The sequence below is a fragment of the Bailinhaonella thermotolerans genome (assembly GCF_003594875.1).
Taxonomy (GTDB): Bacteria; Actinomycetota; Actinomycetes; order Streptosporangiales; family Streptosporangiaceae; genus Bailinhaonella; species Bailinhaonella thermotolerans.
Genome location: NZ_QZEY01000003.1, coordinates 112,113 through 169,518, shown reverse-complemented (window position 1 = coordinate 169,518; position 57,406 = coordinate 112,113). Strand labels below are relative to the sequence as shown.

Genomic DNA, 57,406 nt, shown 5'->3' with positions numbered 1-57,406 from the left:
AGCTGTGGCAGGTGGACGTCACGCTCGCGGACCTCGACCGGCGCCGCGACGCCCTCCAGGCCCGCCGCGCCCGGCTCCTCGCCGAGCTGGAGGCGAGCCGGGTCCCCTCGGCCGCCGGCGTCCCCTCCGGCGTCGCGGCCGGTCCCGCTGCCCCGGCCGATCCCGGTGTCCCGGCCGGGGTCCCCGCCGGTCCCGATATGGCGGGGCGGCAGGACGGATGGATGGGGTACGGCATGGCGCACGCGGGCGCGAGCCGTACGCGCGACGTGTCGCCCCGGGGGGCTCAGAACCTGCTGCTGATCCTGGGCGGGCTGCTGCTGGTGATCGCGGCCATCGTGTTCACCATCGTGAGCTGGGGCCGGATCGGGATCGCCGGGCGGGCCGCGATCCTGCTCGCGGTGACGGGCGTGGCGATGGCGGCCCCGGCGTGGTTCCTCCGGCGGCGGCTGAACGCGACCGCCGAGACGGTCGCGCTGATCGGGCTGGCGCTGGTGCTGCTGGACGGGTACGCCGCCCACCGGGTCGGGCTGTTCGGCCTCGGCCGCCTGCCGGGCCTGCCGTACGCCGGGCTGGTCGCGGGGGTCGCCGCGGCGGTCTGGGCCGCGTACGCCCGGGTGCTGCCGCTGCGGTCGAGCTGGCCCGCGGCGTTCGTGGTCGCGCAGTTCGCGCTCCCGCTCTGGGCGCTGGACTGGGCCTCGGACTTCGGCACCAGGATCTCGCTGGCGCTCCTCGCGACCGCCGCGTTCGACCTGGTCCTGCTGTGGCGCAGGGACCTGCGCGTGCCCGGCCTGGTCGTCGCCGGGTACGTCACCACCTGGTTCCTGGGCGCGCTGGCGGCGGTGTTCACGGCCACGGGCGGCCCGGGCTTCTCCGGCCGCGTCCTCCGCGACTCCCTGGTCCTGCTGGTCGCGACCGCGCTGGGCGTGCTCCTCCACCGTCGTCGTCCCGGGCCGGGGGCGTTCGCCGTGGCGGGTTCCGCGATCACCCTCACGGTCGCCCTCGCCGCCCCGGTCGCCCGCCTCGTCAACGCCGAGTGGGAGCCCCTCGCCTACGCCGCCGCCGCGCTGGCGGTGGCCGCCCTGGCCGGCGCGTTCCGCGTCCGCCCGGCCGCGTTCACCGGCCTGGCGATCGCCCTCCTGGCGGGCGCCGAGGCGGTCCTGGAGTCGCTCGACGCCCTCGTCACGACGTACACCTGGACGGGAATGGTCTGGCGCGGCCCCCTCTCCGCCGGCGCCCACGTCTCCCCGGCGACGCCCGTGACCCTCACCCTCCTCACCGCCGCCGCCCTGGCCCTCACCTGGCGGCCCACCCTCCTGGCCCGCCCCCCGGCGGACGGCGGCGAGGCGCGGCCACCCGCCCCGAGCGGACCGCGCGTCGCGCCCGATCCGTCCGCCGTCGAGTCGCACGCCCAGGGGTACGGCGGCGCGCCGGAGCCCGCGCCCGGCCAGGCGGGGACGCCGACCGCCGGGCCCGGCCGGAGCACCCCGGCCACCGGAGAGGCCACGTCGCCCGCCCAGGCCCAGGGCCCGGCTCCCGATGACGCACACGCGCCCGGCGCGAACGAACCGCGAGCGGCGGCCCCCGCTCCGGCTGCCGCCGAGGCCGGCGGACCGGAGCGCGAAAGCGCGACGGAGTCCGTGGCCGGGAGGGCGGGCGCTCCGCATCGCGGGCCGGAGGGCGCGGCGGCGCGCGGGGTGTTCGCGGTGGCGGCGATCGTGCTGGGGACGCTCACGGTGGCCGGCGTGCCCGCCGCCGCCGGCGTGCCGTATCGGGGCGGCGTCGGGATCTACCTCGCGCTCGCCGTCGCGCTGCTGGCCGTCGCGGCCTGGGTGCGGATGCCCGTCACCCCGTTCGGGACGCCGGACCCCAAGGAGAAGGACACTCCCGGTGCTCCCGGCACTCCCGGTGCTCCCGGTGCTCCCGGCACTCCGGTCGGGGAGGGTGCCGCCGCTTCCGCGAGCGACGGTTCCCTCGTTCCCGGGAGCGGCGGGCCTCACCTTCCAGCGAGCGGGGGCTCCCACACCTCCGCGAGCGCCGGTTTCGGCGTTCCCGCGCACGGCGGACCCCACGTCGCCGGGAGCGGCGGGTCCCACGTTCCGGGGATGCGGCCGGGCGGGGCGGGGCCGTACGCCGGCCGGGCGGCGTCAGCGATCCACACCCCCGGGGAGCGGGTGCGGCTGGCGGCCGGGTGGACGGCGTTCGGCGCCTCGCTGGTGGTGGCGTCGGCGGCGGTGGCCTGGGGGCTGGCCGAGCGGTCCATGACGTACGGATCGCTCGTGGCCGTGCTGGTGGCGTACGCGGCGGCGGCGCTGGTGGCGCGGGCGCGGGAGGTGCGGGCCGTGTCGGCGGCCGTCGCCGTGCTGGCCGCCGGAGGCGTGGCCTGGGCGGTCGCGGCGGGGGCCGGACTGCCCCGGCAGGACGTGGCGTTCGCGGTGCTGGGCGTCGCGGTGCTCACCGTCCCGCTCGCCGCCTTCGTGCGCGGGAGCCGGGGCACGGCGGCCGAGTCCGCCGGGTACTGCGCAGGCGCGGCCGCCCTGATCCTCGCGGCCGCCGACCCGTGGTCGCTGAGCATCGCGCTCGGCGTCGCCGGCCTGGCGCTCTCGGGGGCGGCGCTGCGCGCGGACCGGCGCGGCGCGGGATACGCGGCGGCGGCCCTGCTGCTGATGTCGGGGTGGCTGCGGATGTGGCTCGCCGACGTGGCCGAGATCGAGGCCTACACCGCCCCGTTCTCGGCGATCGCGCTGGCCCTCGGCTGGTGGCACCGCAGGCGCAGGCCGGAGATGTCCTCCTGGGCGGCGTACGGCGGGGGCCTGGCCGCGACGATGGTCCCCAGCCTGTGGGTCGCGCTGACGGAGCCGGGCGGGATCCGGCCGCTGCTGCTCGGGGCCGGGTCGCTCGCGGTGACGCTGCTGGGCGCGCGGGCGCGGCTCCAGGCTCCGCTGCTGCTCGGGGCCGCGGTGCTCGGCGTGCTGGGGATCCACGAGCTGGCTCCGTACGTCGCGGAGTTCGTGGGGATGTTCCCGCGCTGGGTGCCGCTGGCGGCGGGCGGGCTGCTGCTGCTGGTGGTCGGCGCGACGTACGAGGCGCGGCTGCGGGACGTGCGGCGGCTGCGGGACGTCATCGCGCGGATGGGGTAGTGGGCGGCTGAACTGTTGTTCGATATACTGTCTGGTGTGAGCGCGTACGTGCCGGTGGGCTGGCCGGCTCGGGTGCGCCCGCCCGGCAGCCCTGACTGGGAGGACTCCGCGGTGGGATGGCTGCTGGACGCCGTCCCGCCCGAATACCGGATGTACGGCGTGCTGCGGCGGTATCCCCTCGCCCTGGCGCGCATGGCCCGGCTGCACGTCCACGCGGAGATCGAGGCCGCGCGGCAGGGATACCGCACGGCCAACGTGGACCTCAAGGACCGGCTCCCCCCGCACGCCGTGGAGGCCGTCCTCGACGCCTACCGCCGCGAGGGCCCGCGCCTGGTCCAGTTGGAGAAGTCCATCACCCTGGTCGAACAGGCCCTCCTCGGCGAGTCCTTCACCCCCCGCCTCTGACCGCCCGCCTCTGACCACCCGCCTCTGACCGCCCGCCTCTGACCACCCCGCCTCCTGGCACCGCCCGGCGCGGCGGCCGTACGGCGCACGCGCGGCGGACGGCCACGCGCCCGGAGGCGGGGCGGCGGATCAGGAGGCGGCGTCTCAGGAGGCGAGGCCGGGGGCGTGGCGGGGCGGGAGGTGACCGGCGGCGACCAGCCAGCGGACGGCGTCGGCGAGGGATTCCCCGGCCGGGCGGAGGGTGACGCCGAGGGCGTCGAGGGTCGGGCGGTCGTCCGTGGGGACCATGGAGATCATCATGTCGGCGGCGTCGCGGGTGAGCGGGTAGGAGAACGGGCGGATCCGCTTGAGGGCGTCGAGGGCGGAGCCGCCGGCCTGGAGGAGGCGGGCGGGCACCGGGAAGCGGCGGCATCGCGCGCCGGAGATGCGGTCGCACAGGTCTGCGAGTTCGGCCCAGCGGAGGAAGTGGCCGCCGAGGAGCAGCCTGCGGGGGCCCTCGCCGGAGGTCAGGCAGCGCGCCAGGACCTGGGCCAGGTCGCGCACGTCCACCACGCCGACGCCGCCCCGCGTGATCGGCCAGCCCTGGGTGAGGCCGGCGCGCAGCCCCTCCATGAGCGCGTCGAGGGTGGGCTGCGCGGGGCCGACCACACCGCCCGGGTAGACGATCGTGACGGGCGCGCCCTCGTCCTGGAGCCGGCGGGCGTACCGCTCCGCGGCGAGCTTGGACCGGCCGTACTCGTTCCGGGGCGAGGCCGGAGGGCTGTCCACGGTGATCGTGTCGCCCGCCGGCGGGACGAACACGGCGACCGTGGACACGTGGATCACCGGGTCGAGGCCGAGCCCGGCGGCCTGCCCGAGCACGTTCTCGGTGCCCGCGACGTTCGAGCCCGCCAGATCGGCGGCCCGTCCCGTCACGCCCATGTCCGCGGCGGCGTGCAGCACCGCGTCGCACCCCTCCAGCGCCGCCTTCACCCCCGCCGCGTCCCGCACGTCGCCGGGCACCAGGTCCGGCGTCCCGGACACCCCGAGCCCGGCGAGCACCCGCTCCGCCTTGGCCTTGTCCCGCACGAGCAGCCGCGGCTCGTGACCGGCCCCGAGCATCGCCGCGACGGCATGAGACCCCACGAACCCGGACCCGCCGGTCACCAGTACTCGCACAGCCAGCAAGCTAGTGATTGGTGTGACCCCCAGTACAGCCCGCCCGTCGCTGACAGGGCGTGTGGAGACTCGTGATCGGCGGGATGGGGGGATTCGGGCTCCGCGTGCCGGAGAATTCATGACATGACGCCACCAGTCGCGCCAGGCTCATCCCGCCTCTCGATCCCGGGGCGGCCACCACGGGCTTCCGTGGCTCCGCGGCCCCCTCGCCCCCAGGCTCCGCGGTCCCCTCGCCCCCCGGCGTACGCCGCGGAACGCCGCCCGGCCCGGGCGGGGAGGGGCTGATGGGGCGGGTCGGGGTCGTGGGGGGCGGGATCGTCGGGCTGGCGGTGGCCCGGGAGCTCGTCCGGCGCGGGGACGAGGTGACCGTGCTGGAGAAGGAGCCCCGGGTCGCGGCGCATCAGACCGGGCACAACAGCGGGGTCGTGCACGCCGGGATCTACTACGCGCCGGGGTCGCTGAAGGCGCGGCTGTGCCGGGACGGGGCCGGGCGGCTGCGGGACTACTGCCGCGAGCACGGGATCGCGTACGACGAGGTGGGCAAGCTGGTCGTCGCGTCCACGGCCGAGGAGCTGCCGAGGCTGCGGGCGATCGCGGAGCGGGCGCGGGCGAACGGGGTGCCCGGGATCGCCGAGCTCGACGCGCGCGGCCTGCGCGAGATCGAGCCGCACGCGGCCGGCGTCGCCGCCGTGCACTCCCCGCACACCGCCATCGCGGACTTCCCGGCGGTGGCGCGGCGCCTGGCGGACGAGGTGACCGCGGCGGGCGGCGGGGTACGGCTGTCGCATCCGGTGCGGGCTCTGCGCGAACGCCTCGGCCGAGTCGAGGTGATCGCCGGGCGGGAGCGGTTCGCCTTCGACCGGCTCGTGGTGTGCGCCGGGCTCGGGACCGACGTGGTGGCGCGGCTGGCCGGCCGTCCGGGAGACGTCCGGATCGTCCCCTTCCGCGGGGAGTACTACCGGCTCACCCCCAAGACCCGGGACCTCGTGCGCGGCCTGATCTACCCGGTGCCCGATCCCCGGTACCCCTTCCTCGGCGTGCACCTCACCCGCCGCGTGGACGGCGAGGTGCTCGTCGGCCCCAACGCCGTGCTCGGGCTCGCCCGCGAGGCGTACGGCCGGCGCGACGTGAACCCGCGCGAGGCGGCGGAGATCCTCGCCTGGCCGGGGACGCTCCGGCTCGCGGCCCGCCACTGGCGCACGGGCGTGCGGGAGGTGTACGGCTCGCTGTCGCGGCGCGCGTTCGCGGCGCTGGCCCGCAGGTACGTCCCGGAGCTGCGGCCGGGCGACCTGGTGCGGACCCGGGGCGGCGTGCGCGCCCAGGCGGTGGACCGGAGGGGCGGGCTGCTGGACGACTTCGCGATCGACGCGGAGGGGCCGATCGTGCTGGTCAGGAACGCGCCCTCACCGGCCGCGACGTCCAGCCTGGCGATCGCCGACCACATCGTCTCGCGGCACCTCCGGTGAGGCGTTCCCCCTGGTCACCCGGGCACTCCGGGCGGACCGTTAGCGTGAAGGCTCCGCGACTCTGCGTGGGCAGGGCGAGAAAGGTCAGGAAAGTGTGGCTGGTGAGGAATAACAGGGCCGGGCATATAGTTAGCAAGGGTAATGACTCATGCTAACGAACCCGCCAACCCCGACCCGCGACGCGACCATCCGAAGCGACACCGGGCTGGCAGCCGCGCTGCGCATCTCGCTCACCCGGCTCAACCGCAGGCTGCGAAAGCAGACAGCGGGCCACTCCTTGTCGTCCACCCAACTCGCCACCCTCGCCACAATCGACCGGAACGACGGGATGAGTCCCCGAGAGCTGGCCGAGCACGAGAAGGTGCAACCGCCCTCGATGACACGCGTGATCACCGCTCTGGAGGAACGGGGCCTGATCCTGCGCACTCCACACGGCTCCGACCGCAGGCAGGTGCTGTTGTCGGCGACGCCGGAGGGCAAGGCGCTGCTGAAGGAGGAACGCCGCCGCAAGGAGGCGTGGCTGACGCAGCGGTTGAAGGAGCTGACGCCGGAGGAGCGGGCGACCCTTCGCCAGGCCGCGCCGATCTTGGAGAAGCTCAGCAAGGCGTAAGCCGTACCGAGACTGAGACCGAGACGGCGGCCCCGGCGCGGACGTCCGCCGCCAAGCAGAAGAACGGGATGTTCCGGTCGCTGCGCAACCGGAACTACCGGCTGTTCGCGTCCGGCCAGGTCGTGTCCAACGCCGGCACCTGGATGCAGCGTGTCGCGCAGGACTGGCTCGTGCTGCACCTCAGCCACGACAACGGCGCCGCGCTCGGGCTGACCACGGCCCTGCAGTTCCTGCCCACGATGGTGCTGGGCCTGTGGGGCGGTGTGATCGCCGATCGCTACCCCAAGCGCCGCCTGCTGATGATCACGCAGTCGGCGATGGGCGTGCTCGCGCTCGTCCTCGGCCTGCTCGCGATCTCCGGGACCGCGCAGGTGTGGATGGTGTACCTGATGGCGTTCGCGCTCGGCACGGTCTCCGTCGTGGACACCCCGGTCCGGCACGCGTTCGTGGCCGAGATGGTGGGCCCGCGCGACCTGTCCAACGCGATCGCGCTGAACAGCGCCATCTTCAACCTGGCCCGCGTGGTCGGCCCGGCGGTCGCCGGACTGCTGATCGCCCGGCTCGGCGGCACCGGCCCGGCCTTCCTGGTCAACGCCGCGTCGTTCGTGGCGGTGATCGCGGGGCTGGCGCTGATGCGCACGTCCGAGCTGCGCCCGTCCGAGCCCGCGCCGCGCGCCAAGGGCCAGCTCCGGGAGGGCCTGCGTTACGCCTCGCGGCGGCCGGACCTGCTGCTGCCGATAATGATGGCGGCGTTCGTGGCGACCTTCGGCATGAACTTCTCCATCACGACCGCGCTGATGGCCAAGGAGGTGTTCCATGCGGGAGCGGACACCTTCGGCGTGGCCTCCAGCGTGTTCGCCGTGGGCGCGCTTGCGGGGGCGCTTCTCGCGGCCAAGCGGATACGGCCCAATCGCCGCCTGCTGATCGGGTCCGCGATCGCGTTCGGCGTGCTGGAGATCGCCAGCGGGCTCGCGCCGGGCTACTGGTCGTTCCTGGTGCTGCTGGTGCCCACGGGGATGGCGCTGCTGACGCTGAACACGGCCGCCAACGCGACGGTGCAGCTCGGCTCCGACCCGGAGATGCGGGGGCGCGTCACCGGGCTCTACCTGCTGGTCTTCACCGGAGGCACCCCGATCGGGGCGCCGATAGTGGGCTGGATCTCCGAGGAGATGGGGGCTCGCGCGGGCGTCGTGCTCGGGGGCGCGCTCTCCCTGGTCGGCGTCGGGCTCGCCGTGGCCCTGGTCAGGATGGTCGAGAACCGCCTCAGCTACCGGCGGCAGGCGCTCGCGGCCTGACGGCGGCGGACGCGGTTCCCGGGCACGCGGGTCCCGGGGCGCGCGTTCACGGCGGGGATGGACGTCGGTGGCGTGCCGGTTACGGCATCCCGCGTTACCGTGACAGCGGCATCGGCGGGTGTCACGCTTTGAGGAAAACACGTGGCCGCGCGTCCCCGCCCGCCGGGGAGCGCTGAAAGGTACGGCGCCCTCGATGCGGTTGTTCGTCGCCCTGCTGCCGCCCGCCGACGCGCTCAAGGAGGTCGAGGAGGCCGTCGCCCCCCTCCGGGAACCGTGGTCCAGCCTGCGCTGGGTCGCCCCGGAGCTCTGGCACGTGACCCTCGCCTTCCTCGGCGAGGTCTCCGAGGACCTCCTGCCCGACCTCACCACCCGCCTGGAACGCGCCGCCGCCCGGCACGCCCGGCTCACCCTGTCCTTCGCCGCCGCCGGCGCGTTCCCCGGCAACGGGGCCCACGCCCGCGTCGTCTGGGCCGGGGTGTACGGCGAGCGCCGCGCCTTCGCCCGCCTCGCCGCCGCGATCGCCGCCGGCGCCCGGGGGGCCGGGGTCCCGGCCGACCACCGGCCCCAGCACCCCCATCTGACCCTGGCCCGCTGCCGCCGCCGGCCCGCCGACGTGCGCCCCCTCATAGACGGCCTGTCCGCCTTCGCCGGCCGCCCCTGGACCGCCGACGCCGTACATCTCATGCGCAGCCATCAGGAGCCCGCCATCAGGTACGAACCGGTAGCCTCCTGGCCGCTCCGCGCATAGCACCCCTCGCACATCGGCTAACCTGCAACGGTGGACCGACCCCGACGCTGGCTGCTACCCACGGTGCTCGCCCTCCTCGTGCTCATCGTGATCATCGGGGCGCTCCTGACCTGAGTTCCGGTCCACCCCTGCCGACCCGGCCGGCCCCGGTGCCGCCGCGCGCCTCGCGCGCTCCGGGGGAGCAGCCCGCGTCCACGCCGTACGCCGGGGGAGCCGCGCGCCCGCGCCGTACGCCGGGGGCGTGACCGGCGCGGGTTCCGGGCCGGGGCCGCGGGGGCCACTACCAGGCGTAGGCCTCGGGGGCGGGGCCGCCGGGCCCGGGGAAGAGGGCGTCCAGGCGGGCGAGGGTCTTCTCGTCCAGGTGGATCTCCAGGGCGCGCAGAGCGCCGTCGAGCTGGGCCAGGGTGCGCGGGCCGATGATGGGGGCGGTCACCGCGGGCTGGTGGAGGAGCCAGGCCAGGCCCACGTTCGCGGGGTCCTCGCCCAGGTCGTCGCACAGGGCCTCATATGCCTCGATCTTGTCGCGGTGCTTCTCCAGCGCGGCCGCGGCGCCCTCGGACGCGGAGCGGCCCTTCTCGATCTTGCGCAGGATGCCGCCGAGGAGGCCGCCGCCGAGCGGGCTCCACGGGAGGAGGCCGAGGCCGTAGTCCTCGCAGGCGGGGATCACTTCGAGCTCGACGGTGCGCTCCAGCAGGGAGTACAGCGACTGCTCGGAGACCAGGCCGAAGAAGCCGCGGCGGCGGGCGGTCTCCTGCGCCTTGGCGATGTGCCACCCGGCGAAGTTGGACGACCCCGCGTAGATGATCTTCCCCTGCTGCCGCAGGACCTCGACGGCCTCCCAGATCTCGTCGAACGGCGTCTTCCGGTCGATGTGGTGGAACTGGTACAGGTCGATGTAGTCGGTCTGGAGCCGCTTCAGCGAGGCGTCGCACGCGCGCCGGATGTTCAGCGCCGACAGGAACGTGTCGTTCGGCCAGTCGCTCATCGAGCCGTAGAGCTTGGTGGCGATCACGGTCTTCTCGCGCCGCCCGCCGCCCTTCGCGAACCAGCGCCCGATGATCTGCTCGGTGACGCCCTCGCCCTTGCGCCAGCCGTACACGTTGGCCGTGTCGAAGAACTGAATTCCATGCTCGTGGGCGCGATCCATGATCGCGTGGGAGTCGGCCTCGGTCGTCTCCGGGCCGAAGTTCATGGTGCCGAGGCAGAGACGGCTGACGGACAGGCCGCTCCGTCCGAGGTGCGCGTAGTCCATGAGCGCCACCTTATTCGCGCCGATCATCCCCGGCGGGAGGGGTCAGCCCCAGCGAAACGATCAGATCGGTGATCTCGTCGCGGTAGACGGCCCCGGGGTCGCGCACGAGCGCGCGCAGATGGCCGTAGATCTCCAGCGCGACCAGCCCGTGCATGCGCCCCCAGACCCTGAGCGTCAGCGCGACCGCGGCCGGCGGCAGCCCGGGGAACGCCTCCCGCGCGGCCTCGGCCAGCACCTCGCCGAAGTCGGACCAGCCGTAGTCGCGGGAGCCCGCCGCCCGCTCCGCGCCCGGCCACGCGGCCGCCACCAGCCCGGTGAGCCCGGTGCACGCCCGGTGCTCGGCCTCCCGCGCGGGCCCGTCCTCCGGCGGCTGGTAACCGGGCACCGCGTCGCCGTAGATCAGCCGGAACCCCTCGGGGTTGGCCAGCGCCCACCCGCGCACCGCCTCGGCCCACGCGAGGATCCGCCCGCCGGGGTCGTCCGCCGGCACGGCGTCGCGCGCGGCCTCGGCGGTGTCCACGAGCTCGGTGTAGAGATCCCCGATCAGCCTCGTGACCAGGTCGTCCCGCGTGGGGTAGTAGCTGTAGATCGCGCCCGCGGTCATGCCCATCTCGCGGGCGATGGCGCGCAGCGATATCGCGCCGGGCCCGCCGGCGGCCATGAGCCGGAGCGCGATCACCTTGATCTCCGCCGTCGTCTCCGCCCGGATGCGGTCGCGTCTGCTCATCGTCTGCTCGCTCACGCTTGACAGTCTACAGCGTTGCCCTACTATGCGCCGTATGAACTTTGAACGGTGTGCAGAAATCATCTGCCGTGCAGGAGAGGCCGCGTGAACGCCGCCCCGCCGCACCGGCCCCGGCTCGGCCCCAGGCTGGCGCTGCTGGCGTTCACGCAGCTCATCGTGGCTCTCGACTACAACATCGTGTACGTCGCGCTGCCCGACATCGGGGCGTCGCTCGGCTTCGGCGCCCAGTCCGTCCAGTGGGTGGTCAGCGCGTACGGCATCGGCCTGGGCGGGCTGCTGCTGCTCGGCGGGCGCGCCGTGGACCGGCTCGGCCCCCGGCGGATGTTCATGCTCGGCCTCACGCTGTACGGCGTCAGCTCGCTCGCGGGCGGCTTCGCCACGGACGCGGGGCCGCTGATCGCCGCCCGGGCGGTCCAGGGCGTCGGCGGCGCGCTCCTCACCCCCGCGACGCTCGCCCTGATCTACGGCGGGTTCCCCGAGGGGCCCGCGCGCAACCGGGCACTGGGCGTGTGGGGCATGGCCGGGAGCGCGGGCCTGGCCGCGGGATCGCTGCTGGGCGGCGTTCTCACGAGCTACCTGGGCTGGGAGTGGGTGTTCTTCGTGAACGTCCCGCTGGCCGCGCTGGCCGCCCTCGCCGCGCCCCGGCTGCTGCCCGCGGACCCCGAGCGCGCGGCCGGAGCGCGCCGCTTCGACGTGCCCGGCGCGCTGCTGGCCACGGCCGGTTCGACCGCGCTGGTGTTCGGCCTGGCCAGCGGCCCGGAGGCGGGCTGGATGTCGCCGCGGGGCGCGGGTTCGCTGGCGCTCGGCGTCGTCCTGCTGGCCCTGCTGCTCGCCGTCGAGTCGCGCAGCCGCGACCCTCTGATCCCGCCGCGGCTCCTGCGCGACCGGGGCCTGCTGACCACGATGGCCGTGATCGCGGTGTTCCTCGGCACGATGGGCGCCGGGTACTACGTCCTGACCTCGTACCTCCAGCCGGTCCTGGGATACGGCGCGCTCGGGGCGGGCCTGACGTTCCTGCCGCTGACGTTGTTCTCCATGGCCGCCGCCGTGAAGCTCGCCCCGCCGCTGCTCGGCCGCTGGGGCGTTCGGCTCACGCTCGCCGCCGGGATGCTCGGGACCGGCGCGGGCCTGGCCGTCCTGACGTACGGCATGCGCGCGGACGGGGGCTTCTGGACGCTGATGCCCGGCAGCCTCCTGTGGGGCGTGTGCGGCGGCGTCGCCTTCGTCGCCGTCTTCGCCGCGGTGGGCGACGGGCTCGCGCCGGAGGACCAGGGCGTCGCGTCGGGCATCGCCAGCACCGCCAAGGAGGTCGGCGGCGCGATCGGCCTGGCCGTCTTCGTCGCCGTCGCCACGGCCGGCCTCGGCGGGGACGCCGCCGGCTCCGCCCGGATCCTCGACGGCCTCCAGACCGCGGGCTTCGCCGCGGCGATCACCGCCGCCGCCGGGGGCCTCATCGCCCTCACCCTCAAGCGGGCCCCGGCAGAGCGCCCCGCGGAAGAAGCCGGACGCCCCATCGAAGAAGGAGTCTCCGCATGACCGCCATCGGCCCCCGGACCGCCCACGACCTGATCCGGATCGTCGGCTTCTTCACCTGACCCACCCCGGCGCCCGGATCCCGGCGGGCGTCCGCGCGGGCGGCGAGGCCCGCCCGGGACGATTCCGTGATCCCGCCCCTGGAGACGGCAGGGGCGGGATCACGGGGGCGCGGCGGAGATCAGGAGGAGGCTCGGGGGCCGGGCCTGAAGGCGTGGGCGCGGGAGGCCGCGACGAGCGCCAGCGCGAGCAGCGAGATCAGGAGCAGGGACCACGGGAAGGAGGCGACGCCGGCGGACTCCAGGAGTACGGCGCCCGCCACGCCGCCGCCCGCGACCGCGAGGTTGAAGACGGTCACCAGCATGGACTGGGCCACGTCCGCGCCGTCCCCGGCCGCGTCGGCGATCGCGGTCTGGAGCAGGGTGGGCGCGCCGCCGAACGTCAGGCCCCAGGCGACGACACCGGCGATGAGCAGGGCGGGGGCGTCCCCCGCGATCCCCAGCAGGAGGGCCGCGGCGGCGAAGCCCGCCAGGCTGACCAGGGTGAGCGCCCGCAGGCGCCGGTCCACGAGCGCGCCCGTGCCCCAGATCCCGGCGATGGAGGAGGCGCCGAAGGCGAGGAGCACCAGGTCGGTGGAGTCCCGCAGACCGGCCTCGCCCAGGAAGGGGGATATGTAGGTGTAGAGGATGTTGTGGGCGAGGATCCAGAGGAAGACCACGCCGAGCACCGGCCGCACGCCCGGCGTCGTGAGGATCTCGCGGAGGGGCCTTCGCTCCGCCGCCGCCTGGCCGGGGAAGTCGGGCACGAACACGCGCACCCAGACCATGAGCAGCAGCGCGACCCCGGAGATGATCCAGAACACGCCGCGCCAGCCGGCGACCGAGCCCAGCCACGTGCCCAGCGGCACGCCCAGGGTCAGCGCGATCGGCTGGCCCACCCCGGCGACGGCCAGCGCCCGCCCGGCCAGGTGCGGGGGCACGAGGCGGCGCGCGTACCCGGCCAGCAGGCCCCACACGACGCCCGCCGCCATGCCCGCCGCGAACCGCGCGGCCAGCGTCAGGGGGTAGCCGGCCGACAACGCGGTCACGGTGTTGAACACGAGCAGGCCGCCCACGGCCGACAGCAGCAGCGGCCTGCGGCGCACGCTCCTGGTCGCCGCGATGACGGGGATCGCCGCGAGCACGGACCCCACGGCGTACAGGGTCACGAACTGGCCGGCCAGGGCCTCGGAGACGCCGAGCCCCCGGCCGATCAGCGGCAGCAGGCCGGCGGGCATGGTCTCCGTCATGATCGCCAGGAATCCGGCGGTGGTGAACGCCAGCAACCGGCCCACGGGGAGGCGCTGGGGACGGGAGGCCGTCGTCGTCACATCGACTGTGGTCACAGAGGTCGTCCGAATCTCGAAGGGGCGGGGCGGGTCAGCCGGCGAGGCGGGTCAGCGGGCGGGGCGGGTCAGCCGGCGAGGCGGGTCAGCCGGCGAGGCGGGTCAGCCGGCGAGGCGGGTCAGCCGGCGAGGCGGGTCAGCCGGCGAGGCGGGTCAGCCGGCGAGGCGGGTCAGCCGGCGAGGCGGGTCAGCCGGCGAGGCGGGTCAGCCGGCGAGGCGGGTCAGCCGGCGAGGCGGGTCAGCCGGCGAGGCGGGTCAGCCGGCGAGGCGGGTCAGCCGGCGAGGCGGGTCAGCCGGCGAGGCGGGTCAGCCGGCGAGGCGGGTCAGCCGGCGAGGCGGGTCAGCCGGCGAGGCGGGTCAGCCGGCGAGGCGGGTCAGCCGGCGAGGCGGGTCAGCCGGCGAGGCGGGTCAGCCGGCGAGGCGGGAGGCGGCCATGTCCTCGCCGCCGTGCCCCGCGGCCTCGGCGCGGCGGAAGCGCTGGAGCCCGGCCGCGGTCACGTCGGCGGCGACCCCGGCCCGCTCTGCGGCCTCCAGGACCAGCAGGGAGTCCTTCACGGAGTTGGCGACGGAGAAGGAGGGCGTGTAGTCGCCCGCCAGCATGGCGGCGGCCTTGGCCCGGAGGAATCCGCCGTCCAGCGGGCCGCCGGAGACCACGTCGAGCACCAGCCGAGGATCGACCCCGAGGCCCTCGGCCAGGGCCAGGCTCTCGGCCACGCCGTGGTTGATCGCGAAGACCAGCGTGTTCAGCGCCAGCTTGAGGCGGCTGGCGTCGCCCGCGGTCTCGGACACCCAGACGGTCCTGCTCCCGATCACGTCGAAGACCGACTCCGCGTCGCGCCGCCCGCTCTCCGGCCCCGAGGCCAGGACCACCAGTTGCCCGTTCTCCGCCGGTTGCCTGGTCCCCTGCACCGGCGCGTCGTAGAACACGAGCCCGCGTTCCCCGGCGAACGCGGCCAGGTCCCCGATCGCCGCCTCCCCCACCGTGCTGAGCTGCAGCCAGACCACGCCCGGGGCCAGCCCCGCCGCCGCGGCCGTCATGACCTCCAGTACGGTGGGCCCGTCCTTGAGGACGGTCACCACGAGGTCCGCCCCGGCCACGGCCTCCGCGGGGCCGCCGGACACCTCAAGCCCGCCGGACCGCCCCAGTTCGTCCGCCTTCGCGCGGTCGCGGTTCCAGACGCGTACGTCGAACGCGCCCGCGAGGTTGCGGGCGACCGGCGCGCCGATGATCCCGGTCCCCAGCACGGCGACCCTCTTCCGCGCTTGTCCGTGCGTTCCCATGAGCTCCTCCATCGATTGTTTAACGAGCATTCCAAAACAAGGGCGAAAAAAGGGGCCGCCCGGCGGCGGCCCGTCTCAGAGCGCCCGGATCACCGTCTCCACGACGCCCTCCAGCGCGGCCCGATCGGTCGTCTTCCCGAGCACCCGCAGCCCGTACATCGAGTTGAGCAGGTACAGCGCGAGCTCCCCCGGGTCGCGGTCGGCCTCGATCCCCCCGTCGCGGCGCGCGCGCTCAAGCGCCTCCCGGAACGCGGTCTCCATCCGGCGGAAGATCCCGCGCACGATCCGCGTGACCTCGTCGTCCAGCCCGGCCAGCTCGATCGCCGAGTTGACGGCCAGGCAACCCCGCCGCCCGGCCTCCCCCGCCGTCTCCGCGTCCACGACGTTCATCAGGACCTCCCGGACGCGGTCCCGGACGTCCCCGTCACCTTCCAGCACGGCGGCCTGCCGCGCGGTCCACTCCCCGTCGTACCGCCGCAGGGCCTCCAGGAACAGCCCCCGCTTGCTGGAGAAGGCGTTGTAGAGGCTCCCGCGGCCGAGCCCGGTGCTGTCCACGAGGTCCTGGGCCGAGGTCGCGGCGTACCCCTTCCGCCAGAACGCCTCCAGCGCGGACTCCACCACGTGGTCGGCGCTGAACCCCTTCGGCCTGCCCATGCCCCGCACCCTAGCACGTTGTGGAACGCACGTTAAAAAACGCACGTCCCCATATCGCCCGTGATCTTGCGATTCGGCACCCACCACCACGGCGGACCCAGGCGCCGGCGCTGCCGGCCCGGGCGCCGGATCTCGGGATCACGGGAAGGGGGCCGGGGACCGGGCAGGTCGCTTCGTCGTTTCCGGGGTCCGGCGCATCTAATGTGAAGCGGACGTCCGATCCGCAGTCGAGGAGCCGCCGCGCCGTGAAGCCCGAGAGAGCCATGCCCAGCCGTCCGCACCGCCTTCGGCGCGCGCCCGCCGCCGCGACGGCCGGACGGGCGGTGGCGGCCGGACTCCTCGCGCTCCTCACCCTGGGGATCGGCGCCCCCGCGACCGCCTCCCCCGGCGTGCCCACCGGCGTCTCCGCCGGCGCCCCCACCGGCGTCTCCGCGCGGCAGGGCCTCGCGCGGGAGCCGGAGCAGGTGGCGTTCCGGCTCAGGGATTCGCGGATCACCGAGTCCAGCGGCCTGGCGGCCTCGCCGACGCATCCCGGGATCGTCTACACCCACAACGACAGCGACGACGCCCCGAGGTTCTACGCCGTGGGGACCGACGGGCGGACCCGCGCGGCGTACACCCTGAGCGGGGCGTCGGCGCGGGACTGGGAGGGGATGGCGGCGGCCCGGGATCCGCGGACCGGGCGGTCGTACCTCTGGTTCGGCGACATCGGGGACAACCTGGACGGGGCGTGGCGGGACATCTCCGTCTACCGGGTGCCGGAGCCGCGGCGGCTGAGCGGCGGGGTGCTCCCGGCGACGCGGTACCGGTTCCGGTACGAGGACGGCCCCCGGAACGCCGAGGGCATCATGGTCAACCCGCGCACCGGCCGCCTCTACGTGGTGAGCAAGGAGATGAACGGGTCCGTCTACGAGGCCCCCGCGCGGCTGCGGACCGACCGGGTGAACACCCTGCGCCGGGTGGCCGCCGCCCCGCTGATGGCCACCGACGCGGCCTTCGCCCCCGACGGGAACAGCTTCGTCATCCGGACGTACTTCTCCGCGCAGTACTACCGGCGGCTCGGCGAGGACGGCGAGCGCATCGCGGTGCCGAGCGGCGGCCAGCAGGAGACCGTGACCTACACCGCCGACGGCCGCGCCCTGCTCATGGGCACGGAGGGCGCGGACAGCCCCGTCTGGCGCGTCCCCCTCCCCGCCTCCGCCTCCCCGGCCCCCTCCGGCGAGGCCACCCCCACCCCCTCGGACCGTCCCCAGAAGTCGGAGAAGCCCGACAAGTCCGGGAAGTCCGACAAGCCGGGAGAGGCCGGCGGCTCCTCGACCGGCCAGGGGAACACGTTCGGCCTGATCATGCTCGGCGCCGCCCTCGCCGCCGCCGCGATCGGCGTCATCGCCTGGATCGCCTACCGCCAGCACTGACCCTCCATCCCGTACGGCCCGAGCCCGCGTCCCATCCCGTACGGCCCGAGCCCGCGTCCCGCCCGAGGTCGCGTCCGGGCCGGGCCCGCGTGCCCGGCCCGGACTCACGCCCCCGGAACCGGCGTACGGCCTGAGCCCGCGCACGACGCCGGAGGCGCGGGGCCGGGGCTTCGCCGTACCCGGCGGGAGCGGCGCGGGCGGTTTGGCTAGGGTTGCGGCACAAGCGGGGATTCGGGAGGGCCGGAAATGCGGCAGCGGGTGGCGACCCGGGCGGAGATCGTCGAGGCGTGGGTCCGGGGTTGGGCGGCCTCGCGGGGCACGTCCGCGCCGGTCGCGGTGCCGGGCGGATTCCTGATCGAGGTGGGGCTGCCGGGACACGTCGCCCGTTACGTCCTCGCGGAGTACGACCGGTCCGCCGTGCACGACCTCGCCGCCTCGGTGACGGTCCCGGGCACCTGGATCAAGGTGTGCGCCGACCCCGCCGAGGTCACCCTGCCCGCCGGGTGGGAGATCCAGCCCGCCGACCACATGATGACCGGCCCCCTGGACCCCGTGGCCCCGGTCCCGCCCGCGCCGTACTCCCTCAGGGTCGCGGCGGAGGGCGACGTCACCGTCGCCGAGGTCCGCGCCCCGGACGGCGAGGTGGCGGCGCGCGGCCGCCTGGCGCGGAGCGGCGGCTACGGGATCCCGGACCAGATCCGCACCGAGCCCGCCCACCGCCGCCGCGGTCTGGGCGGGGTCGTCATGCGCGCCCTCACCGCGAGCGCCCACTCCGGCGGCGCCCGGACCGGCGTCCTCGTCGCCACGCTCGAGGGCCGCGCGCTCTACGAGACCCTGGGCTGGACCCTCCGCTCCCTGGTCACCGCCGCCGTCTACCGCCCCGCCTGACCCCGCGCGACGCGCCCGCCGTACGACGCGGCAGCCGCGCGACGCGCCGGCCGTACGACGCGGCAGCCGTACGACGCGGCAGCCGTACGACGCGGCGGCCGTACCGCGGAAAGCGGGAAGGCGGTCAGGCGGAGGCGCTCTCCTCGACCTTGACGTCGAGGGACTCCAGGGCGGTGACGAGGGGGCCCAGCTCGGGCAGTTCGGAGGCTTCGGCGAGGGCGTCGTCGAGGGCGCTGTTGTGGGTCGGGACGGCCTTGGCCAGGAGCCGGCGGCCGGCCTCGGTGGAGCGGGCGCAGATGCCGCGGCGGTCCGCGGCGTCGAGGGTGCGCGTCAGCAGGCCGCGCTCCTCCATGCGGCTGACCAGGCGGGTCGTGGCGCTCTGGCTGAGGACGAGGCGGTCGGCGAGCTGCTGCATGCGCAGGTGGCCCTCGCCCGCCTGAGAGAGCAGGTGCAGGGCGCAGAACTCGTTGACGCTCAGGTCATGGGCCTCCTGGAGCGCGCGTTCGATCCGGTCCTCGATGCGGTTCTGCAGGGCGGCGAGCGCGCGCCAGCCCCGGGCCCGGTCGCCGTCGGCGAGTGACATGGGTCACCCCTCCTCACATTTGCCACGCCGGTCACTTGCATGATGAGATAGCCCGCGTCTGCAAGTAACCCGCGTATGCAATTAATGCGCGCGCTCCTTATCAGCGCTCGCCACTAATCCTAGCCGAGGAGGATCGACATGCCGCTCGCCCTTCTGGCGCTGGCCCTCGGGGCCTTCGGCATCGGGACGACCGAGTTCATCATCTCCGGGCTGCTGCCCGACCTGGCCGCCGACTTCGGCGTCACCATCCCCACGGCGGGCCTGCTCGTCTCCGGGTACGCCTTCGGGGTGGTCGTCGGGGCGCCGCTGGTCACGGCCGCCGGGGCCCGCCTCCCGCGCAAGACCATGCTCGTCAGCCTGATGGTGCTGTTCATCGCCGCCCACCTGCTGTCCGCCGCCGCCTCGTCGTACGCGGCCCTGATGACCGGGCGCATCGTGGCCTCGCTCGCCCACGGCGCGTTCATCGGGATCGGGTCCGCCGTCGCGGCGGGGCTCGTCGAGCCCGAGCGGCGGTCCCGCGCGATCGCCCTGATGTTCACCGGCCTGAGCCTGTCCAACGTGCTCGGCGTGCCGTTCGGCACCTTCGTCGGGCAGAACTTCGGCTGGCGCACGGCGTTCTGGGTGGTCGCCGCGATCGGCGTGGTCGCGCTGGTCGGCATCGTGGCCCTGGTCCCGTCCGGTCCGCGCCCCGAGGGCGGCCTGCGCCGGGAGCTGGCGGTGTTCCGCAGGGGCCAGGTCTGGCTCACCCTCGCGATGACGGCCGTGGGCTGGGCCCCGGTCCTCGCCGTGATCACCTACGTGGCCCCGCTGCTCACCGAGGTCACCGGCTACTCCGCCGGCGCGGTCCCCGTGGTCATGGTCCTGCTCGGCGTCGGCATGCTGATCGGCGGCCCCATCGGCGGCCGGTACGCCGACCGGGCCCTCATGCCCAGCATCTACGCGCTGATCGCCGCCGTCACCGCGGTCGCGGCGCTCCTCCTGTTCGCCGCGCACAACAAGATCGCCGTGGTGGTCGGACTGACGCTGTTCGGCGTGGTCGCCTCGGCCCTGATCCCGCCGCTCCAGACCCGCATCCTCGACAAGGCCGCCGGCGCCGAGGCCCTCGCCTCCGCCTCCAACGCGTCCGCGTTCAACCTCGGCAACACCATCGGGCCGTTCCTCGCGGGCCTGGCCATCGAGGCGGGCCACGGCTTCATCTCGCCGCTCTGGGTCGCCGCCCTCCTCGGCCTGGCCGGTCTGGCCACCGCCTACCTCGCGGGCTCCCGCGACCGCGCCCCCGCCCCGGTCCCCGCGCCGGTCCCCTGACGCCCCGGAGCGGGCTCCCCGCACGGACACCCGTCCTCCCGTACGGCGGGGCCGCCGGACTCCTTCGCGGAATCCGGCGGCCCCGCCGTACGGCTTTCGGGGCTACTGGAGTTCCTGGACCTCGGCGGCGGTGCTCCGCTCGGCGGCGGTCATGAAGCGCAGCAGGGTGCGCAGCTCGTCGTCGCTGAAGTCGGCGAGGTCCTCCCGGGTGCGCGCGACCAGCCCGGCGTAGGCGGCGGAGGCGCGCTCCACGCCCTCCTTCGTGGGCTCGACGAGGACGCGGCGGCGGTCGCCGGGGTCGGGCACGCGCCGGACGCACCCCGCGGCGACGAGCCGGTCGATCATGCGGGTCGCGGCCCCGGTGGTGAGGTTCACGCGCTTGGCCAGGGCCCCCGGGGTCGCCGGGCCGTACAGGTCGAGCACGTGCAGGCACTGCACGTCGGTGTCGGTCACCCCGAGCCTGGCGGCGACCACGCTGTTGAGCTGCACGACCCGGATCGCCCAGCCCGGCACCGCGACCCGGGTGAGCTCGCCGAGCAGGCTCTCACGATCGTCGGCCATCGCGGATCTCCCTCAGTTCGCTGCATCACGCAGTAATTTGTCGATATATTAGCTGCGTCGCGCAGCTTCTTTCTTATGCAGCGATTTTACCGTGTCCCCTGCCCAGGAGAGCCGCATGTCCACGCACACCTCCTCCCGCGCGCCCGCCGACGCCGGACCCGTCCTCCTCACCGGGAAGACGGCCGGCGTCGTGCTGGCCGCGATCCTCATCGCCGCGTTCATGGAACTCCTCGACGCCACGATCGTCAGCGTGGCCGCCCCCGCGATAGCCGCCGACCTGGGCGCGGGCGAGGCCGCGATCCAGTGGATGCTCGCCGGCTACACCCTCGCGGTCGGCTCGGGCCTGATCACCGGGGGCCGGCTGGGCGACCAGTTCGGGCGGCGGCGGGTCTTCCTCCTGGGGCTGGGCGCGTTCATGCTCGCCTCGGCGGGATGCGGGCTGGCCCCGTCCAGCGGGGTCCTCGTCGGGATGCGCCTCGCCCAGGGACTGGCGGGCGGGCTGATGATCCCGCAGGTCTTCGGCGTGATCCGCGCGTCGTTCGCGCCCGAGGCCCGGGCGAGGGCGCTCGGGGCCTACGGCGCGGTGCTCGGGCTGGCCTCGGTCGCCGGGCCGCTGCTGGGCGGCGTCCTGGTCGAGACGGACCCGCTCGGCCTGGGCTGGCGGGCGATCTTCTGGGTCAACGTGCCGGTCGCGATCGCCGGGCTGGTCATCGCCGCCCGCTTCATGCCCGAGTCGCGCACGCCGTCGGGCGCGCGGCTGGACCTCACCGGCGCGGTGCTCGCCGCCTGCGCCGCCGTACTCCTCCTCCTGCCGCTGGTCCAGGGGCGCGACTGGGGCTGGCCGTGGTGGGGGTTCGCCGTCCTCGCCTGCGCGGTCCCCGTCGGGGCGCTGTTCCTGGTCACGCAGCGGCGGCTGGCCGCGCGGGGCGGGCAGCCCATCCTCGACCCGGCCCTGCTGCGCGTCCGCGCCTTCGCCGCCGGGCTGTCGGTCTGCCTGCTGTTCTTCGGCGCGCTCGGGGCCTTCTTCCTGCTGCTGTCGGTGTACCTCCAGCTCGGCACGGGCCGCGACGCGCTCGACACCGGCCTGCTGATCCTGCCGTACGCCGTGGGGTCGATCCTCACCTCCAGCGCCGGGGCCCGCTTCGCGAGCCGCGCGCTGCTCGTCAGCGGCTCCCTGATCCTCGCCGCGTCCCAGGTCGTCCTGCTCCTGCTGATCCGCGAGGGGACGCCGGGGTTCTGGGCGCTGGCCGTGCCGCTGTTCTTCGGCGGAGCCGGGCTGGGCCTGACCGCGCCGTCCCTGATCAACGTGGTCCTCGCCGGAGTCCCCGGCCGCCACGCGGGCACCGCGGGCGGCGTCCTCACCACGGTCACCCAGCTCGGCAACGCCCTCGGCGTCGCCGTCCTCGGCTCCGTCTTCTTCGCCCGCCTCGACGACGCCCCCGCGCCCCCGCCGTACGGCGACGCCCTGGCCGCGATCCTCCCCTGGCAGATCGCCTGCTACGTCGCCGCCGCCGCCCTGATGTTCCTCCTCCCGAAGACCGCCGCCTCCCACCCGTGATGCGGTACGGCGGGCCGCCGCGCCCCGGGGAGGAACGCGACGGCCCGCCGTACGAGACGAAGCGGGATCAGGCCAGCCCGAAGAGCGCCTTGATCGGGGCGATGGCGAAGTGGACCACGAACAGGAGGGAGACGAGCCAGAGAAGGGGGTGGATCTCCCGGGCCTTGCCCTGGAAGGTCTTGATGATCACGTATGAGATGAAGCCCGCGCCGATACCGGTCGCGATCGAGTAGCCGAAGGGCATCAGGACGATCGTGAGGAAGGCGGGGATCGCCACCGAGAAGTCGCTGAAGTCGATGTTCTTGATCGAGGTCATCATCAGGAAGCCCACGACGACCAGGGCGGGGGCCGCGGCCTCGTAGGGGACGATCTTGACCAGCGGGGCCACGAACATCGCCAGGAGGAACAGGACACCGGTCACGACGCTGGCCAGGCCGGTGCGAGCGCCCTCACCCACGCCCGCGGCGGACTCGATGTAGGTCGTGTTCGACGAGACCGAGCCCGCACCGCCGGCGGCCGCGCCGATGGAGTCCACGAGGAGGATCTCCCGGGTCCGGGGGAGGCTGCCGTCCTCGCGGACCAGGCCGGCCTGGCTGCCGACGCCGACGATCGTGCCCATGGTGTCGAAGAAGTCGGTCACCAGGAGGGTGAAGACGAGCAGGATCGCGGCGACCGCCGAGACCTTGCCGAACGCCCCGAACAGGTTGATGTCGCCGATCAGGCGCAGGTCGGGGATGCCGAAGAACTCGCTCAGCCGCGTGGGGAAGGCGGGCACGTTCAGGCCCCAGCCACCCGCGTTGGGCTTGCCGTCCACCATCGACGGGCCCGCCTTGACCAGCAGCTCGACGACGATGGCGAGGATCGTCGTGGCCACGATGCCGATGAGGATCGCGCCCTTGGTCTTGCGGGCCACGAGCACGCCGGTGAGGAGCAGGCCGACGACGAAGACGAGCAGCGGCCAGCTCTTCAGCTCACCGCCGATGCCCAGCCCGATCGGGGGCGAGGGGTTGCCGGTGGCGCGGACGAAACCGGCGTCCACGAAGCCGATCAGGGCGATGAACAGGCCGATGCCGACGCTGATCGCGGTCTTGAGCTGCGCCGGGATCGCGTTGAAGACCGCCACGCGGAAGCCGGTCAGCACCAGGATGGCGATGATCAGACCTTCCAGGACCACCAGGCCCATCGCGTCTTCCCAGGACATCGAGCTCGCGATGCCCAGGGCGACGAACGCGTTGAGGCCGAGCCCGGCGGCCATGGCGAACGGGACGCGGCCCACCAGCCCCATCAGGATGCTCAGAAGGCCGGCCACGAGCGCGGTGGCGGCGGCGATCGCCGGGATGTTCGGGGCGTTCCCGTCGCCGAGGAACTGCTTGTCGGCGTCCTGGGCGAACCCGAGGATCAGCGGGTTCAGGACGACGATGTAGGCCATCGTGAAGAACGTGGCCAGGCCGCCGCGGACCTCGCGGGAGAGCGTGGATCCACGTGCGGAGATCTCGAAGAAGCGGTCGAGCCACCCGTGAGGCGGTGTCGCCTCTTTGGCGACCATGGTCTCGTCCTTGGGGGTTTGCATTTCACTCACGGGCGAAGGGTGGCGGAGCCGACCTCACACCGGAAGGGTTCCGCGCCGATGGTGATTGTTCCGAGATCGAGTCGTTAGTCCGATCTACACCCACACCCCCGCGCCACCCCCTCGCGCCTCCACCCCCGCCGTGATCACGCGGTTTCCCGCGAAACCGCATGATCACCGCGGCCGGGGTGGGGCGCCGGGGCTCAGTGGCCGTGGTGCCCGTCGTGCCCGCCGCGCTCATGCCGTACGGCCTGAGCCCCCTGCGGGGCGTGGCCGCCGTGGCCCTCGTGCGAAGCGTGGTCGGCGTCCTGACGCGCGGAGTGGCCGCCGTGGTTCCCGTGCGCCATGTGGTCGCCGTGACCCTCGTGGCCCTCGTGACCTTCATGGCCCTCGTGACCGCCGTGACCACCATGGCCACTGTGGTCGCCGTGGTCGCCGTGACCGCCGTGGTACTCGTGGACGACGGCGTGGCCCTTGCCCCGGGCGATGAGGGCGCGGTTGACCGGGACCGTCACGATGAAGGCGATGAGGAAGGCGAGGGCGAGGGCGCCCCAGAAGAGGAAGTCGGTCAGGCCCGCGTCCATCGCGCCGGGGACCGCGAGCATGATGCCGTTGTCCACGATCTCCATGACCGTGATCGAGATCGTGTCGGCGGCCAGGGCGACGCCGATCGCGCGGCGGAACCCGACGCCGGCCTTCAGGACGGGGCGGATCGTGAGGGAGTACCCGAAGAGGAAGGCCAGCGCGACCGCGAGGACGATGGTCTGGAAATCGCCCCAGCCCAGCGCCGTGCCGATCACCATGCCGAGGATCTCGCCGATCGCGCAGCCGGTGAGGCAGTGAAGGGTGGCGCTGATCGCCTGCCTGGTGAGACTCATCGTTTCCTCCGTGCCGAGAACATCGGTGGACACCATATACCCCTACGGGGTACCCCACAACAGGCCTCGAACCCTTCTCCGGCACGCGGATATACGCTGGACGGGTGAAGCAGCCGCGCCGGCCCGACCCGCCTCCCATGCAGACCAAGGACATGCTGACGGTCCAGGTGGGCACCGCGATCTGGGCGATCGCCCTGGTCGTCCTGCTGATCGCCCAGCCGCCGGAGGGCCGCCACTGGTGGATCTGGACCTGCGTCGCGGGCGTCGTGGGCGGCTTCTTCGGCATGGCCTACATCTGGCGCCGCAACCGCCGCTCCCGCTGACGGCTTCCAGCCCCAAAGCCCACCAGCCCCCCGGCTTCGCCCTGATCACGCGGTTTCACGCCCGGCGCGCGAAACCGCGTGATCACCGCGTGGGGGTCAGACGTCGAGGTCGGATTCGGCCAGGAGGAGGGGGGCCGACTCGGGGGCGTGGAGGAGGGCGGCGACGGTGAGGCGGTCCTGCCAGCGGCCGGCCGCCCAGGCCAGACCCCGGGCGAGGCCGTCGAGGTCGGCGGCGTGGACGGTGCCTTCGAGGTAGCGCCAGCGCACCGGGACCCCGTTGACCAGGAGGTTCTCGTGGCGGGTCCACGTCTCGGGGGCGGTGGGGAGCAGGGCGCGCACCGCGGCGGGGACCTCGGTGACGACGCCCAGGGACGTGACCGGGCCCTCGGCGACCTCTCCGGCGAGGGGCAGGTCGAGCAGTTCCGCCAAGGTCTCCGCGAGGTCGAACGGCGCGAGCACGAGCGTCCGGTCCCCCAGCAGCGGCAGCAGGTCCGGGGCCTCCACCACCACCGCGTCCTCGGCCGGTGAGACCACGACCTCCGTCAGGTCGCCGCCGCGTACGCCCCGGATGCGCGCGGGCGGGGAGATCCGGTCGGCGGGGATCGCGGCCAGCGCCGTCCACAGGCCCTTGAGCTGCGCGCGCGTCACCGGCAGGCCGGGGTCGGCGAGGCGGTCGAGCAGTTCGTTCGGCCCGCCGGGCTCCGCGAGCAGCGCGCCCAGCGTCGTCCGGATCCCGATGGCCTCCAGGAACTCCAGGTCGTCCGCGATCTCCTCGACCACGCGCGCCTCGCCGTACAGCCCGGCGAGCAGCGGGTCGGCGTCGGGGAGCCGCAGGTCACAGGGGCAGGCGCCGTTGAGGACGGGGTGCTCGCGCAGCCACCAGCCGGTGTACGACGGCATCGTGCCCTCGGGCAGGCGCAGCGGCTCCAGCACGGCCTCGCGCAGCGGCGGGCGGGCGAGCAGCGGGAGCGCGCGGTCCCAGTCGCCGACGTACTCCAGGTCGCGGACGGCGGCGAACTCGTGCGCGACCGGGGGCACGTCCAGGTCGGGGAGCCGGTCGAGGACCTCCTCGATCCAGGCGTCCTCGTCGTCGAGCCCGTGGTCGCTCTCGTCCGCGTCCATGACCACCTCGGAGTCGCGGACGAGAGCGAAGTCCCCGAGCACGCCCACGGCCTCCAGCGGGCCCGGCCCGAACCGCTCCACGAGGTCCGCCGCGACCTCCCCGAACGGCGCGTCCGCCGCCACGACCTGGGCGAACGCCCCGCCGGGCAGCAGCAGCTCGTTCGCGGGGTACCACTCGCCGTCGGCCCCGGGCAGCGCGAGGTCGCCCAGCCAGGGCTCCTCCCCCGGCCGCAGCCCCGCCGCGTCCGCGAGCGACAGCACGGCCTCGGCGATCGCCTCCGGCTCGGCCTCCTCCAGCGACGCGGCCACGGCGGCCCTGGTCAGCGCGTCGTCGAGGACGGCCCGCGGCGTGGCCTCGGCCGCGCCGAGGCGTACCAGCAGCGGGTGCGCCGCCTCCGGGTGCACGATCCGCAGCCCCAGCGGGTCCAGCGCCGGGACCCGCTCGGTCATGATCAGCGTCCCGCGCGGCCCCCGCACGAGCCGCCCGTCCGAGAGCGGCACCGGGAGCGACCCCAGCGCCTCCGGGTCCGCCCCGGCCAGCGCCTCGTACAGCTCGCGCCACCAGGCGGGCTCCCGCCGCAGGTCGCCCAGCAGGTCCACCACGTCGGCCAGGTCCACCCGCTTCACCCCGAGCCGCCCCAGCGCGGCGTGGCGCGCGGGCCAGCCGTACGGCAGCAGCCCCGGCATGAACTCGGCGAGCAGCGTGATCAGCCCCGGAGTGCCGTCCACCACGACGGCCTTGCGCCCCGGCACCCGCCCCTCCAGGTCCGCCGTGGAGGGCACGGTGTCGAGGCCGAGGTCCAGGTCGAGCGCCAGGTCGGGCACGGAGGCGCCGCGCTCGCGCGAGCCGTACGGCGACGACGCGGCGGCGACGGGCAGCAGCGGCGCGTCGGGCAGCCGGGCCAGGACGGCCCGCCGGATCGCGGCGTCCAGTTCCCCCGCCCCCATCGGGCCGGGCACGAACGCGAGCAGCCTCGGCGTCGGCTCCATCCCGGAGAGCGTCTCGACGTACGCCTCGGCCGCCCGCTCCACCAGGAAGTCCGTGAGCGCGCCCGGCGCGACGTGCCGCCGGTCCGAGGCCAGCGGGAACGACGCGATCAGCAGCGCGGGCAGGTCCAGCCGCTCGTCGCTCGGGGTCGGCGCGTGCACCACCGGCGGGACGCCGCCCGGCAGCGTCTCCCCCTTGGCGGGGACGGCCCAGGTGACCCGCCAGTACGGCCGCGCCCGCTCCTCGCTGGGCCGGTCCGCCAGCAGCTCCGCCGGAATGTCGCCGCTCACCGAGTGAGTGCGCCAGGAGGCGGACACCTCGGCGGCGGTCAGCGCGCGGCGTTCCCCGTCCACCTCGATCTCGACCCGCTCCAGCGCGGGCAGCGCCAGCAGCAGCGCGGGCCCGGTCTCCTTCAGCAGCCGCGCGACCAGTTCCCGCGCGGCGTCGTCCCGCAGCGGCAGCCGCACCAGCGTCTCGAACCCGTCGGGCACCGCCATACCCGGCACGGGCCGTACCGAGCCGGCCGCGGCGCCGGCGGCGGAACCGACCTCGACGCCGACCTCGACGCCGGCCCCGGGACCGGACCCGGGGTCGGCTCCGGCGGCGGGCAGGGGGAACGGCAGCCGCAGCACGGGCACGGTGCCGCCCCTGCGGCCGAGCTCGTCGGCGAGCACCGGGATCCGCGAGGCCAGCACGAACGTCTCGGCGCGCGACCAGCGCACGCCCCCGGTCGAACGCGAGAAGACGCTCGGCTCGTCGCTCACGGCCGCGACCGCCGCGAAGCCCACGCCGAAGCGCCCCGCGGACTCCGGGGTCTCCCGCTTGGCCGAGGCCCGCAGCGTGGACAGCGCCTCGACCCCGTCCGCCGTCAGCGGGGCCCCGGTGTTGGCGGCCTCCAGCACGGATCCGGAGAGCGTGAACCGGACGACGGCGCGTTCCCCGGCGGCGAGCGCGGCGTCGGCGGCGTTCTGCGCCAGCTCGACGATCACCCGGTCGCGGTAGCCGCCGAGCGCGAAGTCCTCCTCGGCGTTGGCGTCCTCCCGGAACCGCGCGGGCGAGGCGGCCCATCCCGCGAGCACCCGCTCCCGCAGCCCGTCAGTCCCGAACGGATCACTCACCGGGGAACCCCCTAGACCAGGGGCGCCTGCACGCCCATCACCCAACCGGAGCAACGGGGAGAAGACGTTCTCCCCGAGGGGAGTCTTCCACGCCCCGGGACCCGATCTCGCGGCGCGTCACACCGATCTCGCGGTTCCGGTCACGGAGCGTGAGCGAAACCGCGAGATCGCGGGGGAAGGGGGGTCAGGAGTGGCCGAGCGGCTCGGCGTCGTCGTCGTGGACCGAGCCCATCAGGTCGTAGCCCAAGTCGTCGAGGATCGGCGGGGCCGCCTCCACGACGGGCTGGGGGACGACCGCCTCGGAGTGCGCGCCGCAGCCGTGGTCCACCGAGACGACGCGGCCGTCGTCGGGGGCGTATTCGTTGGCGCAGACGCCGAAGCCGTAACCCAGGGAGCCGCGCAGCGGCCAGTAGAAGCCGCAGGTGGAGCACTGGGCGGGCGCGGCGTGGGCGATCGGGGTGTGGGGCCCGGACTCGCCCGCGTGCCAGCGGCGGGCGGCGCGGTCCTTGCCCTCCTGGGACAGGACCCGGGCGCGGCCCAGGCCGTACTCCGAGATCATCTGCTGGTCGCCGTCGTCGCCGGCCGCCGTGAAGCCGGGGGTCAGCCGGTCGTCGTCGGCGGGCGCGGGCAGCAGGTCGCCCACGCCGAGGTCGCCGGGGCGCAGCCGCTCGCTCCACGGCACCCATTCGGGCGGCAGCAGCGCGTCGGCGCCCGGCAGCAGCACGCTCTCGCTGACCGTGACGTTCTTGGCCCGCGAGGCGCGCGCGACGGTGACCGCCCACCGCCAGCCGCGGTAGGCGCGGTCGAGGCAGGCGAAGTAGTGGGTGACGACGCGGTCGCCCTCGGCGGTCAGCCCGAGGTGTTCGCCCACCTCACCGGGGCGGGCGACGTCCTCGGCGGCGGCCCGGGCCAGGTCGATCGCCTCGGCGGAGGCCTTGTCCGGGGCGGCGGTGCGGGAACGTGTGGCGCTCACCCTTCAATTCTCACCCATCCGCGGCACCTAACGTGCCCATCTGTGAAGTCTCCGGGTGTCTCCGGTAAGACTTGACCTTATGGACGGCGAGCCGAGCGTGTGGGAACGGCTGCGGGGCGCGGGGCGTGCCGTGGCCAATGGCGCACGCGCGACCGGGCACGGGCTCGGGATGGCGGGCCGCTCCGCCGGGCGTGCCGGGCGGGCGGTGGGCCGCGCCGCGCGCCGGATCACCCACGCCGACGGCGCGGGACGCACCGGGCTCGCCCACCTGATCGAGCTGACCGCCGTGCAGAGCCTGGGCGACGCGCTGGTCACGGTCTCGCTGGCCGGGACGCTCCTGTTCGGGCTGCCGGTGGACGAGGCGCGCGGGCCCGTCGCGCTGTACCTCCTGCTCACCATGATCCCGTTCGCGATCGTGGCGCCCTTCGTCGGCCCGGCGCTGGACCGGCTGCGCTCGGGGCGGCGGTTCGTGATCGCGGGCACCCTGGTCGCGCGCGGCCTGCTCTGCTGGGGCATGGCCTCGGCCGTCCAGTACGAGGACGCGATCACGCTCTTCCCCGCCGCGTTCGGCGTGCTCGTGCTGTCCAAGGCGTACGGCGTGTCGCGGGCCGCCGTGATGCCGAGCCTGCTGCCCGCGGACATCGCGCTGGTCACCGCGAACTCCCGGGTGGCCCTGGCCTCGCTGGTCGCGGCCGGGGTCGGCGCGCCGGTGGCGGCGGGCCTGTCGGCGTGGATCGGGCCGGAGTGGACGCTGCGGCTGGCGATGGTGGTGTTCCTGGCCGGCGGCTTCTACGCCGTACGGCTGCCGCCCCACGTCGACTCGCCGGACGCGCCCGCGGTGGAGCCCCGCGGGTCCCGCAAGGGGAAGTGGCGCACGCTGCTGAACGTGGGGCCGGTGGTCGCCGAGTCGCTGCGGGCGAACGCCGCGATCCGGGTCTACTCCGGCTTCCTGGTCTTCTTCCTGATCTTCCTGGTGCGGGACAAGCACCTGCCGGGGCTGGACCAGCCGGTCACGCTGGGCGTGCTGGTCGCCGCCGCCGGGATGGGGGCGCTGCTGGGCACCGCGACGGGCGCGCTCATCCGCTCCCGGACGCCCCACGTGATCGTGCTGCTCACGCTGGGGCTGGCGGCGGTCGCGACCGGCGTGGCGGCCTGGTTCTTCGGGCTGTGGGCGGCGGTCGCGGTGGCGGTGGTGGCCGCGTTCGCGCAGGCGCTTGGGCAACTCGCCCTGGACGCCATCGTGCAGCACGAGATCGGCGAGGAGGTGCGCTCGTCCACGTTCGGCGTGTCCGAGGCGCTGCTTCAGATCGCGTGGGTGTTCGGCGGCCTGGTCGGGCTGGTGTTCTCGCTGTTCGCCGGGGGCACGGCGGGCCTGGCGACGCTCGCCTCCGTGCTCGGGCTCACCCTGCTGTGGCTCCTGGTCCAGCGCCGCCGCCGGGTCCGCGCGTCCCGCCCGGCCAAGCCGCGCGCCCGCCCGGGACCGGGGCTGGCCACGATGTACACGGACGCCGGGCCGCGCGATCCGGGCCCGAAGCCGGACCTGGAGGACGAGACGGACACGGTCACGAGCACGCTGCCGGACCCGGACGTCCCGCGTGACCCCGGTCCCGACGACGAGGACGACGACCGCCTGGACCCCGGCTCCGGCCCGCTGACCGCGCCCCGCCCGCTCGGCTGACCGGCGCGCCCGGGCACGCCGCGGGCCTCACGCCGTACGCCGCGGGGCTCACGCCGTACGCCGCGGGGCTCACGCCGTACGCCGCGGGGCTCACGCCGTACGCCACGGGGGGCGCGGGCGTGAGCCGTACGGGATCAGGCGTCGAGGTCGTCGGCCACCGCGCGCAGGACGGTCGCGATCTTCTTGGCCTCGCGGGGGTCGGGGTGCTTGCCCCGGCGGTAGATCTCGGAGATGCCGTCGAGCAGCTTGATCAGGTCCTCGGTGATGACGACCATCTCGTCCGGCTTCTTGCGCTTGCCCTTGGGCCGCGGCGGCTTGGTCAGTGTCGGAGGCTGCTCCAGCACGCGGACCGAGAGAGCCTGCTGCCCGCGGCGGCCCTCGGCCACCCCGAACTCGACCCGCTGGCCGGGCTTCAACGTCTGGACGCCACCGGGCAGCGCGGAGGAATGCACGAAGACCTCACCGCCGTCGTCACGGGTGAGGAAGCCGAAACCCTTGTCGGCGTCGTACCACTTGACCTTGCCACTCGGCACAGGGCTGACCTCTGTCTAACGGGAAGCGAGCACACTGACGGGCGCCCGGCGTCGGACGCTGACTAAAGGTTATTCCCCACTCGACAGAGGTTGACCATCGCGTAAGGCACCGATTGCGTAACTGTGCTGTGTTTACCGGCTCGCTTCGCTCGCCAGCCGAGGCGCTTAAAGTCCGGTGATCATACGAGATCGTTTCCGGAGCGCTCGTTCCTCGCACTCCGGAAACGGTCTTCCCTGATCACCGGCGCGCCTCGGCACCCCCCGCGTGGTCCTACCCGCCCACCTCGGCCGCGCCCCTGCCCACCTCGGCCGCATCCCTTCGCGCGACCGGTGACGGCCGCTCCCCGGGGCCCGGCGTGGCCTCGCCTGCCCGCCTTGACCGCCCCCTTCCCAGGAGTGGTCGCGGGCGCTCCCAGGGAGGTCCGCCTTGGCCCATCTCGGGGGCTCTCGTCCCTGGCGGGCCGGCCCTCGGTCTGGGCGCGCGATGTCCTCGGCGAGGGTCAGCGCGATGTCCTCGGCGGGGGTCAGCGCGATGTCCTCGGCGGGGGTCAGGGGGTGTACCAGGTGGCGAAGGTGGTGAGGTCGGGGAAGGTGAGGTCGGCGCCGTAGTCGCGGAGGGCGGATTCGGTGTAGGCGCCGGTGGCGACGCCTATGCTTCTGACGCCCGCGGCCCGGGCGGCGTCCACGTCGCCCAGGTGGTCTCCCACGTAGGTCACCGCGTTGTGCTCGATCAGGGCGCCGCCCTTGGCCTTGCCGAAGACCGAGCCGATGACGGCGTCCACGTCCAGGCCGAGGAAGGCGACGGTGGCCTCCGCGTCGCGGGGGTTCTTGCCGGTGACGACGATCACGCCCTGGCCCCGGCTCCGCACGGCGGCCACCGCCTCGTGGGCGCCGGGCATCGCGGTCGTCTCGGGGAGGGCGTGGTGCTCGTACAGCTCGCGGAAGCGGGCGGCCACCGCCGGGATCTCGGCGGCCGGGAACCAGTGGGCCAGTTCGTGCTCCAGCGGCGGGCCGAGGCGGGCCACGATCCGCGCCGTGTCCATCTCCACGCCGGTCTCACGGCTCAGCTCGGCGTAGCAGGCGGCGATGCCCGCTCTCGTGTCGGCCAGGGTCAGGTCGAGGTCGAAGCCCACGGTATCCACGAGATAAGGGTGCCAAAGCCGCGATTCCCCACGTAATTTGGAGTCGGGAGGCGCCCATGGCAGAGGACCGGCCCAAGACCGAGGCGAAGCGCCGCGCCACGCCCACCCGGAGCGCGGCGGCCCGCGTCGCGAACGGCGTCGCCACGGCGATCCTCATCGTCGCGAGGCTGGCGGCGGCGGTGCTCGTGGTGCACGTACTCTTCGTGGTGTTCTCCGCGAACCGGGCGAACCGCCTCGTCCAGGTCGTCGGCGACCTCGCGAACTCGATCTCGCTCGGCCTCGACGACCTGTTCGTGCTGACCGACGCGCGCATCGGGGTACTGGTCAACTTCGGGCTCGCCGCCCTGGTCTGGCTGGTCGCCGGGTCGATCCTGGCCGGTCTCGTACGGCGGCTCGCCCCGTCCCGCTGAACCCGCGCGCGGCCGGTCCCGAGGGCGCCGCGGGCCGGGGCCGTACGGTGCGGAAACGGGCACGAACACGAAACGCCGGGGGGTTCCCCCAGGCAGTGCGGAGCTTACCCGTGCTGTCCCATTAGGGTCGTGGGGGAGGAAAGGCAACACATGACGAGATCGACGCGCGAACGGATCGTGGACGAAGCCCTGCGGCTGTTCGCCGAACGCGGTTACGCCGCCACATCCGTGGCGGAGATCGAGGCTGCCTCGGGGCTGTCCCCGGGCGCCGGGGGGCTCTACCGTCACTTCAAGTCCAAGTACGACGTGCTGGCGGCGGCCATAAACGAGCACGCGGCGCGCACGCGCGAGCAGATCGCCGTGAGCCTGGCCGAGGTCGAGGCGGCCGAGTCGCTGCCGCTGGAGACCCGGCTGGCCATCCTGTGCAAGGTCGGCCTGGCCAAGGTCAAGGAGGAGCGGGAGCTGACCCGCGTCTTCTTCCGCGACCTCAGCCAGTTCCCCGAGCTGGTGCAGGCGGTCCGCGAGGGACTGCTCCAGCCGATGTACGACGCGATCACGACGTGGTTCCGGGTGCAGCCGGAGTTCGCCGGCGTGGACCAGGACTGGCCCGCCGTGGGTGCCGTCCTGGGCGGCGCGGTCGTGCACTACTGGATGTTCCTGGACACCGTGGACGAGCCGCCGGGCCAGGTGGACCGGGACCGCTTCGTCCAGTCCTGGGTACGGCTCGCGCTGGGCATGCTCAGCGAGACCCGCGAGACCAGCCCCGTCACCAGCGCCTGACCCGGCGGGAGCCGTTCCGTCAGCCCGCGGATCGCGTACGGCGGGGCGGGCGCGGGCGGGCCAGGCGCCACAGGAGGTAGGCCACGGCGACCAGGCAGCCGACCGCGAACATGGCCGGACCCGCGCGGGTGTACGCCAGGCGGAAGCCGTCGAGCCCGGCCGCGAGGCCGCCCCGGTTGACCCAGACGACCAGGACCCCCGCGGCGTAGATCCAGACCGGGGACATCAGGCCCGTCATCCGGTCGCGGAAGGTCCACCGCGTGGAGAACAGGATCGCGACGGCCGCCCCCGCCCACACGATCAGCGCCACCGGGAAGATCGCCAGGTTCGGCAGGGCCAGCGGCGCGCACACCGCCGCGGCCAGCAGGAGCGCGAGCGCGACCGCCTCCAGCCGGTTGCCCGCCAGCAGGGCCACGACTCCGGCCCCGCGCGGCGCCTTCTCGCGCCTGACGTACGGCGAGTCCGCGTCGTCCTCGGCCGGGACGTATTCGGGGATGCCGCCCGGCGGTTGCACGGGGCCCGGCTCGGCCTCGCGCTTCACCTTCGGGGGCGGCTGCGGGGGCGGCTTGTTCAGCAGGGCGTCGCGGGCGGCCTTGAGGGACTCGGCCACGCCGGGGGGCTGCGGGCCGAGCTGGGGTTTGCGGAAGACACCGGGCACGCCGGTGCCGGGCAGGCCCATGCCGGGCAGCCTCGGCCGCGCCCGCCCGTTCCGGTCGAGGCCGTTCCGCCCGTTCCGACCGTTCCGTCCCTGCTGCCCGCGCTGCGCGTTCCGCTCGTCCCGCTCGCCGCGTCCGTCGCGGGGCCGGCCGCCGGGGTTCCCGGCCGTGCCGTTCCTGGCCGCCCCGTCGCGCGCCGCGCCCGCGTCGCGCTTCCTGCCGGGTTTCCACAGACCGGAACCGCCGGGCCGGGCCGCGCGCCGGCCTCCCGCCCCGCCCGTGCCCGTCCCGCCCGTGCCCGTCCCGCCCATACCCGGGCCACCCGGACCCGGGCCACCCGGACCCGGGCCGTCGCGTGGCTCGCCCGTGGAGGCGGCGGGGCCTGGCGGGGGTTCGCGGATGGCCGGGAGGATCTCGGTCGGGGACTCCGACCTCGGGTCGATGAACTCGCTCTCCGGCGTCCGGGGGTCGCCCGCCCCCGCCCCGTGGGCCTCGGCGGCCAGCCGGTCGGCCTCGCGCGCGACCAGCGCCGCCGGGTCGCCGAACCGGGCGAGGACCTTGCGCACCACCGCCGGGTCGTCGCTGCCGTCACGCATCTCGTCGATGCGGAGGCGGAGCCGCCGCACGAAGTCCAGGCGCTCGTGGGGGCGCAGCATGCCGTGGGCCGCGTCGGCCACGCGGCTGACGTAGGCAAGCACGAGTTGGTCGGCCTGCTCGCTCATCCCGACAATCCTCCCGCAACAGCCCGCGCGTGTCACCGGTGGCCGGGGCGGACATGTCCCCCGCGGCTCGTAGGCTGGGGAGGATGAGCGGGGAGTTCACGAAGTGGCTGCGGAGCCGCGACGACGAGGCGTTGCGCGCCCTCCTCGCCGCGCGCCCCGAGCTGACCACCCCCGTCCCGCCGCACTTCGAGGCCCTGGCCACGCGCGCCGCCACCCCCTCCGCGACGAACCGCGCGGTGGACCGCCTGGACGCCTTCACCCTCGCCGTCCTGGAGGCCGTCACCGCCCTCCCTCCGCCCGTCACCCGCCTCCAGGTCGCCCGCGCGCTCGGCCTCGTGCCCCAGGACGCCCCCGCCCCGCCGTACGGCACGACGCCCGGCGGCGCGGCGCCGCACACCACGGACGCGGACACGGTTGCCGCGGCCGGCGACGGTCCCGGACCGGATGAGACCGACGGCGCCGACGACACGGACGCGGCCGGGGAAGGGCCCGGCGCGACGCGAGCGGCCGAGGCCGGCGCGCCGGCGGGCGGGGAGGCCGGGGACGCCGCGCCGAAGCGGCGCCGGGTGCCTCCGCGCGTGACCGAGGCGGTGCGGCGGCTGATGGAGATGGCGCTCGTGTACGGCGGGCGCGACACGCTGCGGCCGGCCGACGGGGTGCCCGCGGTGCTGGTGCACCCCGCAGGACTGGGCCCGCCGGTCGCCGTCCTGCTCGCGGGGCAGGAGCCGGAGCGGGTGGCCGGGCTCCGGGCCGACCTGGGCGAACTCCTCGGCGACGACCGCGATCCGGCCGAGATCCTCAGCGATCCGGCCGCCCTGGAGCGGCTGGCCGCGACCGCCGGGCCGGAGGCGGCGGCGGTGCTGGACCGGCTCGCCTGGGGCCCGCCGGTCGGGCGGGTGGAGCAGGCGCGGCGGCCGGTGCGGCTGGCCACCGCCTCCTCGCCGATCGAGCGGCTTCTCGCGCGCGGGCTGCTCGCGGCGGCCGACGACGTGACGGTGGTGCTGCCGCGCGAGGCCGGGCTGTGGCTGCGCGGCGGCCTGGTCCACCGCGACGCGCGGCCGGACCCGCCGAGGCTGGACGGGCCGAAGCGCGATCCCGAGCTGGGCGACCGCACGGCGGCCGGCCAGGCGTTCACGGCGGTGCGCGCGATCGAGGACCTGTGCGAGCTGTGGGGCGTGGACCCGCCCGGCGTGCTCCGCGCGGGCGGCCTCGGCGTGCGCGACCTGCGGCGTACGGCGACCGCGCTGGACGTGCCGGAGTGGGTCGCGGCGTTCCTCATCGAGCTGGCGTTCGAGGCCGGGCTGATCGCGTCCACCGGCTCGGCGGACGGCGAGTGGCTGCCCACCGACGGATACGACGGCTGGCGCGTGAAGTCCACCGAGGACCGCTGGGCGGCGCTCGCGGGCGCGTGGCTGCGCGGCGAGCGCGTCCCCGGCCTGGTCGGCGAGCGGGACAAGCGCGACCGCCCGATCAACGTGCTCCATCCCGACCTGCGCCGCGCCGCCGTGGCCGAGACGCGGCTCCAGACGCTGCGCGCCCTGGCGGCCGCCCCGCCCGGCGTGTCCGCCCGGCCGGCGACGGTGACCGAGCGTCTGGAGTGGGAGCGGCCGAGGCGGTACGGCCCGCGCCGGCTCCGGCTCGTGGAGTTCACGCTGCGCGAGGCCGAGCAGCTCGGCGTGACCGGCCTCGGCATCCTGTCCGCCCACGGCCGCGCCCTCATCGCCGACGACGGGGACCCCGCCGCCGTGCTCGCGCCGCTGCTGCCCGAGCCGGTGGACCACGTGCTGCTCCAGGCCGACCTGACGGCGGTCGCGCCCGGCCCGCTGACGACGGAGCTGGCGCGGCGGCTCGCGCTGGTGGCCGACGTGGAGTCCACCGGCGGCGCGACGGTCTACCGGTTCGGGGAGGCGTCCGTGCGCCGGGGGCTGGACGCCGGGTACGGCGCGGCGGAACTGCTCGACCTGCTCGGACGCCACTCGGCGACCCCGGTGCCGCAGCCCCTGGCGTACCTGGTCGAGGACGTGGCGCGCAAGCACGGGCGGCTGCGGGTGGGGACGGCCTCGTCGTACATCCGCACCGACGACCCGGGCCCGCTGGACGAGCTGATGGCCGACCGGCGGACGGTGCCGCTGCGGCTGCGGCGGCTGGCCCCGACCGTGGTCGCCTCGCGGGCGTCGCGGCAGACGCTGGTGGAGGCGCTGCGCGCGATGGGGTTCTCGCCGGTGGCCGAGTCGCTGGAGGGCGACGTCCTGATCAGCAGGCCGGACTCCCGCCGCACCGAGGGCCGCGCGTCCGCCCCGCCGCAGCCCGGCGCCTCGCAGACCCCGGCCACGCTCGCGGCGGCCGTACGCGCCATCCGGGCCGGTGACGAGGCGCGGCGCGAACTGCGGGGCCCGCGCGAGGCCCCCGAGGGCGGGCCGCCGCGCTCCCCCGCCGCCGCGACCCTCAGCGGGCTCCAGGCGGCGATCGCGCGGGGGTCGTCGCTGTGGATCGGCTACCTGGACCGCCAGGGGCGCGCGAGCAGCCGGATCATCGCGCCCGCGCGGGTGGAGGGCGGCTTCCTGACGGCGTACGACGAGACGCGCGCGGCCGTCCACCGCTTCGCGCTGCACCGCATCACCGGCATCGCCGAGGTGGACTCCCCGGACAGCGATGACTGACGGGTCGTTTTGCGACAAACGACGCATTTCGCATAATCTGCTTGATTGTCCAGAACTTAGGGGAGTTGGGCACTCCGGCATCCGGAGTGGCCCTGGCCGCCGTACCGTGACCTGACCAGAGGGTCTCCGCGCCGTCGACGACGGGCGGATCACGTACGGCGAGTTCCGCGGCGCGCGGCACTCCCCGTCGCACGCCCGGTTCACGTCCAGGAGCCCCTTCATGCCCCGCGCCGTTTATGTTCTTGCCCTTGGCATCTTCGCCATGGTGACCAGCGAGTTCGCGGTCGCCGGCCTCATGCCCCAGATGGCCGGGGGACTCGACGCCACGATCCCGCAGATCGGTTACCTCATCACCGCCTTCGCGGTGTCCATGACCGTCGGCGGTCCCTTCATGACGCTGACGATGGCGCGCCTGCGCCCCCGCCACGGCCTGATGACGCTGTTCGCGATCTTCCTCGCGGGCAACGTGCTGGCCGCGCTGTCCGGTTCCTACGCGCTGATGGTGGTCGCCCGGATCGTCACGGGCCTGGCCGCGCAGGCGTTCTTCGGCGTCGCGATCTCCCTGTCGGCGCGCATCACCCGCCCCGAGATCCGCGGCCGCGCGATGGCCGTCGTGCTGAACGGCCTGATGGTCGGCACGCTGCTGGGCCTGCCGCTCTCCACGTTCATCGGCGAGCGGCTGGGCTGGCGCGCCTCCTTCTGGGCGATCAGCGCGCTGACCGTGGTCGCCGCGGTCGCGACGATGATCGGCGTCCCGAAGATGGAACGTTCCACCACCGAGGGCAGCCTCCGCGAGGAACTGCGCGTCTTCCGCAACCGCGGCCTGTGGGTCGCCCTGCCCACCAGCACGCTCATCATCGGCGCGACCATGACCGCGTTCAGCTACTTCAACCCGATCCTCACCCAGGTCAGCGGCTTCAGCGCCGGGGCGGTCCCGCTGCTGCTCGTGGCGTACGGCGCGGCGACCGTGATCGGCAACAGCGTCGTGGGCCGTCTCGCCGACCGCCACACCGTGACCGTGCAGGCGTGGTTCCTGGCCCTGAACACGCTCTTCCTGATCGGCTTCGCCCTGCTGGCGCACGTCAGCGTCGCCGCGGTCGCGTTCATGCTGGGCGTCGGCCTGGTCGGCGTCACCCTGAACCCGGCCATGGTCGTCCGCGTCCAGCGCGCGGGCAACGCCACGCCGCTGGTCAACACCGTGCACTCGTCGTTCATCACGCTCGGCGTCATGATCGGTTCCTCGGCGGGCGGCCTGGCGATCGAGAGCCACGGCCTGCGCGCCCCGCTGTGGCTCGCCGCCGGGATGGCCGCCCTGGGCGTGCTCGCCGTCCTGCCCGCCGCGCTGCGTTCCCGCCGTCCCGCGCCCTCGGCCCCGCCGGCCCCGTCGTACGGCGACCGCGAACACGCCGGCGTCTGACGGCCCCTCCGCTCTCCCGGCGGCCGGGCCCCCGGCTCTCCTCGGCCGCCAGGCTCTCCTGGGCCGTGTCAGCCCTCGTGGCCGAGGGCGGCCAGCTCGGCCGCGCGCTCGTGGCGCTCGGCCGGGCGCTCGTGGCGCTCGCCCTCGGGCCCCGCGGCGGTCTCGCCGGCGATCCGGTCGTTGACCGCGATCACGGCCCGGAGCAGCGCCATCGTCGCCCCCGACTGCTCGGCGAAGGCCAGGAAGGCGCGCGTGTCCTTGGGCAGGCAGGCCCCGCCGTACGGCACGCCGCCGCGGATGCCGTACAGCGGGTTGAACGAGGCCTCGGCGGAGCGGGACACGGTGTCGGAGACGGCCGAGACGTCCGCCGGATCGAGCCCGAGGCGGCGCGCGACCAGCCAGACCTCGTTCCAGAAGCTGATCTTCGCGGCGTTGAAGCAGTTGTGGACGCACTTGACCAGCTCGGCCAGCGCCGGGTCGGGGAAGGCGCGCAGCTCCCCGCCGAACGGGGCCAGCAGCGTCCGGAGCAGGTCCAGCGCCTCCGGGCTGCGCGAGGCGACGACGGTCATCCACGGCTGGAGGAAGTCCCGCCGCGCCGTGGCCGCCCGCAGGAACTCGGGGTTGCAGGCCAGCAGGAAGCCCTCATGCGCGCGCAGCCCCGACTCCCGCTCCAGGATCGGCTGCACCAGGCCCTCGGTCGTGCCCGGCGGCACGGTCGAGCGCACGGCCACGAGGTGCCGCTCCGGGGAACCCGCCAGAGCCCGCCCGGCGGACCTGGCGGCCTCGATGACCGCGCCCAGCTCGTGCCCGTGCTCGGCGGCCGGGGTGGGCACGGTCAGGAACACCACGGAGGGCGGCTCGCCCTCCAGCGAGAGCGTCATCCGCGCGTCCAGGCCCTCGTCGCGCAGCGCGGCGACCCGGGGCTCGTGGATGTCCACGAACGTCACCTCGTGCCCGGCCGCCCGCAGCCCGTGCCCGGTGGCCGTGCCGACCACCCCCGAGCCCACGACGAAGATCCTGGTCATGTGGCCGTTCTCCTCTCAGGCGGCGGGCTGGAGGCGGGTGGTCTCGCCGCCCACGACGGCCACGCCGCGGGTGAGCCAGCGCTGCCGCCGGATGGTGAGCAGGGCGTAGATCCGGACGACCGCGGTCAGGAACGACACCAGCACGAAGCCGGGGATCAGGAACCAGGACGAGGGCCGCTCCCGCAGGTGCGGGATCATCTTGACCGCGCGACTGAGCCACCACCACGAGCCCAGCGCCGCCGCGAACCGCCACTCCCGCTCCGCGATCGCCCAGGTCATGCAGGCCGGCGACATGAGCAGCGTGAACGCCCCGGCGGCCTTGTCGGTCATGGTGAAGGCCAGGAACGGGTGCCGCCACAACCAGGGCCGGGACAGGGCGCGCAGGTCCGAGCGCCAGGTGTTGCGGGCCCACCGGGTCCGCTGCCGGAAGAAGACCCGCCAGTCCGAGGGGAACGTGGACCAGACGCGGGCGCTGCGCTGGAGCCGGGTGCGGTGGCCGCGCTCCAGGATCAGCATGGTCAGCCGCTTGTCGTCCCCCGACACGCAGGGCACGCCCAGGAACGTCTCGTTCATGAACTCCGCCGACACCTCCAGGAGGAGATGCCGGCGGTAGACGGCGGTGCGGCCCGACAGGCAGGAGACCGCCTCGCCGCAGACGGTCTGGGCGGCGTTCTCGTCGAAGTACCGGTAGTCGAGGAACATGTCGGTGACGCGGTGGAGGAACCCGCGCGGCCGGTAGACGTTCTGCCGCGTCCCCACGCCGCCCACCCCGGGATCGGCGAACGGCTTGCGCACCTCCGCCCCCACGTCGGGCGCCCACACGGTGTCCGAGTCCACCAGCGCCACCAGCTCGCTCGCGCAGGACTCCCAGCCGCGCCGGAGCGCGTCCCGCTTGCCGGGCACGGAGGTGACGATCACGCGGACCGGATGGCGGCGGGCGACCGCCGCGCACGCCTCGTCCGTCTCGTCGATCACGAGGACGACCTCGTCCACGTCGTTCGCCAGCCACGACCGGATGGCCACGTCCAGGATCTCCGGGTCCTCCTGGTAGACGGGGACGACCACGCCCAGCGTCGCGGAGTGCTCGGTCCGCCGGGGCCGGTAGAACAGGCCGGGGACGCGCCGGATCAGCCAGCAGGTCCACCGGATCAGGCCCACCGTGGCCAGGGGCACGACCAGGGATTTCATCGAGTCCTCACGACCTTCGTCGACGTGCCGGGCGTACGGCGCGGCGTGGCGCGACTCGACGGCCTCCTGGCGGATCGACGAGCGGCCGGCCGGGAGGGACCACCTGAGAACCGACAGTAGCAGAGTGTAATCAATGACTACACTGCGTTAGCGATTCGTTGATCATGCCTTTGAGCTCGGCGAATGCGTGCGGCCGGCCGATGGACGAGCGGTGCTCTTGACGTCGCGACGGTTCGGGATCAGGTTGGCGGCCATAAGAGGTACGCCCCCGCAGGGAGTCACCGGATGGGCTCACGGCACACGCTCGGCCGGCTGGCCGAGGAATCCTGGAACCGGTTCGACGACTACGACGCCCTCTACTACGAGGGCCGCTGGCACCGATCCCACGAACTGGCCGGCCGCGCCCGCCGCGCCGCCGGGGGCATCACCGGGCTGGGCGTGCGTCCGGGCGACCGCGTCGTCGTCATGATGGCCACCTGCCCCGAGGTCCCGATCGTCTACCAGGCGCTCTGGGCGGCCGGCGCCGTGGTCACGCCCGTGGTCTTCCTGATCGGGCCCGAGGAACTGGCGCACATCCTGCGCGACAGTGAGCCCGCCGCGATCGTCACCTCCCCCGAGCTGCTGGCCACCGTCCAGGCCACCGGCACCACACTCCCGGTCGTCGTCGTGGGCGAGGCCCCGCCGGGCACGGTGCCGTACGCCTCGCTGGAGGAGGCGGACGAGCGGCCGCTCGCGGACGTGGCCGAGGACGACCTGGCCGCGCTGATGTATACCGGGGGCACGACCGGGCGGGCCAAGGGGGTCATGCTCACCCACTCCGGCCTGTGGCACACCTCGCTCGCGGCGCGGCGGGCCAGCGAGATACCCGGGCTGACCCGCGCCATCGTGCCGGTCCCGCTCTCCCACGCGTACGGACTGATCGTGACGCTGGTCGGGATGCACTCGGCCGAGCCGCCGCAGTCGGTGCTGATGCGCTGGTTCGAGCCGAAGGAGTTCCTGCGGCTGGCGGCCGAGCAGCGGGCGCAGATCGGGACGGTGGTGCCCGCGATGCTGCAGATGCTGCTCGGGGAGCCGCTGGAGGAGACGCCGCTGCCGGAGCTGCGGTACCTCACCTGCGGGGCGGCGCCGCTGGCGCGCGACGTGCTGACCGAGTTCGAACGGCGCGTGCCCGGGGTGACCATCCTGGAGGGGTACGGGCTGACCGAGACCAGCGCCGTCACCACCTTCAACCCGCCGGACCGGCGCAAGATCGGCAGCGTCGGCCTGCCGCTGCCGGGATACACCGTGACGATCCGGGACGACTCGGGGGAGGCGCTGCCGGAGGACGAGCTCGGGGAGATCTGCGTGCGCGCCGACTCGCTCATGACCGGCTACTGGAACGGCCCGGACCTGACCCGGGAGGCGCTCGTGGACGGCGAGCTGCGCACCGGGGACATCGGGTGCGTGGACGAGGACGGGTACCTGTACGTCGTGGACCGCAAGAAGGACCTGATCATCCGGGGCGGGTTCAACGTGTTCCCGCGCGATGTGGAGGACACGCTGGTCAGGCACCCGGAGGTGGTCCTCGCCGGGGTGGTCGGCCGGCCCGATCCCCGCCTCGGCGAGGAGGTCGTCGCGTACGTCCAGCTCCGCCCGGGGGCGACGGTCACCCCGGAGGAGCTCATCGACTGGGCGCGGGACCGCGTGGGCCGGGTCAAGTACCCCCGCGAACTGCACATCGTGGACAAGGTCCCGGTGACGAGCGTGCTCAAACTGGACCGCAAGGCATTGCGCGCCCGCGAGCCGGGGAAAGAGTAGTCTCGGGCGCGATCCCCGAATCGATCCGGAGCCGCGCTGGTGAGTCCCGATCCATACGGTCCCGTGCCGGGTCACGCCGTCAGGTCCGTTTCATCCGCCGAGGTGGACGGGCTGCGCACGCAGGCGGTCACGGCGCTGGTGCTGCACCTGGTGTCGCTGGTGGCCTGCTGCAACGTGCTGGGCGTGCCCGGGGCGGTCCTGGCGGGGCTGGCCCTGCGCCGGGCGGGGACCACGCCGCGCGCGGCCCGGCGGCTGCTGCTCGGGTGCTGGGCGCTGCTGGGGCTGGGGGCGCTGTTCGTGCTCGCCGGGATCACCGTCCTCGCCGGGCTCTCCCCGGACCGCTTCGGCTGATCGCCCGCCTGAGCGCCGCCGCCCGGGTCGCCGTCCACCGTCGTACGGCCGCCGCGCGCGCGTTCGCTGTACGGCGTGGGGCGTGGGGCGTGGGCGTTTCGCCGTACCGGATCCGCGGGGACGGGTTGTCCACAGGCGGGGGCGTCGTCCACAGGATGGCCTTCGGGGAAGCGATCATGGGGCTCGGCGTGTTGGGATATCGACAGTCGTAACCGCCGCCCCAGGAGCTTCACGTGAGCGATGGCCCACTGATCGTGCAGTCGGACAAGACGCTGCTGCTCGAGGTCGACCACGCCGACGCGGCCGAGTGCCGCAAGGCGATCGCGCCGTTCGCCGAGCTGGAGCGCGCGCCCGAGCACGTGCACACCTACCGCGTGACGCCGCTGGCGCTGTGGAACGCGCGGGCGGCCGGGCACGACGCCGAGCAGGTCGTCGACTCCCTGATCCAATACAGCCGCTATCCCGTCCCCCACGCGCTGCTGGTGGACATCGCCGAGACCATGGCGCGCTACGGGCGGCTGCGGCTGGAGAAGCACCCGGTCCACGGGCTCGTGCTGGTCTCCAGCGACCGCGCCGTCCTGGAGGAGGTGCTGCGGTCCAAGAAGGTCCAGCCGATGATCGGCGAACGTGTCGACGCCGACACCGCGACCGTCCACCCGTCCGAGCGCGGCACCCTCAAGCAGGCCCTGCTCAAGCTGGGCTGGCCCGCCGAGGACCTGGCCGGCTACGTCGACGGCGAGGCCCATCCGATCACGCTCGCCGAGGAGGGCTGGGCCCTCCGGCCGTACCAGAAGGAGGCGGCCGAGGCGTTCTGGCACGGCGGCTCGGGCGTGGTCGTGCTGCCCTGCGGCGCCGGCAAGACCATCGTGGGCGCGGCGGCGATGGCCCACGCCTCGGCCACGACGCTGATCCTGGTCACCAACACGGTCTCCGCGCACCAGTGGAAGCAGGAGCTGCTGCGCCGCACGAGCCTCACCGAGGACGAGATCGGCGAATACACCGGCACGAAGAAGGAGATCCGGCCGGTCACCATCGCCACCTACCAGGTGATGACGACCCGCCGCCAGGGCGCCTACCGTCACCTGGAGCTGTTCGACGCGCGCGACTGGGGCCTGGTGCTGTACGACGAGGTCCACCTGCTCCCCGCGCCCATCTTCCGGATGACCGCCGACCTGCAGGCCCGCCGACGCCTCGGGCTGACCGCGACGCTCGTGCGCGAGGACGGCCGCGAGGGCGACGTGTTCTCCCTCATCGGCCCCAAGCGCTACGACGCGCCGTGGAAGGAGATGGAGAACCAGGGCTGGATCGCCCCGGCCGACTGCGTCGAGGTGCGGGTGACGCTGCGCGACGACGAGCGCCTGGCCTACGCCACCGCCGAGGCCGAGGACCGCTACCGCCTGTGCGCCACCACCCCCGCCAAGACCCGCGTCGTCGAGTCCCTGGTGCGCAAGCACGCAGGCGAGCAGATCCTCGTCATCGGGCAGTACCTCGACCAGCTCGACGAGCTCGGCGAGCACCTCGGCGCCCCGGTGATCAAGGGCGAGACCCGGGTCAAGGAGCGCGAGCGCCTGTTCGACGCCTTCCGCTCCGGGGAGATCAACGTCCTGGTGGTGTCCAAGGTCGCCAACTTCTCCATCGACCTGCCGGAGGCGGCGGTCGCCATCCAGGTCTCCGGCACCTTCGGCTCGCGGCAGGAGGAGGCCCAGCGCCTCGGCCGCGTCCTGCGCCCCAAGACCGACGGCCGGGGCGCCAGGTTCTACTCCCTGGTCTCCCGCGACACGGTGGACCAGGAGTTCGCGGCGCACCGCCAGCGATTCCTCGCCGAACAGGGCTACGCCTACCAAATCATCGACGCGCACGACCTCGCTTAATCATCAGCCGAAAAGCCCCGGAAAACGAAGGGCCGGAACCTTTCCCGAGTTTCCATGGGAAAGGTCCGGCCCTTCGCCGCGAGAGACCTGACCGCAGCCTCTCAGCAGATCTTCGGCCGACCCTCAGCTCAGGTCCAGGAGAGGCCCGCGGCCTCCCGTTCCACAGCGCTCCTCATATACGACATATGCCCACTATCCCCCAGTCCTACGCTTTCCGTATCCCCTTCCGGAACATCCGTTCTCACGCCCCAATCCGCGCTCGGATCAGGCTCTGACAAGCAACTCCTTGAGGGAGAAGATCCGCGAATGGGAACGGGAACTCCCCGTCATTACCGCCAATCCGGTTCGGTCCTGTACTTCCGCCGCTCCGGGGTCCGCGCGGGCGGCGCCGTCACCGGATACGACCTTGCGCCGGCCTCGCCGAACGCCACGTCCGCGAGCCGGCTCCGGCGCCTGAACGCCCCGGGTCGCTGACGGCGATCGCCCGGCAACGGGTCGCCGACGCGGGACCCCGGCAGGCGAGGCGGATCGCCGGGGCCGGGCCCCGGCGCGGTGGCGGCGGTCCCCGGCGTACGGCCGGTCAGGTGTCGGCGTGGGCGGTGAGGTGGGCGACCACCCGGGTCGTGATCGCGGCCAGGGTCTCCAGCTCGTCCTCGGTCAGGTGGTCGATGAGGTGGCGGCGGACCGACTCGACGTGGCCGGGGGCGGCGGCGACGATGGCGTCCAGGCCGGCCGGGGTGAGGGCGACGACCGCGCCTCTCCCGTCGCCCGGGGACTCCTCGCGCCGGACGAGGCCGCGCTGCTCCATCCGGGTGATGTGGTGCGACAGGCGGCTCTTGGACCACAGCAGCCAGCCCGCCAGGTCGATCATGCGCAGGCGGTGACCCTCGGTCTCGGAGAGGGTCGAGAGCACGTCGTAGTCGGGCTCGGACAGGCCGGAATCGGCGGCCAGGTCACGGGCGAGCTGGAGGTCCAGCAGGCCGCGCATCCGCCGGTAACCACGCCAGGCGCGGTTCTCACGCTGGTCAAGCCATCGGGGCTCGGTCATGGCCCCAGTCTAGAGACGTTGGTTGACACGTCAACCTCGGCGGCGTAGGTTCCCGGTTGACACATCAACCAAAGCGTTGGGAGCGGTCATGGCGACCACCTTCACCCGGGCCGGGCGCACGGAGCCCGCGACCCCGGATCCCGCCTTCGGCCTCACGCCGGTCCGGGCACCGGAGGGACCGCCCCGCCGCGCGCCGGGCCGGCGACTGGTCCGGCGGCTGGCCGGGCTCTACGCCGGGCTGGCCCTGTTCGGCGTGAGCATGGCGCTGATGATCGCGGCCGGGCTGGGCCTGCCCTCCTGGGACGTGCTGCACCAGGGCCTCGCCGCCCGCACCGGCCTGCCGTTCGGCTGGATCGTGATCGGTGTGGGCGCGGTGGTCCTCGCGCTGTGGATCCCGCTGCGGCAGCGGCCGGGGCTCGGCACCGTGAGCAACGTGATCGTGGTCGGGCTCGCCGTGGACGCCGCGTCCGCCGTGCTCCCCACCCCGGACCATCCGGCGGCGCGCGCCGGCTTCCTGCTCGCCGGGATCCTGCTGAACGGCGTGGCCACCGGCCTCTACATCGGCGCGCGGTTCGGCGCGGGGCCCCGCGACGGGCTGATGACCGGGCTGGCCGCGCGCGGGATCTCGATCCGCGCCGCCCGCACGATCCTCGAACTCGCCGTGCTCGCCGCCGGCTGGGCGCTGGGCGGCACGGCCGGGCTCGGCACCCTCCTGTACGCCGTCGGCATCGGGCCGCTGGCGCAGTACTTCATCCGCGTATTCACCGTGAAGGGCGACAACTCATGACCGCAGTGCGTTTCGGCCTCGACGTCTCCACCTCCGCCGCCCCCGGCGCCGACCCCGTGGCGTACGCCCGCCTCGCCGAGGAACTGGGCTTCGACTTCCTCTCCGCCTCCGACCACCCCGCCGGGTCGCACCCGACGTACGAGACGTGGACCATGCTGTCCTGGATCGCCGCCGCGACCTCGCGCGTCCAGATCGCGACCAGGGTGCTCGGCGTGCCGTACCGCAACCCGGCGCTGGTGGCCAAGATGGCCGAGACCTTCGACCGCCTCTCCGGCGGACGGCTCATCCTCGGCCTGGGCGGCGGCCACTCCGACGACGAGTTCCGGCAGCTCGGCCTGAAGGTCCCCACCCCGCGCGAGAAGATCGACGGCCTGGAGGAGGCCGTGCTGCTGACGCGCGGCCTGTGGTCCGAGCCGGCGTTCACCTTCAAGGGCTCCGTCCACCACACCGACGCCGCCGACCTGGAGCCCAAGCCCGCCCGCCGCATCCCGATCTGGCTCGGCACCTTCGGCCCCCGCGCCCTCGCGGTGACCGGCCGCCTCGCCGACGGCTGGATCCCCTCGATGAGCTTCGCCCCGCCCGAGCGGGTCGTGCCCCTCCGGGACCGCCTCCTGTCCGCTGCCGAGCAGGCCGGCCGCGACCCCGCCGAGATCACCCTCGCCTACAACATCCAGGTCACCCTCGCCAAGGAACCCGACCCCACCCCCACCGCCCTCATCGGCCCCCCGTCCTACATAGCCGACCGCCTCCACCACCTGACCACCCTCGGCTTCACCGCCTTCAACCTCATGCCGACCACCCCAACCCCCGAATCCGCCCTGACCCCCCTGGCCACCCAAGTCCTCCCCACCCTCCGCTAACCCCACCACCCACCCCCGTCACCTCCACCAGGGCACCAATCCCGCGAACCAGGACAACAACCCCTCCCCCTCGCCGTGATCATGCAGTTTTGAACACACCCTGTGCGTAAAACTGCAAGATCACGGCGAGGAAAGCGCGGCCGCCACGCCGTCGGCACGCCCGGCTCCCACGCCACCCCGCCTACCTCGGCCAAGGCGCCAATTTCGCGAATCGGGACGACAGGGCCTCCTCCTTGGCGTGATCACGGTTTTGGGCACACGTTGTGCTTGAGAGCGCATGATCACGGCGGGGGCGCGGGCGTCGTGTCGCTTTGGGGGTGGGGGCGGCGGGGGTGTCTCCCTGGCGTTCGTGGGTGGGGTGCTGCTTCTCGCGGCTGTCTGCGGGTTGTGCTCGGGGGGGTTGAGTTGGAGGTGGGGGGTGGGGCTGGGATAGTTCGGTCGCTGGGGTTGTCGGACTCGGGAGGGGTTGTGGGGTTCGGGCTTGCGGGGAAGGTGGTTCTCGTCACGGGGGCCAGCCGGGGGTTCGGGGCGATCGTCGCGCGGCGGCTGGCGGGTGAGGGGTGTTCGCTGGCGCTCTGCGCTCGCGGGGAGGAGGGGCTGCTCGCCACCGCCGCGGAGATCGAGGACGCCTGCTCGGTGCCGGTGTTCGCGCGGGCCCTGGACGTGACCCGGCCCGAGGAGCTGCGGGGGTTCGTGGACGGGGCGGCGGAGGCGCTGGGCGGGATCGACGGGCTCGTCGCCAACGCCGGGGCCGGGTACGGCGGATCGCTGATGGAGTCCACGCCCGAGGAGTGGAGCCGGACCTACGACATCAACGTGGGACATGCCGCGCACGCCATCCGGTGCTGCGTGCCGTACATGCGGGAGCGGGGCCACGGGGACGTGGTGATCGTGTCCTCGATCTCCGGGTGGAAGCCGGCGCGGCGGGCGCAGTACGGCGCGGCGAAGGCGGCGGAGATCTACCTCGCGGGGTCGCTCGCGCGCGAACTCGCGCCGGAGATCCGGGTGAACACCGTGAGCCCGGGGTCGATGCTGTTCCCCGGCGGCGGATGGGACGAGTTCCGGACCGGCGATCCCGAGGGGTACGAGCGGTTCCGGGGCGAGTTCCCCGGCGGGGAGCTCGTGGACGGTGAGGACGCGGCGAACGTCGTGGTGTTCCTGCTCTCGCGGCTGTCGTGGGCGGTCAACGGCGCGAACATCCCCGTGGACGCCGCGCAGAACGCCCCCTCGGCCGGCGGATACTAGACGACCGGCCTGACGCCGGCTCGCACGGCTACCAGGCCCGCGCCAGCTCGCCGCCGACGAACAGCACGCCCTCGGCGAGGGTCCAGCACACGATCGCGGCGAACATGAGCCGGTTGTAGCCGCCGGGGTCCCGCCGCGCGTACGGCAGGGCGAGCGCCGCCATCGTGATCACACCCGCGAGCGCGGCGAACGCCCCCGACCACAGGCTGACCTCGGCCATCCGCCGCCGGCACCGCTCCATGATCTCCCCGTCGGCGCAGAACGCCTCCAGTCCCCACCCCGCGAACACCGACAGCCCCCACAACGCCGCGAGCAGCAGGTTCGCCACGGTGGTCACCACCGGGGAGACCTGCGGCGTGCCGCCCATGCGCACCACCCCTCCCCAGGAAACGGTACCCCCGCCGCGCCCCGCCGCCCCGGCGTCCTGCCGCGTGCCGGGAAAAGTGTTCGGAGCGAGCCCGGCCCGGGGGGTAGGCTTGACGGTTTCGCTGCCTTTGGTTACCACACCGCTCCGACAAGGAGGTCTTCGGCATGCCCGCGCACCAGCCCGCGGCACCACTCGCACCCGACATAACCGAAACGACCGGCGGCCAGGCGGACCCCGCCGATGTGATCCTGGCCGCCGAACGCGCCCACCTGGCCCACTCACGCGCGGCCCTGCGCCGCATGCGGGAGCACGCGCAGTCCCTCTCCTCCGACGCCGCGGGGGACTGGGTGTCGCAGCAGGTCCTGGAGGCGCTGCTCGACCAGCGCATCGCCGCCCTGGCCGACCACCCCGACACCCCGCTCTTCTTCGGCCGCGTGGACCGCGCCACCGCCCCCGCCGCCGGACCCACCGGCCCCGTCGGTCCCACCGCTTCCGCCGCTCCCGTAGGAGCGGGCGCCGCGGGCCGTACGGCGGGCGCCGGGGCGGCGGGCGGCCGGGCGGCGGAGGACGAGGACGACCTCCCCCGCACGATGTACATCGGCCGCCGGCATGTCCACGACGAGTCCGGCCTCGCCCTCGTCATCGACTGGCGCGCCCCCGTCTCCCGCGCCTTCTACCAGGCGAGCCCCGCCGACCCGATGGGCCTTGAGCTGCGCCGGCGCTTCGGGTACCACGGCGGCGAGCTGACCGCCTTCGAGGACGAGCCCCTCGACCGCGGCGGCACCCTCGGTCCCTCCAGGATCCTCACCGAGGAGATCGAGCGCCCCCGCACCGGCCCGATGCGCGACATCGTGGCCACCATCCAGCCCGACCAGGACGAGATCGTCCGCGCCGCCCTCGGCCAGACCGTCTGCGTCCAGGGCGCCCCCGGGACCGGGAAGACGGCCGTCGGCCTGCACCGCGCCGCGTACCTGCTGTTCACGCACCGCGAGAAGCTCAGCCGCTCCGGCGTGCTCATCGTGGGGCCGAACCGGGCGTTCCTGTCGTACATCTCCTCGGTCCTGCCCGCCCTCGGCGAGGTCCGCGTGGACCAGAGCACCCTGGGCGACCTGCTCCGCGAGCACGCCGCCCCGGAGGCCGCCGTCCCCGAGGACGACGCCGTCGCCGCGATCAAGGGTGACGCGCGGATGGCCGAGGTGCTGCGCCGCGCCCTGTGGCAGCACGTCACCAAGCCCGAGGAGGGCCTGGTCCACGTCAAGGGAGCCTCCCGCTACCGGGTGGCCGACTACGAGGTCCGCGAGATCGCCGCCTCCCTGCGCGGGACCACCCGGTACGGCCCGGGCCGCAACGCCTTCGCCCAGCGGCTCGCGCACGCCGTGCTCGTCCGCATGGAGCAGCGCGGCGAGGCCCCCGACGACCGCGTGCAGGACGCGGTGGCGCGCTCGAAGCCGGTCAAGCGGCTCGTCGAGGCGGTCTGGCCCAAGCTCACCCCGCAGCAGGTGCTGTTCACGCTGCTCAGCGACGCCGAGGCGCTGGGCCGCGCGGCGAAGGACATCCTGACCGAGGAGGAGCAGGCCGCGATCCTGTGGCGCAAGTCGTACCGCTCGGCCAAGAGCGCCAGGTGGTCGGCGGCCGACGCGGCCCTGCTGGACGAGCTGGCCGATCTCATCGAGCGCACCCCGACGCGCGGTCACATCGTGGTGGACGAGGCGCAGGACCTGTCGCCCATGCAGCTCCGGGCGCTCGGCCGCCGCTGCGCCACCGGATCGGCGACCGTCCTCGGGGACCTCGCCCAGGGCACGACCCCCTGGTCCGCGCGCTCCTGGACCGAGGTCCTCGCCCACCTGGGCCAGGACGGCCAGGTCACCGAGCTGACCATGGGCTTCCGCGTGCCCCGCGAGGTGCTCGACTTCGCCGCGCGGCTGCTCCCGTCGGTCGCGCCCGAGCTGGCCCTGCCCCGCTCGCTGCGTCCCGGCCAGGGGTCGCTGACCGTACGGCGGGCCGCGGCCGAACCCGCGCCCGGCGCCCTCTCCGGGGAGGTCCTCGACCTCGCGGTGGACGCGTGCCGGACGGCACTCGGGCGGGAGGGGTCCGTCGGCCTGATCGCCGCCGACGCCGACGTCCCCGCGCTCCGGGAGGCCCTGACCGCCGCCGGGCTCGCCTGCGACGTGCTCGACGGTTCCGGCGACGAGACCGAACGCCTCCTCCTGGTCCCCGCCACGCTCGCGAAGGGCCTGGAGTACGACCACGTGATCGTCGCCGAGCCCGCCAGGGTCGTCGCCGCCGAGCCGCGCGGCCTGGCCCGCCTCTACGTGGTCCTCACCCGCGCGGTCACCTCGCTGACCGTGGTCCACGCCGAGCCCCTGCCCGCCCAGCTCGCCTGAGCCCGGCCGTACGGCTTGAGCCCGTCCCCGCGCCGGGAGCGACGCGGGGACGGGCCCGGGCCACGCTCAGGCCGTACCCGGCACGAAGCCACTCGCCTCGGGCCGTGCCCGGGCGCCCGGGGCTACTTCTGCTGGGACAGGGCGTGGAGGCGGCCGTGCTCCTTCGACCGGACCTCCTGGATCCGCTGGGCGACGTCCTTGGGCACGGCGGTCCGCAGCGTGCGGGCGAAGGCGCGCAGCCGTTTCGCGCACGCGGCGACGGCCTTCCTGACCACGTCGGACTTGTTCCAGGGGTGTTCGCCCTCGTCCTCCCGCAGGGTCTCCTCCAGCGACGCGGCGATCAGCGGCAGCGCCTTGACGTAGGTCTCGCGCTCCTGCGTGAGCTCCCGCGCCTGGAGCGTGGCCGCGTCCTCCAGGGACTTGGTGTCGAAGGTCTCGGTGAGCGTCCCGTCGCCGCGTTCACCCTGGCCGGCGCGGTTGCCCGCGTCCACCGTGGCGTACGGCAGGAGGTTGCGGAAGCAGAGGTAGCCCGTGGCGGCCTCGCTCACCGTCTCCGCCGTCAGGGTCTCGACGGCGGCGTCGAACAGGGCGTGGAGCTGCCCCGCCTGGAGCTGGGCGAGGGGCAGGAGGGTGTCGAGCCTCATCACGTCCGAGGCGAGCTCCTTCGCCACGGCCTCGTCCAGGGTGGCGAACGCCGCGCCCTCGTTGGGGGCCGTGACGAGCATGCGGCTGACCGCCTTGCACTGGATGATCCAGGACGTGGTGTGGCTGCCCATGCCCGCGACGCCGCCGGGGGCCGGGGCTCGCCCGTTGACGTCGAGCGGCCGCCCCTGCGTCCAGGTGACGACGAGGGGGTCGTTGTCGGCGTCGGCGACCCACTCGTTCGACCGGTTCGTGTCCGGGAGCCCGGCGAGCCCGCCGTACTCGGTGTCGAACAGCGCGAGCATGTCGGTGAACGGCTTGGCCGTCAGGTCGGCCTTCGGGTGGAGGGCCGTCACCTCGGCGACCAGGCGGTCCCGGGCGGCCTGCCTGGGCGACGGGCCGAGCAGGCCCGCGGCGACCACGCTGCGGGGGTACGCGACGCAGGCGAGGGACTGGTGCTCGTGCATGAGGAAGGCCATGATCGCGGCCACCCGGGGCCCGGCGTTCGCGGCCAGGGCCTCGGCGGCCTGGACGGCGAGCAGGGCGCGGCCGAGGTACCCGCCGATGATGCCCTGCTGCCGGGTGGCCTCCTTCTTGCGGACGCCCGGAGGGTCCTGGGACATCTTCATGACGTCGGCGGCGGCGTTCCTGATCGCGATCGCGGCCCCGAACAGGTCCTCGCTCGTCGACACGGCCTTGTACCGCTCGGCGATGGCGTCCGCCTGGGAGGCGATCGTGTCGCTGTCGGTGGCCGTCGAGCCCGTTCCCCGCAGCAGCCGCAGCAGGCTCTCGCTGTGCCCGGAGAGCGTGTCGTAGTCGTCGCGGACGCGCTTGGCCGCGCCCGGGTCGAGGAGGTGGACGAGGCCGGTCTCCCGCAGCGCCGCGTCGAAGGAGAACAGCCGCCACAGCGGGTCCTTCAGCTCCGGCCTGGCCGGGAACTCCGGCTTGCGCTCGGTCTCCATGGGGACGGCGCCCCCGGTCCTCTGCGCCTGCTTGGCCCGCTCCCGCGCGGCCTCCGCCCTGGCCCGCGCCTCCAGCTCGGCCTTGAGGCACGCGCGCTCGTACTCGACGACCAGCCGCCGCTGCCGCCCCTCGCCCGAGCCGACGGACCCGCGGGCCGACGGGCTCCGCACGGTCGCGTAGGGCAGGTAGTTGAGGTACGCCAGGTGCTGGGCGATCGCCGTGCAGAGCGCGGTCACCGCGAGGTCGTTCATCCCCGCGTCGAGGTGGGTCCGCGCGGCGCTGACCGCCTCGATCGCCCGCTGCGCCGAGTCCTCCAGGAGCGGGGCCCGCTGCTCGTGGTCGTCGAGCCAGGTGAACAGCTTCATCTGGGTGGAGTCGGCCTGCCCCATCCAGACGACGGCCTCGTCATGCCTGATCCTCATCCAGTCGACGGCCTCGCCCAGGGTCAGCCCGTGCAGCTCGGCCCGGATCGCGTCGAGGTGGACCTGCCAGGCGACCGTGTGGTCGCCCATGCGGTTGCCGTACGGCGAGGGCGTGCGCGGCCGGGGACTGATGACCACCCGCTCGATCACCTGCTTGTCGGTGATGCGCAGCGCGGGCCGCAGGTGGACCGTCGCCCCCTTGGGCAGGTCCAGATGGAGCTGCGGCGTCAGCGGCAGCGGCTTGTCCGCCGCGACCTTGGACTGCTCGGTGAACGAACCGGCACGTTTCATGCCCGCCTCCTCGGTGCCGCGCTGAGCCGCGCAGCCCCTCACTTCTCCCTCCGCCGGCCCCTCCCGCCAACCCTCCGGACCGCCACAACCCCCATCCCGTACGGCGGGCACAGGCAGCGCGCCGCGAGGGCGGCGGTGAGGGCGGCCAGCAGCGCCGGGATCACGACCTCCGGGACGACGGGCGGGACCACGGCCTCGGCGGTCACCCAGCCGGGGACGTACGCCAGCGCGGCCACGAGCGACCGCACGGCCACGAGCCCGTCGAACGCGGACGCGGGCACGAGCCCGAGCAGCGGGAAGACGAGCACGTCGTACCACGGCCGGTAGACGGTGGCGGTGCACAGGAAGGCCAGCGCGAACGCCAGCGCCAGCCGTACGGAGGGGTCCGCGGGCGGCAGCCGCCACGCGAGCAGCGCCGCCAGCGCGAGCGCCGCGATCAACGCCGGGACGCCGTACGACCCCTCGGGCGGCAGCGACCACACGCTCGCCGTCGTCGGCTCTCCCGACCGCGCCGCGAGCGCCCCCGGCACGCCCGGCGCGCCCAGGAGGTACGCCGCCGCCGCGCCCCCGCCGGCCACGAGCGCCACCGCCGCACCCGGCCGGAGGCGGCGCGCCCCGAGCGCCAGCGCGGGCACGGCCAGCCCGAAGGTCGCCTTCACCGCCACCGCCCCCGCCAGCAGCCCGCCCGCGGTCAGCGCGCCCGCGGCAGGCGCGCGGCGGCGGGACAGCGCCAGGAGGGCGAGGACGAGGAGGAGGGCGCCCGCGACGTCGAGGTGGCCGCCAGCGGGGACGGCCCAGAGCATGAGGGGGTTGGCGGTCCACAGGAGGTGGACGCGCGGCCCGGGCGCGAGGCGGGCCAGGACCAGGGCGGTGAGCAGGAACATCGCCGTGTACGTCAGCTTGAGCAGCAGGACGGTCCGCGGGAGGGAGCCGCCGCCCAGCTCGGCGGCGAGCCACTGGGTCGCCGTGGCCAGGGGGCCGTACACCGAGGGGTGCGCGCGCCAGGGCACGGAGGCGAACGCCGCCACCGGGTCCCCGCCGGCCATGAGGTGGACCGGGGTGAGCGCGCCGGGGTCGAGCCCGAGCGCCGCCATCCGGCCGTACACCGCGTAGTCGAGGAGGTCGGTGGAGGCCAGCGGCGGCACGAGCGCGAGCGAGACGGCTCCGGCCACCCCGAGGGCGACCAGGCCGGGCGGCCGGGCGCCGCGCCGGACGGCCCGCAGGCCCAGCAGGAGCCCGCCCGTGCCGGTGATCAGCCCCGCCCAGAGCACGCCGGTCACCAGCTCGCCGCGCGTCACGCCCAGCGCGCGCGCCGCCAGCCCGGCCGCGTGCCGTACGGCGGGCAGCCCCGCGCCGGGGGACCCGTGCTCGACGCGCGGGGGCCGCTGCGGGGGACGCCGGACCGGGATGTCCCCCGCCTGCTCCAGCAGCACGGCGGCCTCGGCGGGCGAGCGGGCGGCGTCGCGCACGTCCCGCTGGGTCAGCGGCGAGGACGGCACGGTGAGCGAGGGCACGGCCGCCGAGGGCCCCGCCAGTCCCGCGGCCGCCATCGCCAGCACCCCCGCGACCAGCGCCGCCACCGCGAGCCAGGCCGCGAGCGCGCCCCCGCGCCGCTCGCCCGGCTCCCCGCGCCGCCCTGTTCCCCCGGCCCCGCCCGGCTCCCCGCCCCTCCCCGGCTCCCCGGCCAGGCCCTCCCCGGCCCGGCCCGGTGCGGCGCCCGGGCGCTCGCGGACCGTCCCGGACCCGCCAGGTCCGGCCCCGGGCGGATCGTGCGCCGTCCCGGTCGTCTCCGTCGCCACCGCCACCCCCGCGTCCCGTACGGCGCCGCCCGCCGCCGTCCCCCGGCGTACGGCAGGCCGCCGCGCGCCCGGCGGATGGGGCGTCCGGGACGGGAGCGTAGGCGCGGCGGGTGGCCGCGGGGTTAAGCGCGCAGAACAGGGGCGGGAACGGCGAAGAGGGCGGCCCCGGCACCTGGGGGCGCCCTCTTCGAGGAGATCTGTATGGCTGCTGTCGGACTAGAAGTCCATGTCGCCGCCGCCGCCCGGCATGGCGGGGGCCTTCTCCTTCTCCGGCTTCTCGGCGATGACGGCCTCGGTCGTGAGGAACAGGGCCGCGATCGAGGCGGCGTTCTGCAGGGCAGAGCGCGTCACCTTGGCCGGGTCGATGATCCCGGCCTCGAACATGTTGACGTAGTCGCCGGTGGCCGCGTTGAGACCGTTGCCGGGCTCCAGGTTGCGCACCTTCTCGACCACGACGCCGCCCTCGAGGCCGGCGTTGACCGCGATCTGCTTGAGCGGCTCCTCCAGCGCCTTCTTGACGATGTTGGCGCCGGTGGTCTCGTCCGGACCCAGGTCCAGCTTGTCGAACGCCTTGACGCTCGCCTGCAGCAGCGCCACGCCACCGCCGGGGACGATGCCCTCCTCGACGGCCGCCTTCGCGTTGCGGACGGCGTCCTCGATGCGGTGCTTGCGCTCCTTGAGCTCGACCTCGGTCGCCGCGCCGGCCTTGATGACCGCCACGCCGCCGGCCAGCTTGGCCAGGCGCTCCTGCAGCTTCTCGCGGTCGTAGTCCGAGTCGGTCCGCTCGATCTCGTTGCGGATCTCGGTCACGCGGCCGGAGATCTGCTCGGCGTCACCGGCGCCGTCCACGATCGTGGTCTCGTCCTTGGTGACGACGATCTTGCGGGCGCGGCCCAGCAGGTCGAGGGTGGCGGACTCGAGCTTGAGGCCGACCTCCTCGGCGATGACCTGACCACCGGTCAGGATCGCGATGTCCTGGAGCATGGCCTTGCGGCGGTCGCCGAAGCCGGGGGCCTTGACCGCGACGGACTTGAACAAGCCGCGGATCTTGTTGACCACCAGGGTCGCCAGGGCCTCGCCCTCGACGTCCTCGGCGATGATCGCCAGCGGCTTGCCGGCCTGCACGACCTTGTCGAGCAGCGGGAGCAGGTCCTTGTTGGCGGAGACCTTGCTGTTCACGATCAGGATGTAGGGGTCCTCGAGGACCGTCTCCATCCGGTCGGGGTCGGTGACGAAGTACCCCGAGATGTAACCCTTGTCGAAGCGCATGCCCTCGGTGAGCTCGAGCTCGAGCCCCAGGGTGTTGCTCTCCTCGACGGTGATGACGCCTTCCTTGCCGACCTTGTCCATCGCCTCGGCGATCATCTCGCCGATCTGCGAGTCGCCGGCGGAGATGGAGGCCGTCGAAGCGATCTGCTCCT

The 57,406-nt window shown here is 74.4% G+C and carries 46 protein-coding genes (2 of these 46 only partly in view); 24 read left to right on the top strand and 22 right to left on the bottom strand.

Annotated elements, in window-relative coordinates; genetic code table 11:
• A protein-coding gene (locus tag D5H75_RS10025; protein ID WP_147425105.1) for an SCO7613 C-terminal domain-containing membrane protein crosses the window boundary here: on the top strand, positions 1–3,137 show its 3' portion. The gene continues 100 nt to the left of window position 1, outside the view; only the last 3,137 of its 3,237 coding nucleotides appear in the window; its start codon lies off the left edge, out of view; it ends in the stop codon at positions 3,135–3,137.
• Between the two features lie 36 nt (positions 3,138–3,173).
• Positions 3,174–3,542, top strand: a complete 369-nt coding sequence (locus D5H75_RS10020) for a hypothetical protein (RefSeq protein ID WP_119926133.1) — start codon at positions 3,174–3,176, stop codon at positions 3,540–3,542.
• Between the two features lie 144 nt (positions 3,543–3,686).
• Here the strand turns inward: D5H75_RS10020 and D5H75_RS10015 are convergent, their stop codons facing one another.
• Entirely contained in the window at positions 3,687–4,700 is a 1,014-nt protein-coding gene (locus D5H75_RS10015) for an NAD-dependent epimerase/dehydratase family protein (protein WP_119926132.1), read from the bottom strand.
• Between the two features lie 284 nt (positions 4,701–4,984).
• On the opposite strand from D5H75_RS10015, the gene lhgO reads away from it, so the two are divergent.
• The 4 genes from lhgO to thpR all read left to right on the top strand — a co-directional run bounded on the left by lhgO (position 4,985) and on the right by thpR (position 8,819).
• A complete protein-coding gene (lhgO, locus tag D5H75_RS10010) occupies positions 4,985–6,166 on the top strand; it encodes an L-2-hydroxyglutarate oxidase (RefSeq protein ID WP_119926131.1) in 1,182 nt (393 codons plus the stop codon).
• Positions 6,167–6,314: 148 nt separating this feature from the next.
• Positions 6,315–6,776: a MarR family winged helix-turn-helix transcriptional regulator gene (locus D5H75_RS10005; protein WP_119926130.1), complete on the top strand. Its 462-nt coding sequence runs from the start codon at positions 6,315–6,317 to the stop codon at positions 6,774–6,776.
• Positions 6,777–6,844: 68 nt separating this feature from the next.
• Positions 6,845–8,071 (top strand): MFS transporter, encoded by a 1,227-nt coding sequence (locus D5H75_RS10000; protein WP_119926129.1) that lies wholly within the window; start codon positions 6,845–6,847, stop codon positions 8,069–8,071.
• A 193-nt stretch (positions 8,072–8,264) separates the two neighbouring features.
• Positions 8,265–8,819 carry an RNA 2',3'-cyclic phosphodiesterase gene (gene thpR, locus D5H75_RS09995; RefSeq protein WP_119926128.1) on the top strand — a complete coding sequence of 185 codons (555 nt, stop codon included), beginning with the start codon at positions 8,265–8,267 and terminating at the stop codon, positions 8,817–8,819.
• A gap of 280 nt (positions 8,820–9,099) precedes the next feature.
• Here the strand turns inward: thpR and D5H75_RS09990 are convergent, their stop codons facing one another.
• Positions 9,100–10,071 (bottom strand): aldo/keto reductase, encoded by a 972-nt coding sequence (locus D5H75_RS09990; protein ID WP_119926551.1) that lies wholly within the window; start codon positions 10,069–10,071, stop codon positions 9,100–9,102.
• Between the two features lie 10 nt (positions 10,072–10,081).
• Positions 10,082–10,813: a TetR/AcrR family transcriptional regulator gene (locus tag D5H75_RS09985; protein ID WP_242454110.1), complete on the bottom strand. Its 732-nt coding sequence runs from the start codon at positions 10,811–10,813 to the stop codon at positions 10,082–10,084.
• 87 nt (positions 10,814–10,900) lie between these two features.
• Between D5H75_RS09985 and D5H75_RS09980 the strand changes: the two genes are divergently transcribed.
• Positions 10,901–12,352 (top strand): MFS transporter, encoded by a 1,452-nt coding sequence (locus D5H75_RS09980; protein WP_119926126.1) that lies wholly within the window; start codon positions 10,901–10,903, stop codon positions 12,350–12,352.
• Positions 12,353–12,530: 178 nt separating this feature from the next.
• Here the strand turns inward: D5H75_RS09980 and D5H75_RS09975 are convergent, their stop codons facing one another.
• From D5H75_RS09975 to D5H75_RS09965, 3 genes are all read right to left on the bottom strand, one after another.
• A complete protein-coding gene (locus tag D5H75_RS09975; protein WP_242454109.1) occupies positions 12,531–13,733 on the bottom strand; it encodes an MFS transporter in 1,203 nt (400 codons plus the stop codon).
• A 408-nt stretch (positions 13,734–14,141) separates the two neighbouring features.
• Positions 14,142–15,014: an NAD(P)-dependent oxidoreductase gene (locus tag D5H75_RS09970; RefSeq protein ID WP_119926549.1), complete on the bottom strand. Its 873-nt coding sequence runs from the start codon at positions 15,012–15,014 to the stop codon at positions 14,142–14,144.
• A gap of 75 nt (positions 15,015–15,089) precedes the next feature.
• Positions 15,090–15,668: a TetR/AcrR family transcriptional regulator gene (locus tag D5H75_RS09965; RefSeq protein WP_119926125.1), complete on the bottom strand. Its 579-nt coding sequence runs from the start codon at positions 15,666–15,668 to the stop codon at positions 15,090–15,092.
• A 245-nt stretch (positions 15,669–15,913) separates the two neighbouring features.
• Between D5H75_RS09965 and D5H75_RS09960 the strand changes: the two genes are divergently transcribed.
• Positions 15,914–17,083 carry a YncE family protein gene (locus tag D5H75_RS09960; RefSeq protein ID WP_242454108.1) on the top strand — a complete coding sequence of 390 codons (1,170 nt, stop codon included), beginning with the start codon at positions 15,914–15,916 and terminating at the stop codon, positions 17,081–17,083.
• Positions 17,084–17,329: 246 nt separating this feature from the next.
• Positions 17,330–17,971, top strand: a complete 642-nt coding sequence (locus D5H75_RS09955; protein WP_119926123.1) for a GNAT family N-acetyltransferase — start codon at positions 17,330–17,332, stop codon at positions 17,969–17,971.
• Between the two features lie 124 nt (positions 17,972–18,095).
• Here the strand turns inward: D5H75_RS09955 and D5H75_RS09950 are convergent, their stop codons facing one another.
• Positions 18,096–18,554 (bottom strand): MarR family winged helix-turn-helix transcriptional regulator, encoded by a 459-nt coding sequence (locus D5H75_RS09950; protein WP_119926122.1) that lies wholly within the window; start codon positions 18,552–18,554, stop codon positions 18,096–18,098.
• Between the two features lie 138 nt (positions 18,555–18,692).
• Between D5H75_RS09950 and D5H75_RS09945 the strand changes: the two genes are divergently transcribed.
• A complete protein-coding gene (locus D5H75_RS09945) occupies positions 18,693–19,859 on the top strand; it encodes an MFS transporter (RefSeq protein WP_119926121.1) in 1,167 nt (388 codons plus the stop codon).
• 102 nt (positions 19,860–19,961) lie between these two features.
• Here D5H75_RS09945 and D5H75_RS09940 read toward each other — a convergent pair whose 3' ends face one another.
• Complete coding sequence (locus D5H75_RS09940; protein WP_119926120.1) at positions 19,962–20,420, bottom strand: MarR family transcriptional regulator; 459 nt, start codon at positions 20,418–20,420, stop codon at positions 19,962–19,964.
• 115 nt (positions 20,421–20,535) lie between these two features.
• Here D5H75_RS09940 and D5H75_RS09935 point away from each other — a divergent pair, with 115 nt between their 5' ends.
• A complete protein-coding gene (locus D5H75_RS09935) occupies positions 20,536–21,978 on the top strand; it encodes an MFS transporter (protein WP_119926119.1) in 1,443 nt (480 codons plus the stop codon).
• Between the two features lie 67 nt (positions 21,979–22,045).
• Here the strand turns inward: D5H75_RS09935 and D5H75_RS09930 are convergent, their stop codons facing one another.
• Together D5H75_RS09930 and D5H75_RS09925 are read right to left on the bottom strand one after the other, a co-directional pair.
• A complete protein-coding gene (locus tag D5H75_RS09930; protein WP_119926118.1) occupies positions 22,046–23,548 on the bottom strand; it encodes an NCS2 family permease in 1,503 nt (500 codons plus the stop codon).
• A gap of 200 nt (positions 23,549–23,748) precedes the next feature.
• A complete protein-coding gene (locus D5H75_RS09925; protein WP_242454107.1) occupies positions 23,749–24,423 on the bottom strand; it encodes a DUF4396 domain-containing protein in 675 nt (224 codons plus the stop codon).
• Positions 24,424–24,527: 104 nt separating this feature from the next.
• Between D5H75_RS09925 and D5H75_RS09920 the strand changes: the two genes are divergently transcribed.
• Complete coding sequence (locus tag D5H75_RS09920; RefSeq protein ID WP_119926116.1) at positions 24,528–24,746, top strand: DUF2530 domain-containing protein; 219 nt, start codon at positions 24,528–24,530, stop codon at positions 24,744–24,746.
• Between the two features lie 96 nt (positions 24,747–24,842).
• Here the strand turns inward: D5H75_RS09920 and D5H75_RS09915 are convergent, their stop codons facing one another.
• On the bottom strand, positions 24,843–27,974 hold the full coding sequence (locus tag D5H75_RS09915; RefSeq protein WP_119926115.1) for a sacsin N-terminal ATP-binding-like domain-containing protein: 3,132 nt from the start codon (positions 27,972–27,974) through the stop codon (positions 24,843–24,845).
• Positions 27,975–28,158: 184 nt separating this feature from the next.
• Positions 28,159–28,947: a DUF3027 domain-containing protein gene (locus tag D5H75_RS09910; RefSeq protein ID WP_119926114.1), complete on the bottom strand. Its 789-nt coding sequence runs from the start codon at positions 28,945–28,947 to the stop codon at positions 28,159–28,161.
• 79 nt (positions 28,948–29,026) lie between these two features.
• Between D5H75_RS09910 and D5H75_RS09905 the strand changes: the two genes are divergently transcribed.
• Positions 29,027–30,625, top strand: a complete 1,599-nt coding sequence (locus D5H75_RS09905) for an MFS transporter (RefSeq protein ID WP_119926113.1) — start codon at positions 29,027–29,029, stop codon at positions 30,623–30,625.
• 134 nt (positions 30,626–30,759) lie between these two features.
• Here the strand turns inward: D5H75_RS09905 and D5H75_RS09900 are convergent, their stop codons facing one another.
• Positions 30,760–31,158, bottom strand: coding sequence for a cold-shock protein (locus tag D5H75_RS09900; protein ID WP_119926112.1), 399 nt, complete (start codon positions 31,156–31,158; stop codon positions 30,760–30,762).
• 548 nt (positions 31,159–31,706) lie between these two features.
• Positions 31,707–32,300, bottom strand: coding sequence for an HAD family hydrolase (locus tag D5H75_RS09890; protein WP_119926110.1), 594 nt, complete (start codon positions 32,298–32,300; stop codon positions 31,707–31,709).
• A gap of 56 nt (positions 32,301–32,356) precedes the next feature.
• Here D5H75_RS09890 and D5H75_RS09885 point away from each other — a divergent pair, with 56 nt between their 5' ends.
• Both D5H75_RS09885 and D5H75_RS09880 read left to right on the top strand, forming a co-directional pair.
• Complete coding sequence (locus tag D5H75_RS09885) at positions 32,357–32,710, top strand: hypothetical protein (RefSeq protein WP_119926109.1); 354 nt, start codon at positions 32,357–32,359, stop codon at positions 32,708–32,710.
• Positions 32,711–32,860: 150 nt separating this feature from the next.
• On the top strand, positions 32,861–33,490 hold the full coding sequence (locus D5H75_RS09880) for a TetR/AcrR family transcriptional regulator (protein WP_119926108.1): 630 nt from the start codon (positions 32,861–32,863) through the stop codon (positions 33,488–33,490).
• A gap of 19 nt (positions 33,491–33,509) precedes the next feature.
• On the opposite strand, the gene D5H75_RS09875 is transcribed toward D5H75_RS09880, so the two are convergent.
• Positions 33,510–34,868 (bottom strand): GtrA domain-containing protein, encoded by a 1,359-nt coding sequence (locus tag D5H75_RS09875; RefSeq protein ID WP_119926107.1) that lies wholly within the window; start codon positions 34,866–34,868, stop codon positions 33,510–33,512.
• 83 nt (positions 34,869–34,951) lie between these two features.
• Here D5H75_RS09875 and D5H75_RS09865 point away from each other — a divergent pair, with 83 nt between their 5' ends.
• Together D5H75_RS09865 and D5H75_RS09860 are read left to right on the top strand one after the other, a co-directional pair.
• Entirely contained in the window at positions 34,952–37,528 is a 2,577-nt protein-coding gene (locus D5H75_RS09865; RefSeq protein ID WP_202638011.1) for a helicase-associated domain-containing protein, read from the top strand.
• A gap of 262 nt (positions 37,529–37,790) precedes the next feature.
• On the top strand, positions 37,791–38,945 hold the full coding sequence (locus tag D5H75_RS09860; protein ID WP_422673551.1) for an MFS transporter: 1,155 nt from the start codon (positions 37,791–37,793) through the stop codon (positions 38,943–38,945).
• Positions 38,946–39,013: 68 nt separating this feature from the next.
• Here D5H75_RS09860 and D5H75_RS09855 read toward each other — a convergent pair whose 3' ends face one another.
• Positions 39,014–39,970, bottom strand: a complete 957-nt coding sequence (locus D5H75_RS09855; protein WP_119926105.1) for a 2-dehydropantoate 2-reductase N-terminal domain-containing protein — start codon at positions 39,968–39,970, stop codon at positions 39,014–39,016.
• Between the two features lie 15 nt (positions 39,971–39,985).
• Positions 39,986–41,158 (bottom strand): glycosyltransferase, encoded by a 1,173-nt coding sequence (locus tag D5H75_RS09850; RefSeq protein WP_119926104.1) that lies wholly within the window; start codon positions 41,156–41,158, stop codon positions 39,986–39,988.
• Between the two features lie 285 nt (positions 41,159–41,443).
• Here D5H75_RS09850 and D5H75_RS09845 point away from each other — a divergent pair, with 285 nt between their 5' ends.
• The 3 genes from D5H75_RS09845 (at position 41,444) to D5H75_RS09835 (ending at position 45,177) form a co-directional block, all read left to right on the top strand.
• On the top strand, positions 41,444–42,955 hold the full coding sequence (locus D5H75_RS09845) for a class I adenylate-forming enzyme family protein (RefSeq protein ID WP_119926103.1): 1,512 nt from the start codon (positions 41,444–41,446) through the stop codon (positions 42,953–42,955).
• Positions 42,956–42,994: 39 nt separating this feature from the next.
• On the top strand, positions 42,995–43,306 hold the full coding sequence (locus D5H75_RS09840) for a hypothetical protein (RefSeq protein WP_147425104.1): 312 nt from the start codon (positions 42,995–42,997) through the stop codon (positions 43,304–43,306).
• 233 nt (positions 43,307–43,539) lie between these two features.
• On the top strand, positions 43,540–45,177 hold the full coding sequence (locus D5H75_RS09835; protein ID WP_119926101.1) for a DNA repair helicase XPB: 1,638 nt from the start codon (positions 43,540–43,542) through the stop codon (positions 45,175–45,177).
• A gap of 580 nt (positions 45,178–45,757) precedes the next feature.
• Here D5H75_RS09835 and D5H75_RS09830 read toward each other — a convergent pair.
• Positions 45,758–46,225 (bottom strand): MarR family winged helix-turn-helix transcriptional regulator, encoded by a 468-nt coding sequence (locus tag D5H75_RS09830; RefSeq protein ID WP_119926100.1) that lies wholly within the window; start codon positions 46,223–46,225, stop codon positions 45,758–45,760.
• 88 nt (positions 46,226–46,313) lie between these two features.
• Between D5H75_RS09830 and yczE the strand changes: the two genes are divergently transcribed.
• The 3 genes from yczE (at position 46,314) to D5H75_RS09815 (ending at position 49,117) form a co-directional block, all read left to right on the top strand.
• The gene (yczE, locus tag D5H75_RS09825; protein WP_242454106.1) at positions 46,314–47,012 is read left to right on the top strand and encodes a membrane protein YczE; all 699 of its coding nucleotides are present in this window, start codon (positions 46,314–46,316) and stop codon (positions 47,010–47,012) included.
• Entirely contained in the window at positions 47,009–47,872 is an 864-nt protein-coding gene (locus tag D5H75_RS09820; RefSeq protein ID WP_119926099.1) for an LLM class flavin-dependent oxidoreductase, read from the top strand. The genes yczE and D5H75_RS09820 overlap by 4 nt, the downstream gene beginning before the upstream one ends.
• Before the next feature lie 468 nt (positions 47,873–48,340).
• Positions 48,341–49,117, top strand: a complete 777-nt coding sequence (locus tag D5H75_RS09815) for an SDR family NAD(P)-dependent oxidoreductase (RefSeq protein ID WP_119926098.1) — start codon at positions 48,341–48,343, stop codon at positions 49,115–49,117.
• A gap of 28 nt (positions 49,118–49,145) precedes the next feature.
• Here D5H75_RS09815 and D5H75_RS09810 read toward each other — a convergent pair whose 3' ends face one another.
• Positions 49,146–49,484, bottom strand: a complete 339-nt coding sequence (locus D5H75_RS09810; protein ID WP_119926097.1) for a hypothetical protein — start codon at positions 49,482–49,484, stop codon at positions 49,146–49,148.
• Positions 49,485–49,648: 164 nt separating this feature from the next.
• Here D5H75_RS09810 and D5H75_RS09805 point away from each other — a divergent pair, with 164 nt between their 5' ends.
• Positions 49,649–51,868: a HelD family protein gene (locus tag D5H75_RS09805; RefSeq protein WP_119926096.1), complete on the top strand. Its 2,220-nt coding sequence runs from the start codon at positions 49,649–49,651 to the stop codon at positions 51,866–51,868.
• Positions 51,869–51,990: 122 nt separating this feature from the next.
• Here D5H75_RS09805 and D5H75_RS09800 read toward each other — a convergent pair whose 3' ends face one another.
• The 3 genes from D5H75_RS09800 to groL all read right to left on the bottom strand — a co-directional run.
• The gene (locus D5H75_RS09800) at positions 51,991–54,186 is read right to left on the bottom strand and encodes a hypothetical protein (protein WP_119926095.1); all 2,196 of its coding nucleotides are present in this window, start codon (positions 54,184–54,186) and stop codon (positions 51,991–51,993) included.
• 38 nt (positions 54,187–54,224) lie between these two features.
• Entirely contained in the window at positions 54,225–55,991 is a 1,767-nt protein-coding gene (locus D5H75_RS09795) for an MptA/MptB family glycosyltransferase (RefSeq protein WP_119926094.1), read from the bottom strand.
• A gap of 210 nt (positions 55,992–56,201) precedes the next feature.
• A protein-coding gene (gene groL, locus D5H75_RS09790) for a chaperonin GroEL (protein ID WP_119926093.1) crosses the window boundary here: on the bottom strand, positions 56,202–57,406 show its 3' portion. The gene runs 421 nt beyond the window's last position; only the last 1,205 of its 1,626 coding nucleotides appear in the window; the start codon falls outside the window, past its right edge; its stop codon occupies positions 56,202–56,204.

Coding starts and splice junctions, on each gene's coding strand:
- D5H75_RS09950 (WP_119926122.1), bottom strand. CDS start 18,554: ATGTCACTCGCCGACGGCGACCGGGCCCGGGGCTGGCGCGCGCTCGCC.
- D5H75_RS09800 (WP_119926095.1), bottom strand. CDS start 54,186: ATGAAACGTGCCGGTTCGTTCACCGAGCAGTCCAAGGTCGCGGCGGAC.
- D5H75_RS09860 (WP_422673551.1), top strand. CDS start 37,791: ATGGTGACCAGCGAGTTCGCGGTCGCCGGCCTCATGCCCCAGATGGCC.
- D5H75_RS09885 (WP_119926109.1), top strand. CDS start 32,357: ATGGCAGAGGACCGGCCCAAGACCGAGGCGAAGCGCCGCGCCACGCCC.
- D5H75_RS09805 (WP_119926096.1), top strand. CDS start 49,649: ATGCCCGCGCACCAGCCCGCGGCACCACTCGCACCCGACATAACCGAA.
- thpR (WP_119926128.1), top strand. CDS start 8,265: ATGCGGTTGTTCGTCGCCCTGCTGCCGCCCGCCGACGCGCTCAAGGAG.
- D5H75_RS09905 (WP_119926113.1), top strand. CDS start 29,027: ATGGACGGCGAGCCGAGCGTGTGGGAACGGCTGCGGGGCGCGGGGCGT.
- D5H75_RS09925 (WP_242454107.1), bottom strand. CDS start 24,423: ATGAGTCTCACCAGGCAGGCGATCAGCGCCACCCTTCACTGCCTCACC.
- D5H75_RS09880 (WP_119926108.1), top strand. CDS start 32,861: ATGACGAGATCGACGCGCGAACGGATCGTGGACGAAGCCCTGCGGCTG.
- D5H75_RS09820 (WP_119926099.1), top strand. CDS start 47,009: ATGACCGCAGTGCGTTTCGGCCTCGACGTCTCCACCTCCGCCGCCCCC.
- yczE (WP_242454106.1), top strand. CDS start 46,314: ATGGCGACCACCTTCACCCGGGCCGGGCGCACGGAGCCCGCGACCCCG.
- D5H75_RS09945 (WP_119926121.1), top strand. CDS start 18,693: ATGCCGCTCGCCCTTCTGGCGCTGGCCCTCGGGGCCTTCGGCATCGGG.
- D5H75_RS09930 (WP_119926118.1), bottom strand. CDS start 23,548: ATGCAAACCCCCAAGGACGAGACCATGGTCGCCAAAGAGGCGACACCG.
- D5H75_RS09965 (WP_119926125.1), bottom strand. CDS start 15,668: ATGGGCAGGCCGAAGGGGTTCAGCGCCGACCACGTGGTGGAGTCCGCG.
- D5H75_RS09935 (WP_119926119.1), top strand. CDS start 20,536: ATGTCCACGCACACCTCCTCCCGCGCGCCCGCCGACGCCGGACCCGTC.
- D5H75_RS10000 (WP_119926129.1), top strand. CDS start 6,845: ATGTTCCGGTCGCTGCGCAACCGGAACTACCGGCTGTTCGCGTCCGGC.
- D5H75_RS09875 (WP_119926107.1), bottom strand. CDS start 34,868: ATGAGCGAGCAGGCCGACCAACTCGTGCTTGCCTACGTCAGCCGCGTG.
- D5H75_RS09970 (WP_119926549.1), bottom strand. CDS start 15,014: ATGGGAACGCACGGACAAGCGCGGAAGAGGGTCGCCGTGCTGGGGACC.
- D5H75_RS09830 (WP_119926100.1), bottom strand. CDS start 46,225: ATGACCGAGCCCCGATGGCTTGACCAGCGTGAGAACCGCGCCTGGCGT.
- D5H75_RS09845 (WP_119926103.1), top strand. CDS start 41,444: ATGGGCTCACGGCACACGCTCGGCCGGCTGGCCGAGGAATCCTGGAAC.
- D5H75_RS10005 (WP_119926130.1), top strand. CDS start 6,315: ATGCTAACGAACCCGCCAACCCCGACCCGCGACGCGACCATCCGAAGC.
- D5H75_RS09990 (WP_119926551.1), bottom strand. CDS start 10,071: ATGGACTACGCGCACCTCGGACGGAGCGGCCTGTCCGTCAGCCGTCTC.
- D5H75_RS09940 (WP_119926120.1), bottom strand. CDS start 20,420: ATGGCCGACGATCGTGAGAGCCTGCTCGGCGAGCTCACCCGGGTCGCG.
- D5H75_RS09810 (WP_119926097.1), bottom strand. CDS start 49,484: ATGGGCGGCACGCCGCAGGTCTCCCCGGTGGTGACCACCGTGGCGAAC.
- D5H75_RS09865 (WP_202638011.1), top strand. CDS start 34,952: ATGAGCGGGGAGTTCACGAAGTGGCTGCGGAGCCGCGACGACGAGGCG.
- D5H75_RS09855 (WP_119926105.1), bottom strand. CDS start 39,970: ATGACCAGGATCTTCGTCGTGGGCTCGGGGGTGGTCGGCACGGCCACC.
- D5H75_RS09850 (WP_119926104.1), bottom strand. CDS start 41,158: ATGAAATCCCTGGTCGTGCCCCTGGCCACGGTGGGCCTGATCCGGTGG.
- lhgO (WP_119926131.1), top strand. CDS start 4,985: ATGGGGCGGGTCGGGGTCGTGGGGGGCGGGATCGTCGGGCTGGCGGTG.
- D5H75_RS09955 (WP_119926123.1), top strand. CDS start 17,330: ATGCGGCAGCGGGTGGCGACCCGGGCGGAGATCGTCGAGGCGTGGGTC.